This is a genomic window from Streptomyces sp. TRD_SC_5 (genome assembly GCF_056836825.1).
Window position 1 is genome coordinate 733,853 of record NZ_JBWZZS010000001.1, and the last position, 57,059, is coordinate 790,911.

Annotated in this window: 48 protein-coding genes and 5 pseudogenes (1 of these 53 cut by a window edge); 26 read left to right on the forward strand and 27 right to left on the reverse strand. The window is 68.4% G+C overall.

What is annotated here, in order from left to right; translation table 11 throughout:
* Positions 1 to 491 precede the first annotated feature (491 nt).
* From AC1P0E_RS03460 to AC1P0E_RS03500, 9 genes are all read left to right on the forward strand, one after another.
* Complete coding sequence (locus tag AC1P0E_RS03460) at positions 492 to 1,292, forward strand: SDR family NAD(P)-dependent oxidoreductase (RefSeq protein ID WP_482740672.1); 801 nt, start codon at positions 492 to 494, stop codon at positions 1,290 to 1,292.
* Positions 1,286 to 2,176 carry a 3-hydroxyacyl-CoA dehydrogenase family protein gene (locus tag AC1P0E_RS03465; protein WP_482740673.1) on the forward strand — a complete coding sequence of 297 codons (891 nt, stop codon included), beginning with the start codon at positions 1,286 to 1,288 and terminating at the stop codon, positions 2,174 to 2,176. Before AC1P0E_RS03460 ends, AC1P0E_RS03465 begins: the two co-directional genes overlap by 7 nt.
* Positions 2,177 to 2,348: 172 nt before the next feature.
* On the forward strand, positions 2,349 to 3,830 hold the full coding sequence (locus AC1P0E_RS03470) for a sulfatase family protein (protein ID WP_482745636.1): 1,482 nt from the start codon (positions 2,349 to 2,351) through the stop codon (positions 3,828 to 3,830).
* A gap of 134 nt (positions 3,831 to 3,964) precedes the next feature.
* The gene (locus AC1P0E_RS03475) at positions 3,965 to 4,801 is read left to right on the forward strand and encodes a cyclase family protein (RefSeq protein ID WP_482740674.1); all 837 of its coding nucleotides are present in this window, start codon (positions 3,965 to 3,967) and stop codon (positions 4,799 to 4,801) included.
* Positions 4,802 to 4,806: 5 nt separating this feature from the next.
* Entirely contained in the window at positions 4,807 to 5,154 is a 348-nt protein-coding gene (locus AC1P0E_RS03480; RefSeq protein ID WP_482740675.1) for a beta-D-galactosidase, read from the forward strand.
* A gap of 1 nt (position 5,155) precedes the next feature.
* Positions 5,156 to 5,977: a beta-keto acid cleavage family enzyme gene (locus AC1P0E_RS03485; protein WP_482740676.1), complete on the forward strand. Its 822-nt coding sequence runs from the start codon at positions 5,156 to 5,158 to the stop codon at positions 5,975 to 5,977.
* A gap of 130 nt (positions 5,978 to 6,107) precedes the next feature.
* Positions 6,108 to 6,902 carry an IclR family transcriptional regulator gene (locus AC1P0E_RS03490; protein ID WP_482740677.1) on the forward strand — a complete coding sequence of 265 codons (795 nt, stop codon included), beginning with the start codon at positions 6,108 to 6,110 and terminating at the stop codon, positions 6,900 to 6,902.
* 148 nt (positions 6,903 to 7,050) lie between these two features.
* Positions 7,051 to 7,905, forward strand: a complete 855-nt coding sequence (locus AC1P0E_RS03495) for an MFS transporter (protein ID WP_482740678.1) — start codon at positions 7,051 to 7,053, stop codon at positions 7,903 to 7,905.
* Positions 7,906 to 8,010: 105 nt separating this feature from the next.
* Positions 8,011 to 8,970 (forward strand): amidohydrolase family protein, encoded by a 960-nt coding sequence (locus tag AC1P0E_RS03500; RefSeq protein WP_482740679.1) that lies wholly within the window; start codon positions 8,011 to 8,013, stop codon positions 8,968 to 8,970.
* Between the two features lie 449 nt (positions 8,971 to 9,419).
* On the opposite strand, the gene AC1P0E_RS03505 is transcribed toward AC1P0E_RS03500, so the two are convergent.
* Positions 9,420 to 9,863, reverse strand: a complete 444-nt coding sequence (locus AC1P0E_RS03505; protein ID WP_482740680.1) for a MarR family winged helix-turn-helix transcriptional regulator — start codon at positions 9,861 to 9,863, stop codon at positions 9,420 to 9,422.
* 105 nt (positions 9,864 to 9,968) lie between these two features.
* Between AC1P0E_RS03505 and AC1P0E_RS03510 the strand changes: the two genes are divergently transcribed.
* Both AC1P0E_RS03510 and AC1P0E_RS03515 read left to right on the forward strand, forming a co-directional pair.
* Entirely contained in the window at positions 9,969 to 10,526 is a 558-nt protein-coding gene (locus AC1P0E_RS03510; RefSeq protein WP_482740681.1) for a quercetin 2,3-dioxygenase, read from the forward strand.
* Positions 10,523 to 11,410, forward strand: coding sequence for an alpha/beta hydrolase fold domain-containing protein (locus tag AC1P0E_RS03515; protein WP_482740682.1), 888 nt, complete (start codon positions 10,523 to 10,525; stop codon positions 11,408 to 11,410). The genes AC1P0E_RS03510 and AC1P0E_RS03515 overlap by 4 nt, the downstream gene beginning before the upstream one ends.
* A 600-nt stretch (positions 11,411 to 12,010) precedes the next feature.
* On the opposite strand, the gene AC1P0E_RS03520 is transcribed toward AC1P0E_RS03515, so the two are convergent.
* Positions 12,011 to 12,733, reverse strand: a complete 723-nt coding sequence (locus tag AC1P0E_RS03520) for a site-specific integrase (protein WP_482740683.1) — start codon at positions 12,731 to 12,733, stop codon at positions 12,011 to 12,013.
* Between the two features lie 128 nt (positions 12,734 to 12,861).
* Between AC1P0E_RS03520 and AC1P0E_RS03525 the strand changes: the two are divergent.
* Positions 12,862 to 13,490 (forward strand): annotated as a pseudogene (locus tag AC1P0E_RS03525) (carboxylesterase family protein).
* Between the two features lie 86 nt (positions 13,491 to 13,576).
* A complete protein-coding gene (locus AC1P0E_RS03530) occupies positions 13,577 to 14,281 on the forward strand; it encodes a carboxylesterase family protein (RefSeq protein ID WP_482740684.1) in 705 nt (234 codons plus the stop codon).
* A gap of 62 nt (positions 14,282 to 14,343) precedes the next feature.
* Here AC1P0E_RS03530 and AC1P0E_RS03535 read toward each other — a convergent pair.
* Both AC1P0E_RS03535 and pdxR read right to left on the reverse strand, forming a co-directional pair.
* Positions 14,344 to 14,610 (reverse strand): annotated as a pseudogene (locus AC1P0E_RS03535) (pyridine nucleotide-disulfide oxidoreductase); the annotation flags it as partial.
* Positions 14,611 to 14,875: 265 nt separating this feature from the next.
* The gene (gene pdxR / locus AC1P0E_RS03540; protein ID WP_482740685.1) at positions 14,876 to 16,381 is read right to left on the reverse strand and encodes a MocR-like pyridoxine biosynthesis transcription factor PdxR; all 1,506 of its coding nucleotides are present in this window, start codon (positions 16,379 to 16,381) and stop codon (positions 14,876 to 14,878) included.
* A 151-nt stretch (positions 16,382 to 16,532) separates the two neighbouring features.
* Here pdxR and AC1P0E_RS03545 point away from each other — a divergent pair, with 151 nt between their 5' ends.
* Together AC1P0E_RS03545 and AC1P0E_RS03550 are read left to right on the forward strand one after the other, a co-directional pair.
* Complete coding sequence (locus tag AC1P0E_RS03545; RefSeq protein WP_482740686.1) at positions 16,533 to 17,696, forward strand: monodechloroaminopyrrolnitrin synthase PrnB family protein; 1,164 nt, start codon at positions 16,533 to 16,535, stop codon at positions 17,694 to 17,696.
* Positions 17,683 to 18,876, forward strand: a complete 1,194-nt coding sequence (locus AC1P0E_RS03550) for an aminotransferase class V-fold PLP-dependent enzyme (RefSeq protein ID WP_482740687.1) — start codon at positions 17,683 to 17,685, stop codon at positions 18,874 to 18,876. The genes AC1P0E_RS03545 and AC1P0E_RS03550 overlap by 14 nt, the downstream gene beginning before the upstream one ends.
* 37 nt (positions 18,877 to 18,913) lie before the next feature.
* On the opposite strand, the pseudogene AC1P0E_RS03555 reads toward AC1P0E_RS03550, so the two are convergent.
* The 7 genes and pseudogenes from AC1P0E_RS03555 to AC1P0E_RS03585 all read right to left on the reverse strand — a co-directional run.
* Positions 18,914 to 19,012, reverse strand: a pseudogene (locus AC1P0E_RS03555) (IS5/IS1182 family transposase); the annotation flags it as partial.
* 205 nt (positions 19,013 to 19,217) lie between these two features.
* Positions 19,218 to 20,642: an alkaline phosphatase PhoX gene (locus AC1P0E_RS03560; protein WP_482740688.1), complete on the reverse strand. Its 1,425-nt coding sequence runs from the start codon at positions 20,640 to 20,642 to the stop codon at positions 19,218 to 19,220.
* A 416-nt stretch (positions 20,643 to 21,058) separates the two neighbouring features.
* Positions 21,059 to 22,555, reverse strand: a complete 1,497-nt coding sequence (locus tag AC1P0E_RS03565; protein WP_482740689.1) for a carboxylesterase/lipase family protein — start codon at positions 22,553 to 22,555, stop codon at positions 21,059 to 21,061.
* Between the two features lie 87 nt (positions 22,556 to 22,642).
* Entirely contained in the window at positions 22,643 to 24,202 is a 1,560-nt protein-coding gene (locus AC1P0E_RS03570) for an ABC transporter substrate-binding protein (protein ID WP_482740690.1), read from the reverse strand.
* On the reverse strand, positions 24,184 to 25,266 hold the full coding sequence (locus tag AC1P0E_RS03575) for an ABC transporter ATP-binding protein (RefSeq protein ID WP_482740691.1): 1,083 nt from the start codon (positions 25,264 to 25,266) through the stop codon (positions 24,184 to 24,186). Before AC1P0E_RS03575 ends, AC1P0E_RS03570 begins: the two co-directional genes overlap by 19 nt.
* Positions 25,263 to 27,194 carry a dipeptide/oligopeptide/nickel ABC transporter permease/ATP-binding protein gene (locus AC1P0E_RS03580; protein WP_482740692.1) on the reverse strand — a complete coding sequence of 644 codons (1,932 nt, stop codon included), beginning with the start codon at positions 27,192 to 27,194 and terminating at the stop codon, positions 25,263 to 25,265. Before AC1P0E_RS03580 ends, AC1P0E_RS03575 begins: the two co-directional genes overlap by 4 nt.
* A complete protein-coding gene (locus AC1P0E_RS03585) occupies positions 27,191 to 28,138 on the reverse strand; it encodes an ABC transporter permease (protein ID WP_482740693.1) in 948 nt (315 codons plus the stop codon). The genes AC1P0E_RS03580 and AC1P0E_RS03585 overlap by 4 nt, the downstream gene beginning before the upstream one ends.
* A gap of 355 nt (positions 28,139 to 28,493) precedes the next feature.
* On the opposite strand from AC1P0E_RS03585, the gene AC1P0E_RS03590 reads away from it, so the two are divergent.
* Positions 28,494 to 29,216, forward strand: a complete 723-nt coding sequence (locus AC1P0E_RS03590) for an alpha/beta fold hydrolase (RefSeq protein WP_482740694.1) — start codon at positions 28,494 to 28,496, stop codon at positions 29,214 to 29,216.
* On the opposite strand, the gene AC1P0E_RS03595 is transcribed toward AC1P0E_RS03590, so the two are convergent.
* From AC1P0E_RS03595 to AC1P0E_RS03635, 9 genes are all read right to left on the reverse strand, one after another.
* Entirely contained in the window at positions 29,182 to 30,024 is an 843-nt protein-coding gene (locus tag AC1P0E_RS03595) for a PaaX family transcriptional regulator (protein WP_482740695.1), read from the reverse strand. The two genes, AC1P0E_RS03590 and AC1P0E_RS03595, sit on opposite strands and share 35 nt — an antisense overlap.
* A 125-nt stretch (positions 30,025 to 30,149) precedes the next feature.
* Positions 30,150 to 30,872: a maleate cis-trans isomerase family protein gene (locus AC1P0E_RS03600; RefSeq protein WP_482745637.1), complete on the reverse strand. Its 723-nt coding sequence runs from the start codon at positions 30,870 to 30,872 to the stop codon at positions 30,150 to 30,152.
* 81 nt (positions 30,873 to 30,953) lie between these two features.
* Positions 30,954 to 31,862, reverse strand: a complete 909-nt coding sequence (locus tag AC1P0E_RS03605) for a fumarylacetoacetate hydrolase family protein (protein WP_482740696.1) — start codon at positions 31,860 to 31,862, stop codon at positions 30,954 to 30,956.
* Positions 31,863 to 32,029: 167 nt separating this feature from the next.
* Complete coding sequence (locus AC1P0E_RS03610; RefSeq protein ID WP_482740697.1) at positions 32,030 to 33,142, reverse strand: cupin domain-containing protein; 1,113 nt, start codon at positions 33,140 to 33,142, stop codon at positions 32,030 to 32,032.
* Positions 33,139 to 34,176, reverse strand: coding sequence for a carbon-nitrogen hydrolase family protein (locus AC1P0E_RS03615; RefSeq protein WP_482740698.1), 1,038 nt, complete (start codon positions 34,174 to 34,176; stop codon positions 33,139 to 33,141). Before AC1P0E_RS03615 ends, AC1P0E_RS03610 begins: the two co-directional genes overlap by 4 nt.
* Positions 34,177 to 34,189: 13 nt before the next feature.
* Positions 34,190 to 36,583, reverse strand: coding sequence for a bifunctional salicylyl-CoA 5-hydroxylase/oxidoreductase (locus AC1P0E_RS03620; protein WP_482740699.1), 2,394 nt, complete (start codon positions 36,581 to 36,583; stop codon positions 34,190 to 34,192).
* Positions 36,584 to 36,674: 91 nt separating this feature from the next.
* The gene (locus AC1P0E_RS03625; protein ID WP_482740700.1) at positions 36,675 to 37,172 is read right to left on the reverse strand and encodes an acyl-CoA thioesterase; all 498 of its coding nucleotides are present in this window, start codon (positions 37,170 to 37,172) and stop codon (positions 36,675 to 36,677) included.
* 57 nt (positions 37,173 to 37,229) lie between these two features.
* Complete coding sequence (locus AC1P0E_RS03630) at positions 37,230 to 38,876, reverse strand: benzoate-CoA ligase family protein (protein WP_482740701.1); 1,647 nt, start codon at positions 38,874 to 38,876, stop codon at positions 37,230 to 37,232.
* Between the two features lie 118 nt (positions 38,877 to 38,994).
* Positions 38,995 to 39,435 (reverse strand): ATP-binding protein, encoded by a 441-nt coding sequence (locus AC1P0E_RS03635; protein ID WP_482740702.1) that lies wholly within the window; start codon positions 39,433 to 39,435, stop codon positions 38,995 to 38,997.
* A 278-nt stretch (positions 39,436 to 39,713) separates the two neighbouring features.
* Here AC1P0E_RS03635 and AC1P0E_RS03640 point away from each other — a divergent pair, with 278 nt between their 5' ends.
* Positions 39,714 to 40,652, forward strand: coding sequence for an alpha/beta hydrolase fold domain-containing protein (locus AC1P0E_RS03640; RefSeq protein WP_482740703.1), 939 nt, complete (start codon positions 39,714 to 39,716; stop codon positions 40,650 to 40,652).
* A gap of 218 nt (positions 40,653 to 40,870) precedes the next feature.
* Positions 40,871 to 41,476, forward strand: coding sequence for a phosphatase PAP2 family protein (locus AC1P0E_RS03645; protein ID WP_482740704.1), 606 nt, complete (start codon positions 40,871 to 40,873; stop codon positions 41,474 to 41,476).
* A 49-nt stretch (positions 41,477 to 41,525) separates the two neighbouring features.
* Here AC1P0E_RS03645 and AC1P0E_RS03650 read toward each other — a convergent pair whose 3' ends face one another.
* The gene (locus tag AC1P0E_RS03650; protein ID WP_482740705.1) at positions 41,526 to 42,533 is read right to left on the reverse strand and encodes a LacI family DNA-binding transcriptional regulator; all 1,008 of its coding nucleotides are present in this window, start codon (positions 42,531 to 42,533) and stop codon (positions 41,526 to 41,528) included.
* Between the two features lie 179 nt (positions 42,534 to 42,712).
* On the opposite strand from AC1P0E_RS03650, the gene AC1P0E_RS03655 reads away from it, so the two are divergent.
* Entirely contained in the window at positions 42,713 to 44,077 is a 1,365-nt protein-coding gene (locus AC1P0E_RS03655) for a cytochrome P450 family protein (RefSeq protein ID WP_482740706.1), read from the forward strand.
* Positions 44,078 to 44,183: 106 nt separating this feature from the next.
* Here the strand turns inward: AC1P0E_RS03655 and AC1P0E_RS03660 are convergent, their stop codons facing one another.
* The 4 genes and pseudogenes from AC1P0E_RS03660 to AC1P0E_RS03675 all read right to left on the reverse strand — a co-directional run bounded on the left by AC1P0E_RS03660 (position 44,184) and on the right by AC1P0E_RS03675 (position 48,702).
* On the reverse strand, positions 44,184 to 44,657 hold the full coding sequence (locus AC1P0E_RS03660; protein ID WP_482745638.1) for a glycoside hydrolase family 3 C-terminal domain-containing protein: 474 nt from the start codon (positions 44,655 to 44,657) through the stop codon (positions 44,184 to 44,186).
* Between the two features lie 235 nt (positions 44,658 to 44,892).
* Positions 44,893 to 46,071, reverse strand: a pseudogene (locus tag AC1P0E_RS03665) (glycoside hydrolase family 3 protein); the annotation flags it as partial.
* A gap of 237 nt (positions 46,072 to 46,308) precedes the next feature.
* Positions 46,309 to 47,853 carry a carboxylesterase/lipase family protein gene (locus AC1P0E_RS03670; RefSeq protein ID WP_482740707.1) on the reverse strand — a complete coding sequence of 515 codons (1,545 nt, stop codon included), beginning with the start codon at positions 47,851 to 47,853 and terminating at the stop codon, positions 46,309 to 46,311.
* A 132-nt stretch (positions 47,854 to 47,985) separates the two neighbouring features.
* Complete coding sequence (locus AC1P0E_RS03675) at positions 47,986 to 48,702, reverse strand: phosphatase PAP2 family protein (protein ID WP_482740708.1); 717 nt, start codon at positions 48,700 to 48,702, stop codon at positions 47,986 to 47,988.
* Between the two features lie 506 nt (positions 48,703 to 49,208).
* Here AC1P0E_RS03675 and AC1P0E_RS03680 point away from each other — a divergent pair.
* Both AC1P0E_RS03680 and AC1P0E_RS03685 read left to right on the forward strand, forming a co-directional pair.
* Positions 49,209 to 49,547 (forward strand): annotated as a pseudogene (locus AC1P0E_RS03680) (carboxylesterase family protein); the annotation flags it as partial.
* Entirely contained in the window at positions 49,432 to 49,911 is a 480-nt protein-coding gene (locus AC1P0E_RS03685) for a carboxylesterase family protein (protein WP_482740709.1), read from the forward strand. The pseudogene AC1P0E_RS03680 and the gene AC1P0E_RS03685, both read left to right, overlap by 116 nt.
* On the opposite strand, the gene AC1P0E_RS03690 is transcribed toward AC1P0E_RS03685, so the two are convergent.
* Both AC1P0E_RS03690 and AC1P0E_RS03695 read right to left on the reverse strand, forming a co-directional pair.
* Positions 49,908 to 51,182, reverse strand: coding sequence for an MFS transporter (locus AC1P0E_RS03690; RefSeq protein ID WP_482740710.1), 1,275 nt, complete (start codon positions 51,180 to 51,182; stop codon positions 49,908 to 49,910). The genes AC1P0E_RS03685 and AC1P0E_RS03690 overlap by 4 nt on opposite strands.
* Positions 51,183 to 51,885: 703 nt before the next feature.
* Positions 51,886 to 52,035, reverse strand: a complete 150-nt coding sequence (locus AC1P0E_RS03695; protein ID WP_482740711.1) for a hypothetical protein — start codon at positions 52,033 to 52,035, stop codon at positions 51,886 to 51,888.
* A 57-nt stretch (positions 52,036 to 52,092) separates the two neighbouring features.
* On the opposite strand from AC1P0E_RS03695, the gene AC1P0E_RS03700 reads away from it, so the two are divergent.
* The 5 genes from AC1P0E_RS03700 to pabB all read left to right on the forward strand — a co-directional run.
* Positions 52,093 to 53,019, forward strand: a complete 927-nt coding sequence (locus AC1P0E_RS03700) for a diiron oxygenase (protein ID WP_482740712.1) — start codon at positions 52,093 to 52,095, stop codon at positions 53,017 to 53,019.
* Positions 53,019 to 53,918, forward strand: coding sequence for a dihydropteroate synthase (gene folP / locus AC1P0E_RS03705; protein ID WP_482740713.1), 900 nt, complete (start codon positions 53,019 to 53,021; stop codon positions 53,916 to 53,918). Before AC1P0E_RS03700 ends, folP begins: the two co-directional genes overlap by 1 nt.
* On the forward strand, positions 53,911 to 54,321 hold the full coding sequence (locus AC1P0E_RS03710; RefSeq protein WP_482740714.1) for a VOC family protein: 411 nt from the start codon (positions 53,911 to 53,913) through the stop codon (positions 54,319 to 54,321). Before folP ends, AC1P0E_RS03710 begins: the two co-directional genes overlap by 8 nt.
* Before the next feature lie 117 nt (positions 54,322 to 54,438).
* A complete protein-coding gene (locus AC1P0E_RS03715; protein WP_482745639.1) occupies positions 54,439 to 56,145 on the forward strand; it encodes a non-ribosomal peptide synthetase in 1,707 nt (568 codons plus the stop codon).
* 256 nt (positions 56,146 to 56,401) lie between these two features.
* On the forward strand, positions 56,402 to 57,059 hold the start of the coding sequence (pabB, locus tag AC1P0E_RS03720; RefSeq protein ID WP_482740715.1) for an aminodeoxychorismate synthase component I. The gene runs 1,439 nt beyond the window's last position; 658 of the gene's 2,097 nt are visible here — the first part of the coding sequence; it begins with the start codon at positions 56,402 to 56,404; its stop codon lies off the right edge, out of view.

The window sequence follows — 57,059 nt, forward strand, 5'->3', positions numbered from 1 at the left end:
CGGCCGTCGCGCGGCCGCTCGCGGCCTGACGACCCGCGGGCGACTCGTCCGAAGCCGTGGCGGTCAGTGTGCAAGAAGGTTGCGGCCACGTCGAGACGTCGAAACTCCCCTGTCACGGCCTCGCCACGGAACGCGGGCAGCGCGGTGCCCGGCCTGGAGGGCCCGCACCGACCCCCGCCGGGCGGGACGGTCCACTGCCCGGGTCGAGGAGCACGCGGTCCCCGCTTTGGATCTTCGGGGCAGGGCGACGGCGCCGTGGTGGCGCGGCAGCGGTGACATGACGGGCAGTCAAACCGGTGGCCCTCAAAGGCATCTACCTTTCCCACGGGACGGCCCCGCCCCTTGGCGGCGGCATGTCCGTACGGGGCCAAGAGCCCCGGACCAGGCCAACAACAGATTACGCACGGCCCATTGACCAGTAGCTGAGCCGCCCCTACGTTGAACCGCATTCCGGCACGTTTGATTCGTATCACGGAACCAAGGAGGTTCTCGTGGCACTCGCTCCTGCTGTTTCTCCTCTCTCCCGCTTCACGATTGACGGGCGTTCGATTGTCATCACCGGCGCCACCGGCGCCCTCGGCAGTGCGGCGGCACGCGCCCTGAACGCCCTGGGCGCTCACCTCACACTCGCCGGTGGCAGCGCCGACAAGCTCGACGTGCTGGCCGCGGATCTGGACGGTCCCGGACCGGTCGAGACCGTCCGGCGCAGGCCGGACACCCCGGACGACGCCGAGGCGATCCTGTCGGCCGCAGTGAAGACGCACGGTGACGTGCACGGTCTGCTCGTCGCCTCCGGCATGAACCACGTCGCGCCGATCACCGAGATGAAGGTCGAGGACTTCGACGCCGTGCAGTCGGCGAACGTCCGTGGCTCCTGGCTGATGTGCCAGGCGGTGGGGCGGCACATGCTCGGCCGCGACGGCGGGGGGAGCGTGGTACTCGTGTCCTCCACCCGCGGCCGGCTGGGTCACCCCGCCGGGTACTCCGCGTACTGTCCCTCCAAGGCCGCGGTCGACCTGCTCGGCCGCAGTCTCGCCGCCGAGTGGGGCGGTGCCGGAGTCCGGGTGAACGTGCTGGCTCCCACCGTGTTCCGCTCGGAGTTGACCGCTTGGATGTACGAGGAGGACGAGAAGGCCACCGCGACCCGCGATGCCATGCTCGCCCGCATCCCGCTGGGGCGGCTGGCCGAGCCGGAGGACTTCGCCGGGGCGTTGATCTACCTGCTCAGCGACGCGTCCTCGTTCGTCACCGGACAGGTGCTGTACCTCGACGGGGGGTACACCGCATGCTGAGCGTCGCCGTCGTCGGCGCGGGGCTGATGGGCCGTGGCATCGCCGAGGTGTTCGCGGGGGCGGGCCATCCGGTACGTCTGCACGACGTCGACGCCGTGGCCCTGCGCGGGGCGGTGGACAGTTTGCGGAACCTCGACGGCGCCGTCGACGGCAGCACGGACCTCGCCGAAGCCGTCACGGAAGCGGGCCTTGTCGTCGAGGCCGTCGCCGAGAACCTGGAGGCCAAGCGGGATCTGTTCGCCCAGCTTGACCGCCTGCTGCCCGACGCGCTGCTCGCCAGCAACACCTCCGTGCTGCCGGTGAGCAGCATCGCCGAACGCACCACCCGCCCCGAGCGGGTGGTCGGGACCCACTGGTGGAACCCGCCCGGCCTGATCCCTGTGGTAGAGGTCGTCCGCGGGAAGCACACCAGCGAGGAGACGCTGGAGCGCACCGCCGCTCTTCTGACGTCCCTCGGCAAACTGCCGGTGCGCGTCGAGCGCGACGTACCGGGATTCGTCGGCAACCGTCTCCAGCACGCCCTGTGGCGCGAGGCGATCGCACTGGTCGCGGACGGAGTGTGCACCGCTGAGACAGTCGAGACGGTGGTACGCAACACCATCGGCCTGCGCCTGGCCGCCATGGGCCCCCTGGAGAACGCCGACTATGTCGGGCTCGACCTCACCCTCGCTATCCACGAAGCCGTCCTGGCCGACCTGAACCGCTCCCCGAGCCCTTCTCCACTACTGAGGGAGTTGGTAGCGGCGGACGACCTGGGTGCCAAGAGCGGCCGTGGCTTCCTCACTTGGCCCGAGGGCAGCCGCGAACAGGCAGGCACGCGCCTGGCCCGGCACATCGCCCGGCAGCTCGCGGCCACGGCGGACAACGACCCGCCCGCGGCGTGAGCTGCCCAAATACCACCCGAACCGGTGTGATCGCCGGACCGCTTGAGCTCATTGCGCCAGGAGCTTCATGCGGAGCCGACCCTCCTCATTTCTCCACCCGAGCGCCTTCACCGTACGCCCGCCGCGGTGTCCGCCCGCGCTCATGCCAACCACCATCGAGATACGGAAGCCCATGACCGACAGCTCCAACCCGTCCAACCCCGCTGCCGACGGCATATCCCGCCGCACCCTGGGCGGGCTGCTCGGCGGAAGTGCATTTGCCGCCGTCACCGGACTGGCCACCCCGTCCTCCGCCTCTGCTGCACCCAGTTGCGGCAGTGCACTGCGGACGGAGCAGCCGTTCCGCGCCCGGACCGATCGTAAGAACATGCGGCGCCCCAACCTGCTGGTGATCCTCGCTGACGACCTGGGCTGGGCCGACCTGTCCTGCTACGGCGCACCGCACATCAGAACTCCGAACCTGGACCGGCTCGCCCGCCAGGGCGTGCGCTTCACCAACGGCTACTCCGCCTCGTCGAGCTGCTCCCCGACCCGGTTCGGCCTCTACACCGGGCGCTACCCGGGCCGTACCCACGGCGGGCTGGCCGAGCCGATCGCCAACCATTCTCACGGACTGGACCCCACCCACCCCACGCTGGCCTCCGCGCTGAAGGCCGCCGGCTATTCCACCGCGCTCATCGGCAAGTGGCATTGCGGCTTTCTGCCGGACTACAGCCCCACCAAGTCCGGCTGGGACGAGTTCTTCGGCAATCTGGGTGGCGGACTGGAGTACTTCTCCAAACTCGGCCCGCTCGGTGAGTACGACCTGTACGAGGGCGACGCGACCTACCAGGACCTGCGCTACTACACCACCGTCCTCACCGAGCGGGCCGTGGAGTACGTAGGCCGCAGCCACGACGCGCCGTGGCTGCTCAACCTCAACTTCACCACACCGCACTGGCCGTGGCTGACCGAGGAGGACGTGGAGTCCGGCGCGGAGATCGCCGCCAAGATCGAGGCAGCAGCCAAGAACGGGGCAGGGGGCGGTGCGGAAGCGTACACCGCCTTGCTCCACCTCGACGGCGGCTCGGTGGAGAAGTACGCCGCGATGGTGGAGAGCCTGGACAACGCCGTCGGCGAGGTGCTGGACGCGCTCCGCAGATCCGGCCAAGAGGACGACACCCTGGTGCTGTTCGCCAGCGACAACGGCGGGGAGCGCTTCTCCTACAGCTGGCCACTCACCGGCGGCAAGGGAGACCTGCGGGAAGGCGGCATCCGCGTCCCCACGATCCTCCGCTGGCCCGCGCGCATCGGCGCCCACCAGGTGAGCCGCGAGCCGAACCACACCATGGACTGGACCGCCACGCTCCTGGAGGTGGCCGGCGTCCGGCCAGATCGCGACTATCCGCTCGATGGTACGAGCCTGGCGGGCTACCTGCTGCGCGGCGAGAACCTGTCAGAGCGCGACCTGTTCTGGCGGGTCCGGGCCAACCGGGCGCTGCGGCGCGGCGACTGGAAGTACCACCAGGACTCCTCCGGCGCCGACCACCTCTACAACCTGGCTGAGGACGCCCGGGAGCAGGCCGACCGCGCCGGCAACAAGCACCAGCTGCTCAAGGAACTCAAGGCGGCCTGGGAGAAGACCGCCGCGACCCTGCTGCCCTACCCCGACTGACGTCCGAGTCCCCAGGACGCCGACGTCATGCTCCCCTCCGTGGCGTCGGGCCGGCTCCTTGATGGCTCCCACAGCCACAGCGCGCCGGACGGCAACCCGTCCGGACACCGATGAAGCACGAAAGGCAGAACACCATGTCCAACACCCCCTTCACCTGGCCTCTCGGCCCCAACGAGCAGGGCCTGGAGTTCTACGACCTCTCCCACCCGTGGGGGCACGGAACACCGTGCTGGCCGTACTTCGAGGACGTGAAGATCGAGCGCCTGCACAGTATGTCCAAGTCCCGCGTGCTCACCCAGAAGATCACTACGGTCATGCACTCCGGCACCCACATCGACGCCCCCGGCCACGTCGTGGAAAACACCCCGCTGCTCGACGAGATACCGCTCAGCTCCTTCTTCGGCACGGGCGTGGTCGTCTCGATCCCCAAGAAGAAGTGGGAAGTCGTCACCGCCGCCGACCTGGAGGCGGCCACCCCGGAGGTACGCCCTGGGGACATCGTCATCGTCAACACCGGCTGGCACCACACCTACGGCGACAACAGCGACTACTACGCCTACTCGCCCGGCTTCTACAAGGAGGCCGGAGAGTGGTTCGCCGCCAAGGGCGTCAAGGCCGTCGGCACCGACACCCAGGCACTCGACCACCCGTTGGCCACCGCCATCGGCCCGCACGGCCCCGGCGCCCCGAACGGCCTGCTGCCGTGGGCCTGCGAGGAGTACGAGGCCGAGACCGGCCGCAAGGTCCTCGACGACTTCCCCGAGTGGGAACCGTGCCACCGCGCCATCCTCTCCAAGGGGATCATCGGCTTCGAGAACGTCGGCGGCGACCTGGACAAGGTCACCGGCAAGCGCGTCACCTTCGCCGCGTTCCCCTGGCGCTGGACCGGCGGCGACGGCTGCATCGTGCGCCTGGTCGCCATCGTCGACCCCACCGGCGCATACCGGATCGAGACGGGCGGGCGCGGATGAGTCCGATGCGCGTCACCCGGCTCCAGCAGGCCCCGCCGTACCAGCCGCCGTCGCACCACGGCGTCGGCGCACTGCGACTGCAGGGCCACGAAGCCGGGCCGACCGCACGGTTCTGGACCGGGCTGTCGTACTACCTGCCCGGCGGAGCGGCGGACGCGGCGCCGACGGCGGAGGAGACCGTGTACGTCGCCCTCGACGGCGAGGTCGTTGTCACCGCCGACGGCCACGAGGAAACGCTGCGGCAGTACGACTCCGTACACCTGACGAAGGGTCAGGTCCGCTCGGTGGAGAACCGCTCCAAGCGACCCGCCACCCTGCTCGTCACCATCGCCCTGCCGCACGGGGAGGCCTGACATGGGCGTCGTCATCACCATCGCGCCCACCGGGCCGATCGCCACCAAGGCCGACAACCCCGACCTGCCGACCACCCCGGAGGAGATCGCCGAAGCCGTCGCCGACGCCTACCGGGCCGGCGCGTCGGTCGCCCACATCCATCTGCGCGACGAGCACCAGCGGCCGACCGCCGACCTGGACATCGCACGCCGGACCATGGACCTGATCAGGGCACGCTGCCCGATCCTGATTCAGCTCTCCACCGGAGTGGGGCTCAGCGTTCCCTTCGAGGAGCGGGAGCGGCTGGTGGAGCTACGGCCTCGCATGGCCACCCTCAACCCCTGCTCGATGAGCTTCGGCGACGGCGAGTTCCGCAATCCGCCGGACAAGGTGCGCCGTCTCGCGGCCCGCATGCGCGAGCTCGGCATCAAACCGGAGCTGGAGATCTACGACACGGGGCACCTGGATGCGTGCCTGCGCATGTGGAAGGAGGGCCTGCTCGCCGAGCCGCTGCAGTTCTCCCTCGTCCTCGGCGTGCGCGGCGGCATGGCCGCCACCGCGGACAACCTCCTCACCATGGTCCGCCGACTGCCACCGGGCGCGATCTGGCAGGTCATCGCGATCGGACGGCACAACCTGCCGCTCACCGCCATGGGCCTGGCGCTCGGCGGCAACGCCCGCGCAGGTCTGGAGGACACCCTGCACCTGCGCAAGGACGAGCTCGCCCCCGGCAATCGGCCCCTCGTCGACCGGGCGGTCGACCTGGCCCGCGGTCTGGACCTGCCCATCGCCGGGATCGAGGAGACCGAACGGCTCCTCGGCCTGCCGGACCGCAAGACCTGAGGACAGCACCTTGATCCCTGCTCCGGTTGCCGGAGCGCGAGGAGAAAGGAGGCGCACGGACGCCGTGCCACCCGGACCGCACTCATGCGGCAGGCTGTCCGGGACACGACGTAGGAAAGGAACACACGTCATGACGGCGGTCGACGAGCAAACCAGGCCGGGGCGCGGCAGCGCGAGCGGCATCCAGGTCATCGCACGCGCGGCGGAGGTGCTGCGCCTGCTCCAGGCAGCCCCGTCCGGCCTCACCCAGGCCGAGGTGGTCGAGCGTATCGGCCTCGCCAAGTCCACGGTCCACCGCATCCTCGGTGCCCTGGAGGCGGAGGGGCTGGTGACCGTGGCCGGCACCCGCGGTCGGTACCGGCTGGGGCCGGAGATCCCCCGGATGGCCGCCTCCGTGCGATCAGCGATGATCGTCGACCTGCGCCCCTATCTCGAGGATCTGTCCCGCCGACTCGAGGAAACGGTCGACCTGTCGGTCCTCGAGGACCATCGTGTGGTCTTCGTCGACCAGGTCGTCGCCGACCGCCGGCTGCGCGCTGTCAGCGCGGTCGGCGCCGGTTTCCCCCTGCACTGCTGCGCCCCCGGCAAGGCACTGCTCGCCGCCCTCCCGGCGGCCGCGCTCGAGCACGCCGTACCGAACCGGCTCACCGCCGAAACCCCGCACACCCTCACCACCCGCCCCGAGCTGCACCGCGAGCTCGACGAGATCCGCCGCACCGGCGTCGCCTTCGACCGCGAGGAGCACACCCTCGGCATATCCGCGGCCGGCGTCGCCGTCCGCACCGCGGCCTGGGGCACCGCAGCCATCAGTGTGCCCACCCCGACACAACGCTTCGCCGGGCGCGAACAGGCAATAACCGATGCCCTGTTGCAGGCCAAGGAGCGCATCGAAACGGACTTCGGCGCCATGAAGCCGACACCGTGACGACGCGTCGCTCGGCTCCGGGCACGTGCTTCCCGCGTCCGCCTCCTGCACCTGTCCCGAGAGCCAAGGAATCGCCATCATGAAAGCGAAACCGTCTCCAAGATGCCCTGACCCACCACGTCCCGCGGACGTACGCCTGTTCATCCTCATGGCCGCCCTGATCGCGATGTTCGAGGGCTACGACCTGTCCGTGTACGGGGCCACTGTGCCGGCCCTGCTCCGCGAGCCCGGCTGGAACCTGTCCAAGGGGGAAGCAGGTGACATCGGATCGCTCGTCGCGGCCGGCATGCTGATCGGCGCCGGCATCGCCGGGGTCGCCGGGCGGCGCCTGGGCACCCGCCGACTCCTCCTGAGCGGCCTGTCGTTCTTCTCCCTGTGCATGCTCGGCTCCGCCCTGGCCGAGGGGCCGGACTCATTTGCCGCGTTCTGCGGGCTGCTGCTGATCTTCGGCTTCAGCACGTGGCTGCCGACGCTCATGCAGACCGGCGGCTTCTCCATCGGCTCGGCCCTGACCATGACGTGCCTGTCGTGGATCGGCGCGGGCGTCGGCATGGTGCCCGGAGGGATGTTCGCCGACAGGCTCGGCCCCAAGCGAGTGGTGACCGGCGCCTTCCTTGTCGGTGCCGCCGGTCTGCTCGTGATGAGCCGGGGCCCGGCCGGCTGGGTCCTGTACATGTGCCTGCTCATGTGCGGCTTCGGGCTGCTGGCCTGCCAGGCGTTCGTCAACGCCTACCTGATCGGCTGCATGCCGGCGGATCTGCGCGTCCCGGCCGTCGGGTGGTCGTTGTCCGTCGGCCGGCTCGGCGCCATCGTCGGCCCCTCGCTCGGCGGGCGGATCCTCGACTCCGGGCTGGGCCTTGAATGGAATTTCTACTTCTTCGCCGCCACCGCCGCAGTCGGCGCCACGGCAGCGATCGCCGTGCCCACTCCCCCGGTCGGTCGACCCGCCCCGCGCCGGACGACCGCTCCCATCGGCACGGCCGACAGCGCCGCAGCCGGCTGACCCCGTCCCTACCGGCTCAGCCGCCGTCTTCACCCCGCTCTGGCCCGCTCCCGCCGGTCTCGACTCCACCGGCAGCCGCGTCCATCACTCCGGAGAACCCCTGCCATGAAGAAGATCGCGATTGAAGAGCACTTCACCACCGCCGCCCTGGCCCACTACAGCCTGCCCGCCGCTGCCTTGTTCGACCCGCCCCAGTGGGACGCCGCCATGCGACACCTGCTCGACTTCACCGACGTACGCCTGCCCCAGATGGACGAACTCGGCATCGACATGGAGGTGCTGTCCCTGACCGCCCCCGGCATCCAGGCCGAGACCGACACCTCCGTGGCGGTCAAACGGGCCGCCCAGGCCAACGACTTCCTGGCCGAGATCGCCCGCAAGCACCCCACGCGCTTCTCCGGCTTTGCCGCACTGGCCCTGCAGGACCCGGACGGCGCCGCGGCCGAGCTGGAGCGCGCCGTCACCCAACTCGGCCTGCGGGGTGCCCTGATCAACGGCCACACGCAGGGCGAGTACCTGGACGCGGACAGGTTCCGGCCGATCTGGGAGCGCGCCGAGGCCCTCGACGTGCCGATCTACCTGCACCCGGCCAGCTCCTACGACGTGTGGCACAACCTGCGGGGCCACGAGGAGTTGATCGGGCCGATGTGGAGCTGGGGCGTGGAGACCGCGACCCACGCCCTGCGCATCATCTTCGGCGGCGTCTTCGACCGCTTCCCCGACGCCACCCTCATCCTCGGCCACATGGGCGAAGGGCTCCCCGGCCACCTGTGGCGCCTCGACAGCCGATGGGACTTCCTCAACCGGCGCGGCGTCCACCTGTCCAAGCAACGCCCCTCGGACTACATCCGCGACAACATCATGATCACCACCAGCGGGGTCTGCGCCCACGCCCCCCTGCTCGGCAGCCTGCTCGCGCTCGGCGCCGACCGCATCATGTTCTCCACCGACTACCCCCTGGAAAGCAACCACGAGGCCGTCCACTTCATCGAGACCGCCCCGATCAGCGAAACCGACCGCGCCAAGATCTGCCACCTCAACGCCGAGCGCCTGCTGGGCCTCTGATCAACCGATCTCGCGTGCTGTACGGAAGTTGGCTCTCTCCCCCGCCCGCCCCGTGCCGCGATGGGGCCGACTACGCGCCAAGAAAGCCGGCAACGCCCTCTGGAAGACCCTCAAGCTGGAGCCCATTCCGTGCGGGGATGTCCGTCTGCGGATCCCAACCACTCTCATTCTTCCCCCCAGCGGTCACCGTGCGCCCGGGCGGTGACCGCCTGCGCTCACACCAACCGCCCGTCGACGTACGGAGCCCCAAGCCCGACAGCACCCGCCCACCCGCGCCTACAGAGAACGCCTGCCAGGGAACCATCACGACAACCGCCAGGGGACCGTCTGCGCTGTCTGGTCAACCTCGGCCAATACTCGCCGCCTGGACACGGACCAGAAGCGGGACCTCGGGCTGCCTGTCACCGTGCCCCCGGGCATGGTTCGAAAAGGCCACCGCAGCAACAGTCTCATGGTGAGCTCGGCGAGGTGGGCCTGCCCCACGGCGCCTCCAGCGTCGCCCGCAGGACGTCTACCGTCTCACGGCCGATGCGCTCGGCGAGCTGCTCCTCCAGCCGTTCGAGGATGATGCCGGCCTGGCGGTGCGCGCTTTCTCCTTCCTGGGTGCGCCGAATCAACCGCTGCCGGGCGGACGCGGGGTCCGGGACCTGTTCGAGCAGTCCGGCGGCGACCAAGCCGTGCACGGCCTGGTGCGCGGTCTGCCGGGTGACACTCATGCGCCGGGCCAGCTCGGACACCGTGGTGCCCTGGACGTCCAGTATGGCGAAGAGCTGGGCCTGCATCGGGGACACCGGCGTGGCTCCGGCTGCTTCCATAGCAGCCAACAGCGCTTCTTCGAACCAGCGCCGGGCGTCACCAAGCAAGTGGGGGAGATTGCCGCGGGTCGACTGCATCGGTTCCTCACGACGGGGCCGGGCTCGTACCCAGCACTTGATTTCGACAGCCCCTCATGTCAGGGTACCTGACATTCATGGCGGAGGTCGATCCGAGGAGACCGCATGACCATCGAGTACGCCACCCGCTACCGGCAGGCCTCACGCATTCCCGCCGAGCCGGGCAAGCCCTACTTCATCGAGAAGGGCGAGGGGGACCGTGCCCACCTGTTCGGCGACCTGATCACCATCTACGCGGGCGGTGAACAGACGGAGAACACGTTCAACTTCTTCACTGTCGAAGGCCCCAAGGGCGACCTCATCCCGGCCCATCTGCACACCGACACCCACGAGGTCTTCTACATCACCCAGGGCGCGGTCCGGCTGTTCGTCGAGGACACCGAGGGCAACCAACAGGAGAAGCTGCTCACGCCCGGCGACTTCGGCTTCGTACCCAAGAACTGCCGGCACTCCTACCGCATGGAGCGCCACCACAGCCAGGTCGTCGGCGTCGCCGCCGGGCCTGGAGGCACCTTCGAGCGGTTCTTCGAAAACCTCGGCGCGCCCGCCGACCAGCTCGGCCTGCCGCACGAGCCCGTCATCCCGGCGCCCCACAAGTTCGCAAGCGTCCCCGAGGAGTTCGACGTCCGCTTCCTGCCCGACCACCAGTGGCGGACCCGATGACAGCAACCCGGCCTTCGGTGCGGGAACTGATCGCCGCACCCCATCCCGATCACGCCCCTCTGCCGCCCGCACCTCTGAGCGAGCCCGGCGTACGCGAGCTGCGCGGCGTACCGTACGCCGAAATCGAGGGCGGCCGTCCGCTGGAACTCGATCTGTGGTTGCCCGAAACCCACCAGGCCGGGCCGCTTCCACTGGTCTTGTTCGTGCACGGCGGCGCCTGGCGGCGGGGGCGGCGCGACGACATGGGTCTACGCACGCGCCACTGGGCTCCCCGGCCCTTCGCACGCATCGCGGCAGCGGGCTTCGCCGTCGCCTGCGCCGACTACCGGCTCAGCGGTGAGGCCGGTTTCCCCGCCCCGCTCGACGATCTGCGCGCCGCCCTGCGCTGGCTGACCCTGCGCTCCGCGGAACTCGGCATCGACACCGAGCGGACGGTGGTGTGGGGCGAGTCCGCCGGCGGACACCTCGCCTCGCTCCTCGCCCTGACCCACACCGACCCGCCACTGGCCGGCGCCGTGATCTGGTACGCCCCGAGTGATCTGACCGCCGTACGGGGCCGCTTCACTCCGCAAGACGCGGCCACCCCCGAAGCGCTTCTGCTCGGCGCGGCGCCGGCCACCGTCCCGGAACGCGCCCGCGAGGCCAGCCCGCTCACCCACGTCCAATCCGGCGCACCGCCGTTCCTTCTCGTACACGGAGACGAGGACACCATGGTGGACTGCTCACACAGCCAATCCCTCGCCTCGGCACTGGAGAAAGCCGGATCGCGGGTCGAGCTGTGGACGGTGCAGGGCGCCGACCATGGATTGCACGGGCTGCCCGATGACCAGGTGGAGGGGATCTTCGCGAGTTCCCTGGCATTCGCCCGCCGCCTCGTGGCCTGACGGAAGCCTGTCATCCGGGTGCCCCGCACCCGGGCCTGCGGCTCCGCGCGGGTGGACGTTCGATCGTCTCACGTACCGTCGAAGCGCAGCCACCGCACACCACCCACACCGGGACGTGAACCCCGTCGGCGCGCAACCTCGCCTACGGGCCCAGGTGACACACGCTGCAAGGTCGTCGCCCTGCTGGCCCCCCAGGGCAACCGGGCGTGCACGACGCGGTCGCGATGCTGTCACGCTGCTTGTCGCCGACGGTGGCCGGCGTGGGGATGGCCAGTGCTTCCAGGGCAGCCGCAAGGAGGCCACCCAGCTCGGCGCTCAGGGTGCGGTCTTGCATGGGTTCGGCTCCCTCCTTGATCGGAACGGTTTCGGATCAAGGCCCGGCGGCACTGGCATCACCAGCCCGGGGCCGTTCCGTCTCACGCGCGTCTCACACGCTGCGCGTGACACGGTGGGCTGGGAGTCTTTGACCCGGACATTACGGACTGTGTGGATGCTCACGAGGCTGCTGAAAACGCCAGGTAAGCTCTGGTCACTGTTCTATGCGTGAACGGATAGAACCAGGTCAGAGGCGCTTTCAGTAGATCAACTGCTGATCATCTCTCACCGATTCTCACTGCCGCTCGGTTCAGCCCCATGGAAGGCGTCCCACGCGGCCGCGGCCGGCCGGAGGTCCTCGATGTCCACGTGGACGTACTTGGCCTTCGTGAAGGCCGCGTTCGTGTGCCCCGCCCAGGCGGCGAGGATGACGTCAGGCACACCGTTTACGGCGAGATAGCTGAGGCACGAGTGCCGGGCATCGTAGAGCCGCACCCTCCGCATCTCCAGCTCCCGCATGAGCCGGTAAGCGTGCCCGCGGAGGTGCCGCGTGTTCAGAGGCTCGCCCAGCTCGTCCACGACGTACCCGGAGTCCTTGTAGCACTCGCCCGCACTCAGCTTCTCGCGCGCCTGCCGCGCGCGGAACTTCTTAAGGGCCTCCGCGACCTTGCTCGGCAGCGGCAGGACACGCTCACCCGCCAACGTCTTGGTGTCCTTCTCCAGGACGGTCTTGTTCCCGACCATGGTCCGGGTGTTGGCCGTCTCCAGGGTCGACAGTTTCAGGTCGACGTCCGTCCAGCGCATGCCGCAGACCTCGGCGGGCCGGAGACCCATGAGGCTCAGCAGAAGGGGCACGTACAGTCGGTCCCGCTCGATGCCCTTGATGAATCTCTGGACCTCCGCGACGGTCCACGGCTTCTCGCGTCGGCGGTTCTTCCTGTCCCTCTTCTTGTCCTGTAGCGAGATCTTGACGTACTGGGCGGCGTTCGTCGCGACGAGCTTGCGCACGAATCCTCAAGAACAGTGGCGTGTTGGCCGGTGCCGCACTACTTTCCGGCATACCGGGCGGGGGCACGGCGCAGGCCGCCCAGCGCACGGACGAGCCCACGCCCGTGGTGGAGCTGCCCGCGGGCCGCGTGCGCGGAGGTACGGAAGGAGGTCTCGCCGTATTCAAGGGCGCGCCCTACGCGGCGCCGCCGATCGGCGCGCTTCGATGGCGGCCGGCTCAGCCCCATCCCGGATGGCAGGGAACGCGCGATGCGACCGCCTTCGGCCCGAGTGCACCGCAGCCCTACCGGCAAGGAGGCGACCAAGTCCTCGGAACGCACGGCTCGCCCCCCTTCGACGAGGACTGCCTCACGCTCAACGTCTGGACCCCCGGAGCCGATGACGCCAAGCGACCGGTCATGGTGTGGATTCACGGCGGCGGCTTCGTCTCCGGATCCGGCTCGCTGCCCAACTACTCCGGCGAGACCTTCGCGCGCAACGGCGACCTCGTCGTCGTGACCATCAACTACCGGCTCGGACCGCTGGGTTACCTGTACTTCGGCGAGGACGGCGCCGGGGGGACTTCTGGCTCACCGACCAACTAGCCGCGCTGCACTGGGTACGGGACAACATCACGGCATTCGGCGGCGACCCGGACAACATCACCGTCGCCGGCCAGTCCGGCGGCGCTCTGTCGGTCGCGGCGCTGGCCGGCGCCCGGCCCAAGGGCCGCCCGCTGTTCCGACGCGCCATCCTGCAGAGCCGCCGCTCGGACTGAAAATCCCCACCCGCGCCGAGTCGCTTCAGCGCACCGCCACCTACCTGGACATCCTCGGAGCCAAAAACGTAGCGGAACTCCGGGCCGTGCCCTGGCCGCGCCTGATCGCCACCACCTTCGAGATGTTCGGGCGCACAGGGCGGTGGGGGTACTGGTCGACCCCGTTCCTGCCCGTACTCGACGAGGTCACGCTGGACCGCGACCCCGCCGACCTGCTGCTCAGCGGCGCCGGGGCGGACATCGACGTCCTCATCGGCGGGACAAGGGAAGAGGCGAACTTCGCCTTCGCGCTCAGCGAGCCGTACGCCGCCGCGACCAAGGATCAGGTGCTCGCAGGGGCGCGGGACACCTTCGGGAACCGGGCGGCCCAGGCATACACCGCGTACGAAGAGGCCCGGCCGGGCGCCCGCCCGGTGGACGTACTCATGGATCTGATCACCGACGACCTGTTCCGCATGCCCAGCGTGGCACTGGCCGAACGGCGGGCGGCCTGCGGACATCCGGTCTGGGCGTACCAGTTCAACCTGGTTGTTGAACACGAATGGCAGTTCCAGGCAGTGTGCGGCCGCGAGTTGACCGTTGTGAGCGGGCGTCGGGACGGTCTCGCCGCGACCATGCACACGTCCTGGATCTCCTTCATCCGCACCGGCAACCCCAACCACCACCCCATGCCGCAGTGGGATCGCTACGACCGGGGCTCCCGTACTACGATGGCCCTCGACTCCGTCACCACCGCCACCAGCCACCTCGCCGGATACTGGCGCCGCCTGCACCGTCCGGCGGCGCCGTAGCCGCGCCACCGGCCTGCGGCGGGAGGCGTTCACTTGGTCCCGCGGTGTTCCGCACCGCGGGACCAAGTGGGCCCTCGACCTACGTCCCGGGGCTGGAGCGGTCCGACGCCGGTGGCCAGGACCGCGTACGGCGCCGTCAGCCGGTTATCGGAGTCGGGGGTGACAGCGACGTGGCCGTCGAAGGCTCGGAGGTCGGTGACGCGGCACCCGCATGCGATGCGGCACAGGTCCACCGTCTTCAGGTCCGCCGTGATCGAGTCAGCCGGTTCCGGTCAACTGGTGAAGCCGCCGAGGACGCTGTTCAGGGCCGGGATGCGGTGGAGGTTGCGGCCACGGGGCGTCCGGCTCGATCAGGCAGCGTGCCACGACCGGACCGGCGTCGTGGACGTCCGGTCCGGCGTCGCTCGCGCAGACGTCGGTGACGATCCAGAGCAGCGTGTACCCCGTCTTGTCGACGGTCGCGTACCCGCGGGCGGCGTGGTTTCGGCGAGTTCCGGGACGAGGTCGGTCTCAGGCGGTCCCTGCAGGCGGTTCCACTGGAAGAACCGCTCGTACGGGCTGCCGGGATGGTTGAAGTAGCACGTGAACCTGGTGTCAATGCGGGCCGGTCGTACCCACCTGGGTGTTGGTGCCGTCTGTCACCGCGAGTTCCGCAGAGCGCACCTGCCGCACCGCGGCGGCGATGCGATGTGCGGCTTCCTGGAGCCGGTCGGCCGGATGGGAGGCGTAGCCCACGACGAGGCCAGGTGGGCCCGGACGCATACGGTGCCAGGAGAGCGGGTGGGTGAGCACACCGTCGCGGCGGACCAGGTCGGCAAGTTGGGTGTCCTCAACCGTGCCGTCGAGATCCGGGAAGGTGATCAGGAGGTGCAGGCCCGCAGCGATCCCCTGGACATCGACCGCGGGGAGGGCCCTCCGCAGGGCAGTGAGGAACGCGTCCCGCCGTGCCCTGTAGCGGCTGCGGGTAAGGCGGATGTGCCGGTCGAGGTCGCCTTTCGCCATCAGGTGCGCGAGTACGAGTTGGGGTAGCGCTGGGCAGCCCAGATCGCTCGCGTGCTTTGCGTCGACAAGTTCCTCCTGCATGCTGCGGGGAGCGATCAGCCAGCCCAGCCGCATGCCTGGGGCCAGCGTCTTGGAGATGCTGCCGGTATGGGCGACGTGCTCAGGAGCCGAGGCCTGCAGCGCGGGCACCGGTGCTCGGTCGTAACGGTGCTCGGCGTCGTAGTCGTCTTCGATGACCAGTGCGCCATGCCCGGCCCACTCCATGAGTTCCCGGCGTCGTCGCGGCGCCAGGACCACGCCCGTCGGGAACTGGTGCGCGGGTGTGAGAAGCGCGGCGCGAAGACCAGTACGCGCCAGCTCAGTCACTCGCATCCCCTCTTCGTCCACTGGGACCGGCACTGGCGTGAGGCCCCAGTGGGCCAGTCCCTCACGCGCCCCTCGAGATCCCGGGTCTTCCACAGCGATCTCGGAGATGCCGGACAGCCGAAGGGTCTGCGCGAGAAGGGCCAGGGCTTGCGCGACTCCGTTCACGATGATGATGTCGTCGAAGTCGGCGCGGATTCCGCGTACGCGCCCGAGCCAGCCGGCCAGTTCCTGCCGGAGCTCTCGCGAGCCCCGGGGATCGCCGTAGGCGAGGTCGGCTGAGGTCGCCCTGCCGAGCACCTCTCGCTCCGCGCGCAGCCAGGAGGCTCGGGGGAACGCTGAAAGGTCCGGTATGCCCGGCGACAGATCCACGTCCACCAGTGCGTCCGCCGGTGGAAGCGGCAGGCGCGGGATCCGCGTCGCGGGACGGGGCCGTCGCTCCCTCGGCCCAGGTAGGGCGGGCGTCGGCAACGTGCTGACCACGGTGCCCGCTCCGACTCGCGCGCTGACCAGCCCCTCCTCGGCCAGCCGTCGGTACGCCTCGATCACCACACCACGCGAGACGCCGAGATCACCCGCCAGAAGACGCGTGGCCGGCAGACGCATACCGTCCTTCAGACGCCCGTCGGTGATCGCCGTGCGCACGGCCTCCACCAGCCAGCCCGTCAGTCCCTTCGCCGGAGCCGAAGTGACTTGCAGCTGGAGGAAGTCGGTTCCCTCGCCTCTTGCGCCCACTGCCACCGCACCTCCCGGGATTGGTCCGGTTCGCAAGCACCTCAATGGTACTGGTGACCGAACCACTCAGGTGATCACCATGGACGTGAGCACCACTCGGGACCGGCTCAGCACTGGTCCCCGGTGACCGATGGCTGTGGAGGTACGTCCGGTGAGCAGTGCCGTTGCCGACTTCGACCGGTGGATCAGGAATGACTTCGCCGATCTCAATACGGAATTGGAAGAGGCCTATTTCGCGGCCAGGACACAGATACTCCTCCATCGCGCGGAGCTCGACGGCATCAAGCAGAGGATCATGCGGGAAGGTGCGGAACTGATCCGCCGGATCGGCGAGAGCCGCGCCGTGCCCGAGGCTCCGCACGTGCGTTACGAACTGCTGGGTTCCGTGGGCTTCTACCTCGGCGCGTGCCGTCGTCACGAGGTCGACGGGACACAGTCGGCCGCGTGGCCACTTGCCCGCCTCCTCGCTTCGTCGCTCGGTGTCGCACCCAGATTTGTCTTCGCTCACCAGGCGTTCCACAACCGAGCCATAAGTGACAGGTTCCGTACGTTCACCTCGCTCGAGGACGAGCGGACTTTCATCACGTACAACGCGCTGGCCGCCCTGGCTTACCAGCGGACGGCCGCGTCGTTGCGGCGCATCCCCGGGTTCGGGGTGTCCAGCCCCTTGGCGGCGTACCTGCTCCAGGACGCGCTGGCAGGCCTCGACGAGGTGCTGGATTTCAGCAAGGCGCTGAGCAAGCAACTGGACGCCGAACGGTTCTTCTTCAACATCCGGCCGTACTTCAAGCCCTACCGGGTCAGTGGTGTTGAGTACCGCGGCGCGAACGCCGGTGACTTCGCGGCGATCAACTCCATAGACGTACTGCTCGGCCTGTGCTCACCGCATGACCCCTTCTACCAAGCGGTGCTGGTGGAGAAGTACCCCTATATGCCGCCCGAGGACCAGGCGTTGCTGCGGACGATCGTCATGGCCGAGCCACTGCTGGACGCCTTCACCAAGGAGGCAGTTGCCGAACCCATCACGCCGCAACTGCGGGACAACGCCGAGCTCTTCCTCGCTGTGTGCCGGCGATTCGGCGCCGTCTATGCCTACCACCATCACCAGCTCGTCGGGCCGTTCCTGAGGGAGCCGGCCACCCATGCACCGCAGGGACATCAGGCCGATCTGACAGCAAGCGGACCACCGCTGGACGTGGTGATCGAGACCTTGTCCCGGCTGAGCGATTTGCGTGCCGCCCGGCCACGGCCAGGTGCGACGAGCGCACGGGCGTCACTCGACAGGCTGCGGGAGTTGCTCGATGCCAGTGCCTGAGTGTGAGGAGTCGAAGCGGCTGATCTCCGTCAGTGCCGAGCAGTTCCGGTCCAACTTCCCCGTCCTGGAGCGGAAGACCTACTTCGCCACATGCAGCCAGGGTGCCCTTTCCGACGCACTGGCGGGGGCGCTCACCGAGTTCCAGAGCAGCCTTGTCGAGTTCGGTGCTCCCTGGCCTGAGTGGACGCGGCGAGTCGAGGAGGCCCGCAGCCGCTTCGCTTCTTTGATCGGGGCCCGTACCGATGAGATCGCGCTGGTGTCCTGTGCCTCGGAGGGGGCCTATCAGGTGGTCTCGGGAATGAACTGGTCCCCGGGCGAAAACCTAGTCACCACTCCGGTTGAGTTTCCCTCGATCGCGCACGTGTGGCTGGCTCAGAGGGGCCGTGGCGCGCGGGTGAAGTTCGCCTCGGCCGTCGGCGGATTCGCTACGGTTGAGGGATACGAGAGGGCGATCGACCATACGACCCGCCTGGTTTCCATCCCATTGATCGGGTACCGCAACGGACAACGGCTCCCACTGCGGCAGATCACGTCCCTCGCCCGACAGCGCGGGGCGCAGGTATTCGTCGACGCGTATCAAGGAGCGGGTGTTGAGCCGATCGACGTCCACGAACTGGACTGCGACTACCTCGTCACCGGCTCGCTGAAGTACTTGCTGGGCATACCGGGTGTGGCCTTCCTGTACGTGCGGGAAGGGACGCGCCGTGACCTCGAACCGCAGCTCACCGGGTGGTTCGGGCGCATCGACCCGTTCTCCTTCGACCCGCGGGAGCTCGACTTCGCCCCGTCCGCGCGGCGCTACGAGACCGGCACGCCTCCCGTACCGGCCGTGTACGGTGCGGTCGCCGGCATGCGGCTGCTCTCTGGGGTCAGCCCTCATGCGGTTGCCCGTCATGTCAGTGCGCTGACCGGGCTCCTTCAGGCTGAATTGACGGCACTGGGCGAGCACATCGGTTCACCCCTATCGGCTGATGAGCGCGGCCCGCAGGTCGCTCTGCGGGATGACCGCCCCGACCGGATGGCCTCCTTCCTGTCGGAGCGGCACATCGTCACCAGTCCCCGTGCGGACGTTCTGCGCCTCGCTGTGCACTACTACACCAGCGAGGCGGATGTACGGGCGCTCCTACGCGGCATCACCAACTACCGGGCGCAGTACGGCCCCTGCGCCGCTCGGCCGTGAACGCCTCTGCCGCGGTGCACCGGCAATGTTTCTCGGATCATGTTCGGAGCCAGATCGCCAGAGCCGCGACGGTGACAGTGCCGAGGTATACGTAGGCCCGCTTCTCGTAGCGGATGGCAACGGCTCGGAAGCCTTTGAAGCTGTCCGGAAACAAGGCGTTGCTTCTCATGATCGTTGATCTTCCGTGGTCATATCCTCGTCGATCCGCAGTCAACTGGAGTCGCCGCTCGAGTTGGGGGCCGTCGCCGTAGTGTCCCGGTGTCAGATGGTCTCGAAGATCATGGGTGTCCCTGGATCTTAGGGGCCGCGTGCCCCGGCGGCCGGGGCACGCGGCCGGGGGGCTACAGTGCTGGGCCACGCAGTGCGATGGTGCAGCCGGCTTTGGATTGGATGTTCACGTACAGCGTGTGGCCGTCGGGGTCGAACGTCGTCCCGGCGAACTCCGCGTCGGGGTCGCCGGCGACCGGTGCGAGTCGGGCGATGTCGAACAGGGAGCCGTGCGGGGTGAGGCCGCGCAGGTAGTTCTCGCTCTCGCCGTCCTCGCAGAGGATCAACGTGCCGCGGGGGCTGACGGCGATGTTGTCGGGCATGTCCAGCACCCTCGAATGCGGTGACTGGTAGACCAGGCGCAGGCGTTCACGGCGAATGTCGTACGCCCAGACCTGGCCGCGGCCGGCGCCGAACGCGGTGAGGCCGCCCGGGCCGGGCGGGAACTCGTCTCCGGGCGCGGCATCGCCGCCCTGGGTGGAGACGAAGTAGACGGTCCCGTCCTCGTAGGCCGCGCCTTCCAGCCGGGAGAACACCGCGCCGCCCTTGGCGTGGCCTTCACGGCTGACGGCGGGCGCGGCGTCGAACCACGTGGTGCCGGGTGCGAAGGTGGGGTCGGGGTCGTCGATGTCCACCCACGAGGTCCTGTAGGTCGCGCCCTCGGGCTGGCCCAGTTGGAGCTGGGCGCGCGGGCTGCCGGCAACGGCGAGCATCTGGAGGCGGCCCCGGTCGAGGATGCCTCCGGCGCGAGTCGGGTGGATCGGCGGCAGGTAGCGGTAGAACCCGGACGGGAACAGAGGGTTGTCCTCGGTCAGGTACAGCGCGCCGGAGACCGGGTCGAAGGCGACCGACTCGTGCTGGAAGCGGCCGGCGGCGCGGATCGGCCGGGCGGTGCCACGGCCGCGGGCGGGGACCTCGAAAAGGTAGCCGTGCTTCTGGTGGAGCTTGCTGTTGTCCGCGCCGGGTATCGGGCTCTTGACGTCGGGGCCGTCGACGGACTCCTCACAGGTGACCCAGGTGCCCCACGGCATCGGTCCGCCCGAACAGTTCATGATGGTGCCGTTCAGGCTCACCCGCTGGTCCACGAGGCGGCCGTGCCGGTCGACGGTCAGCGTGGTCGTGCCCCCTCCGCCGACCGGGTCGTAGGCCTGCCCCAAGTCGCCGAACGCGCCAGGTGTCCCTGAGACTTCGTGGTTTCGGACCAGGACGGTGGTGTCGCCCCGGCCGCGGAAGGCCGCCATGCCGTCGGGCCGTGCGGGGGCGGGGTGGCCATCGTCCATCCGGTCGCCGACTGCGGAGAAGGACCGGTAGCGGAAACCGGCGGGCAGGTGCAGGCGTACCTGGCCGTCGCGGTCGTCGGCCACCGGCTCGAGCGGACCGAACCCGGACCCGCGGGCCGGGCCGGACGCGGAGGCCACCAGGCCTTGGAAAGGGCCGGCGGCCAGCGCGGCGCCTCCTGCGACGACGGCGGTGCGGGCCAGAAACTCTCTTCGTTGCATGGAATCTCTCCTGACTGGTGGAGCGGACAAGGCAGAGGTAGATCGCGGTCGCGGACGGGGGCCGGGACTGCGGAGCAGCGTGGGGAGGGGATGGCGGGATCAAAGGCGCGGCTGGGTGTCGGCGGGCCGGTTTGGGAGCGCGGGCGCTGGCCTCCTCGTACCACCTGTACGCGGTCGGCTTCGCTCTCGATCACCGCGAAGAGCGGGCTGTGCGTGTGGGCCATGAGCGGGGCGATCTCCATGAGAGCGCGTCCGGGCCTACGTACGGATACGGGAACAGGCGGCGCGGCAGCCACTTGGCGACGGTGAGTGCCTGAACCCTTCGAGCCGTTCGGCGATCTCACCGTCCGCACGGCGCAGAGGCGGGGGGTCCCTACCCGCAGCGGTCAGGCTGCTGTGTTGTGACCCGGGTGGAGTCACGTTAGGCCGACATGGGTTTGTAGCTCTCGTGTGGCACGAAGGGGGTCATCAACTACGCCAGAGTCGGCGTCGAACATCATGGTTGGGTAGGTATGGGCATCGAGGGGTGCCCACCCGTTGCCAGGGGCACCGGTACGGGCGAAGGTTGCCCATGCGGTGCTGATCGTGCGGGCGAGTCCTGCTGGTGGTTGGTGTCCCGTAAACCTATCGACTCCCGGCTGGTCGAGGTTGTCAAAGACGAAGGGGAGCTCCAGGGAATGGCAAGCGCCCAGATCGCCATCCCCTGCTGTGGATCGCCAGGTGAACAGGTAGAGCCATACGTCGCCGCTCGCCGATAGGTGAGCCTCGGCGAGCCGTGCGGTAGGGGCCCTGAACATCTGCTCACCTGTCATCGCAGTAAGCAGCCCCAGTGGGCTGGGGTCGTTCCCCGTTGCACGAAAGGCTTCGAGCGCCTTGGCTGGGTTGTCGTAGACAGCACCGAAGAGAGTGGCCAACGATGCTTCGTCGACCTCCGGTGCGTCGGGGCCAATGAGGCAGAGGCGTCCCTCCTCCAAGTTGGTGCCCACGATGAGTGGGATGTCGCCAGCAGCGCCGTTCCCTATGGCCTCGATGGGTGGTTGCGGCAGGACGGTGCCGTCGACGACCGGAGCGAAGGGGAGCCCCATGCCTTCGCCCCGGACTTGCATTGCCTCGCTGACTGAGCGTTGTGCTTCCAGCAGTCGTTCAGCCGGGACGTTGAGCAGCGTGTCGGCCGCGTCTTCGGCGATGGAAAGGGCAGCTAGGATTTCGCGGCTCACCGCGGTGGCATGCTCCGGTGTGTAGACGTGCTCAGCGCTTCCGCTCTGTGCGATGGCCTTATGGAAGAGTCCGGTCGCGGCCGGCATCGCCATGAGTGACAAGATGCTCATCGCTCCGGCGGATTGGCCGAAGAGGGTGACGTTGCCAGGGTTTCCGCCGAAGGCGGAGATACTCTCGCGGACCCACTCGAGCGCGGCGACCTGATCGAGCAGTCCGAGATTTCCGGACTGCTCATACCCCTCCCCCAACAGCTCCGCGAGGTAGAGGAATCCCAGCGCACCCAGTCGGTAGTTGAGCGTTACGACGACAACGTCGTGCTGGTGCGCAAGGCGGCTCCCGTCGAAGACAGGGTCGCGCCCCGAGCCGGTAAAGAACGCCCCTCCGTGCAACCAGACCATGACGGGGCGTGCCTTGCCGTGCGGACTTGGTGTCCAGATGTTGAGGGTGAGGCAGGACGCTTCGTCGGTGGGGAACGGCGGCTGGCCGAACATGGCCTCGAGCAGGACATCATGCGGCTGAGGAGCAGCGGGTCCGTAGGTCGTTGCTGAACGTACGGCGTCCCACGGAACAGGTGGGTTCGGCGGCCGGAAGCGGAGCTGCCCAACGGGTGGTGCGGCGAACGGTATTCCCTTGAAGGCGACTCCCCGTTCACTCCTGACGCCTTCCACCGGCCCGTTCACTGTGTGGATGATCATTTGGAGCCTCCTGATGCAAGGCAAGGGGCAGAGGGGGTGGGCCGGATTAGGTCCGGCCCAACTTTGAAGGCTGAACTGCCTCGTTTGTTACTTGGGTGCCACCGCCCAGGCGAGGTCGGGAAGGTAGCTCGGGGCGGTGTCGAAGCCAGTCAGCTTCTTGCTGTTGAAGGCGAAGAGGCCGTCCATGCGCATCACGGAGACGAACCACGCCTTGTCGACGACGTACCGCATGACGTCCTGGTAGAGGGCGGGCTGCTTGTCCGCTTCAGCGGCCGCCGCGGCGGCGAGCATGGAGCTCAGCTTGGGATCCGACGAAGCGAACGGGTTGAAGGCGGTGGCGTGCGGCAGCATCCAGTCGAGGGCAAGTGCGTAGCTGGTCGCTCCGCCGTAGCCGAAGCCGAGGACGGGGTACTTCTTGGAGGTGGCGTTGGTGAGCCACTGGCCCACACTGGTGTCGGTGGTGACGTCGGCGGTGACGCCGATCTTCTTCCACTGTTGAACGACGGCTTGCGTGACGAGGTCGATGCCGAAGAAGCCTTGGGTTTCCACCTTCAGGGAGAAGCCGTCCGGGTAGCCGGCCTCGGTGAGGAGCTTCTTGGCCTTGGCCGGGTCGTAGGGGTAGCGGTTGTCGTAGTCGGCAGCGAAGCCGTCCAGGCCGGGGAGGGAAATCTGGCTGGTGGAGTGGCCGTACTTCTGGACCACTGCCTTGGTGATGGCGTCGCGGTCCACGGCGTAGTTGAGAGCCTGCCGGACGCGGACGTCCTTCAGTGGTTTGGCCAGCGTGCCGCCACGGTCGGCGAGGTTGACCCCGAGAAACACATTCGGGGATCCGATCACCTTGAGCCCGCCGGTCTTGGCGGTGTCGGCCTGGTTGGCTGTGATGGCCATCGCGTCGGCCTGCCCCGTCCTGACTGCCTGGAGGCCGGAGTTGGGGTTGGAAATGACCTTGATGACCACCTTCTTCCAGTGGATCTTCTTCTTGTCCCAGTAGTGGGGGTTGGGCTTGTAGGTGTAGTGATTTCCGGAAGCCGTGGCCGCGGTGTCCAGGACGTACGGGCCCGCACCGAAGGACTGTGTTCCCATTCGCTTCGGGTCGGCCAGGCCCTTGGGGCTGATCACGGAGCCGACCATCAGCAGTTGGGTGAGGAGCTGGGGAAGTATGGGGTTCGCGCTGGAGCAGTGGATGCGGACAGTCAGCGGGCCGGTCGCTGTGACCGAATCGATGGCTGACGTCCAGGAGACGTTGAGGCCGTTCTTCCGGCTGTAGTTCAGTGAAGCTGCCACCGCTTCGGCATCCAGCGGGCTGCCGTCCGCGAACTTGAGCCCCTTGCGCAGGGTGAACTCGAACTCCTTGTTGCCGGTGCCGACGTACCCCCACTTCGTGGCGAGCCCGGGGCCGGTCTTTCCGTTCTTCTCCTGTCTCAGGACCGTGTCGTACGAGAGGTTGACGAACCAGTTGTCGGATCCGACGTTGGCCTTCGCCGGGTCGAGACTCGCGGGTGCGCCCTGGGATACGACGGTGAGCGTTCCGCCCTGCCCGCCGGCCGACTGCGACGAATTGCCGGACTCGGATCCGGTGCACGCGCCGGCGGTGACGGTGAGTACCGCCAGCGTCGCCAGCCCACGGACTATTCGGTTGCTGAACATGGTGCTTCCTTAACTGTGGAGCCCACGGTCGTGGGCAGGCTGGCCTGCGGCTGGTGTGGTCCTGTGGCGGTCGTCGGGTCCAGGTCTGTGGCTCGGTGGCAGGCGACAAGGCGCGGAGGCGCGGCGTCCGCCCCCGGGCGCGTGAGGGGCAGCAACGGCGGCCGCTCGCTGTGACATTTGTCGATGGCGTGCGGGCAGCGGTGGGTGAACACACACCCGTCCGCCCCTGGCGGGCGTGCGGGCGGGGTCGAGCCGCGTGCTGCCCGGCGGGCGCGCTGAGCGCGGGGGTCAGGTTCGGGGACAGCTGCGAGCAGTGCGTGGGTGTAGGGGTGGACCGGATCCGCGTACACGGATTTCGCGGGCCCGGATTCCATGACCTGGCCGCGGTAAAGGACGACGATGCGGTGCGAGAGGTGCCGTACGACGGGGAGGTCGTGGGCGATGAAGAGGTAGCTGAGGGCGAGTTCGCTCTGCAACTCGGCGAGCAGGTTCATGACTTGCGCCTGGATGGACAGGTCCAGAGCGCTGACCGGCTCGTCGCAGATGACCAGACTCGGCTTGAGCATGAGGGCGCGGGCGATCGCGATGCGCTGGCGCTGGCCGCCGGAGAACTGGCCGGGGTATCGGTCAGCGGTGTCGGCCGGCATGCCGACACGTTCCAGCATGTCCCCGATGCGGGTGGTGGTCCGCCGGTGGTCGAGCCGCTCGTGGACGAGCAGCGGTTCGGCCAGGGTCTGGCCGATGGTGCGGGCGGGGTTGAGGGAGGAGTACGGGTCCTGGAACACCACTTGGAGCCGTGCGCTGAGGTCTCGCCGTACGCGGGGCCGGGCGCGGGTGATGTCGGTGCCTTCGAAGTGGATCTGGCCGGAGTGGATGGGGTTGAGCCCGAGGACCGCGCGGCCGATGGTGGATTTTCCCGAACCGGATTCACCCACGAGGCCGAGGGTCTCTCCCGCGGCGATGCTCAGGGAGACGCCGTCCACGGCACGCAGGGGCGGAACGCGGCGCCCTTGTCGGAACTCGACGTTCAGGTCTCGGATGTCGAGGATGGCTGGCGTGTTCATGCGGTGGCGCCTTCCACGAGGAGCTCATGGGAATGGATGCACCGGGTGAGCCGGCCCTGCGCCGGCTCGGTGAGTGCGACCGGTTCGCTCGTGCAGGCGTCGGTCGCCAGCGTGCAGCGGGCCGCGAAGCGGCAGCCGGCCGGCCAGTCGCGGGGGGCGGGCACGGTTCCGGGGATGGTGGGCAGAGACCGTCCGTCGCCGGCGAGATGGGGGTTGGCGGCCAGTAGACCTGCGGTGTAGGGATGGTAGGGGCGGGTGAACATGGCCTCGACTTCTGCCTGTTCGACGATCTGGCCGGCGTACATGACCACGGAGCGGTGGCAGAGGTCGGCGACCACTCCCCAGTCGTGGGTGACGATCAGCACCGCCATGCCGGTCTCGTCCTGGAGCGTACGGAGCAGTGCGAGGATCTCGGCCTGGACGGTCACATCCAGCGCGGTCGTCGGTTCGTCGGCGATCAGCAGCTTGGGCCGGCCGGCAAGGGCGAGGGCGATCGCTGCGCGCTGTGCCATTCCACCGGACAGCTGGTGCGGGTATCGCTTCACGACCGCGTCCGGGTCGGGGATGTTGACCATTTCCAGGAGTTCCCTCACGCGGGCGCGCGCGGTGCGGCCGGTGCAGCGTTGGTGCCGTCCGACAGCCTCGGCCAGTTGCCGGCCGACGGTGTACGTCGGGTCGAGGGCCACCATCGGTTCTTGGGAGACGTACGCGATGCCGGAACCGCGCACCTGTGTGAGAGCGGCGGGAGAAACCGCCAGGTCGACGCCGTCGAAGACCACGTGTCCGCCGGTGATCCTGCCGCCGCCCGGTACGAGACCAAGGATGCCGAGTGACGTCACCGACTTGCCGCAGCCCGACTCGCCGACCACTCCGAGCGTTTCGCCTGCGCGGACGTCGAAGCTGACGCCTTGTACGACCGGTGTTCCGGCGATCTCGATCGAGAGGTCGCGCACGGACAGGAGCGCTTCCCGATCAGGGTTCGCCGCGTCGTTCGTCGTAGACGTAGCGGTCGCCACCCGTGCGGGGGGTGTGGCGGGGTGGCCGGACATCCTGGAGACCGACCAGCGCTCGGTCGCGGCGTCGCGTATCGCGTCGCCCAGTTTGCCGAGGGCCATGACGGTGATGACCAACGGAACACCGGCGGGCACGAGCATCCAGGGAGCACGGTCGATGGCTTGTGAGGCGTCCGCGACCAATCCGCCCCAGGACGGGTTGGGGGGTTGGGCTCCCAGGCCCAGGAAACCGAGTCCTGCCTGGATGATGACGACGATCGCGGCGAACAGCGCGGCCTGGACGATGACCATGCTGGTCATCCGCGGAAGGATGTGGCGCCGCAGGATCTGGGTGCGCGTCAGGCCGGCCACCTTGGCCGCGGCGACGTACAACTCCTCCCGCACGCTGAGAGTCTGCGATCGCAGTACGCGGATCATGCCCGGGCTGCCGAGGACGCCGAAGGTGATCATGGCGGCGTGCAGGTTGCCGGGAAATACCGACAGGACGACGAGGACGATGATGATGCCTGGCAGCGCGAACAGCACGTCTGCGGCACGTGTGGTCAGCCAGTCCACCCAGCCGCCCAGAAATCCTGAGGCCAAGCCCAGGGTGACACCGATGAGCAGGTAGACGGCGAGTGCCTCACCCACGGCCAGCAGGGTGGAACGGCCGCCGACCAGGAGCCGGCTCAGCAGGTCGCGCCCCAGATTGTCGGTACCCAGTAGGTGCTCCGCCGATGGGCCGGCCAGCACAGCGCCCAGGTCCTGGTCTAGCGGTCCGTGCGGGGCGATCAGAGACGCACCGATGGTGGCGGCGGTCAGCAGCACCAGCCATCCGACCGAGACCGCTCCGGCAGGTCGTCGCAGTACGCGTCGGACAAGGCCGGGACCAGCGACTGCCGTGCTCGCCGAGGCCACCTTCTTCTGATGTTTCATGAGGTACGCACCCGAGGGTCGAGTTGGCGGTAGGCGAGGTCGACGAGCAGGTTGACGAACACCACCAGCACGGTGATGTACAGCACGGCGCCCTGGATGACAGGGATGTCGTGCTGGATGGTGGCCTGTTGGGTCAGGAGTCCGAGGCCTGGCATCGCGAACACCGTCTCCACGAACACGGCGGTGGCCAGCAGACTGATCAGCACGACGCCCAGCACGGTCACCACCGGCAGGGCGGCGTTGCGCAGCACGTGCCGGTAGAGAATCGAGCGCCGCGAGAAGCCGTTGGCCTGCATCACCCGGATGAAGTCCCGGCCGAGTGTGTCGAGTATCGAGTCACGGGTCTGCTTGGCGATGATCGCCACGGCACCGAGGGACAGCGACACGACGGGCAGCACCAGCGAACGCCCCCACTGTGCCGGGTCCTCGGAGAAGGGCACGTACCCCGTTACCGGGAACCAGCGCAGCTTCACCGCCCAGACGGCGATCAGTACGAGTGCGAACCAGAATGCCGGCACCGCCAGGCCGGCGAGGGAGAGTCCGTCCACGACCTTGACGAGGAAGCCGCCGCGCCGGGCGGTGAGCAACCCCAGCGACACGCCCAGGATGCCGGACAGCACGGTGCCCGCGACGATCAGGGAAAGGGACACCGGCAGGCGGCTGTTGAGCACCGACGTCACCGGTTCCCCGCTGAAGAGGGAGGAGCCGAGGTCGCCGTGGAAGACGCGGACCAGCCAGTCCCAGTACTGGACGGGCAGGGGCTCGTCGAGGCCCAACTGGGCTCGTACGGCGTTGTACTGGTCAACCGTGGCGTGCTGGCCGACAATCGTGCGGGCCGGGTCACCCGGTACGAGGGACACCAGCACGAAGGTCAGGGCGGAGACGAGAAACAGCAGCGGAGTCGACGACAGCAGCCGTCGTACCACCAGCCGGAGAATTGCCATGCTCACCTCATCGGGAGTCTTGCAACGGACGCACACGCGGGGCGTTCGAGACCAGGGGGCGGGGGCAAGTGCGAGGCGCGCCCGCGATGGGTTCCGTGACCACGGAAGACGACACTTGAGAACTGACCGGCGAGGTACCGAGGCGGTGGGCGGATCGCGCCCGAGCCTTCGACTGGCCGTCGCTCGCCCGGGGTTCGGTCGGGGACTCGGAGAGTATCGTGCGGGACTAACGGTCGCCAGATTCATTCGATAAACATCGTGTAACCGACCCCCTCACCTCACACCCCTTGCCTCGACTCCTCCATCCAAGGACACTGATTACACGTGTTACCGCAGGGCGTCTAGGGGGTACTCCATGAAACTCAATGTTCACGAGCGAGGCGAGGGCGACAAGGTCGCTCTGCTCATCCACGGCGGTATGGCGGATCACCGCACGTGGCACCCCGTGGAGGACCGGCTGGTGGACCGCGGCTACCGCGTGATCGCCCCAGATCTGCGCGGCCACGGCCAGAGCGGCAGAGCCGCGTACCGCACGGATCTGCTGGCGGACGACTTGGTGGAGAACCTGCCGGCCGGAGCGGACATCGCGATCGGGCACTCTCTGGGCGGACTGTCCCTGGCCCTTGCGGCGGAGAGGCTGCGGCCGAAGCGCGCCGTCTACAGCGACCCCGGGTTCCGCCTCGGCGGCCTCCCCGCGGAAGCCCTCGACTTCATGCGCACCATGGTCGGCCAGGCCACGCCCGAGACGGTGCGGGCAGCGAATCCACGCTGGTCGGAGGCGGACGTGGCGGCAGAGGTGGCCGGGTTCGCCCTCTTCGACCCGAAGTTTCTGGAGAGCGTCGCCGAGTTCGACACGGCCTATCTGCCCGCGAATACCGCAGTCCCCTCACTGGTGCAGCTCGCCGATCCGAGCCTGACGATCGACTCCTCAACCGCCGAACTGCTGCGTGAACGCGGGTTCGAGGTAACGGTCGTGGCGGGCACCGGACACTGCATCCACCGCGACGACCTGGAGGGCTTCATGGCCTCCTTGAACGGCTGGCTCACGGCCGGGGAGTCCGCACCTCGGCGCCGGTGATTTTCCGTACGTGTTCCATGCTCGGTTCGGCGAGCACATCGTGCAGCTGTTGGAACACCTTGCGCGCCGCGACCGCGTTCCAGTCGGTGGGGAGCAACTCGGAGGGCAGCCCGGGGTCGAGGTAGGGCAGTCGGCGCCACTGGGTGAGCATCGGTACGTAGAGACGGAACGCTTCGGCGGTGTCGACGGCACTGCGGCGCCGCGCCAGCCGTGTGGCGACGGGAGCGTACTCGTCGGTGAACGCCGCGTACTGCGTCTGGATCGCGGGGAAGTCCCACCAGGTACTCACATTGGTACGCAGATCGCTGAACGCGGCGTAGTCAGCGGCGAAGAGATGCACGTAGTCGCTGAGGCCCAGACGTACGAGTGTGCCGCGCGCGTCGTCCAGAAGCCGGCCCGGCGCCAGCCAGACGCCCGGGGCGATGTTCCCGAAACCCATCCAGGTCAGGCGGGTGCGCAGCTGGTAGCGGTAGGCGCGCTCGGTTTCCGGCACGGAGAAGACGGCCATCGCCCAGCCGTCGTTCAAATCCGCGGGTTCGAGGCTGGCGAAGATACGCCGGTCGCCCTCGTCGAAGATGTCAAGGACGGCCGGGCTCAGCCGGTAGCCGGTGGCTCCCTGTCGTTCGGGCTCCAGGATCCCCTTCTTCTTGAGCCGTGAGATCGCCGAACGAACCGCGGGGCTCTCCACGCCCAGCTCGGACATCAGGGTGATCAGATCGGCGATGGAGATCCACCCGCCGAGGCGGCGCAGGAATGCTCCGTAGACCGTGTTGATCAACGAGCTGGGCCGTGTGGGGGTGTCCGACATGATCGCCTTCCGTCGTGTGCGGTCGCGATCCTACCCAGCGGAGCGGGCGATGCCCCGCCTGGGTGCACGTCACGTCGACGGCAGTCGTGAACACAACGGGTACGCATCCGGCACAGGCCTGCCCGCTACCGCCCGAGCGGCGCCTGCGCGTAGGCGCCTGACAGCAGATGCCCCGCGCGCGGTGCCACCGCCGGGAGGCCGAGGGCCCGCAGCATCTGGTGCGCGGTGCAGACGGCCGCGGACACCACGGGCTTGCCCAGAAGCTGCTCAGCTTCGTCGATGGCGCCCAATGAGGGCATCTGTACGCAGGCCGAGAGCACGACAGCGTCGGCGTCGGTGTGGTCCAGGGCGCGAGCGAGGCCAGGAAGCTTGCGCGGGTCGTGCGCGGCGACGTCGAGGTTGTTGGGGATCTCCAGGGCCGTGTAGTCGAGGACTTCGATGCCCTCGTGGGTGAGGTAGTCCACGACGGTCTTCGTGAGCGGGCGCATGTAGGGGGCGATCAGGGCGACCTTCTTCGCCCCGAGGGTGTGCAGACCGTGGACGAGGGCTCCCGCACTGGTGACGACAGGGGCGGGCGCACCGTTGTCCACGGTCCTCGCGTGCAGGCGCTCCTCGGAAGTCCGGTGGTATCCGAGTCCCATGCTCATGATCGCCACCAGGCAGGCGTAGCCCAGGACATCGACGTGGGCGTCGGAGAGTTCCACGGCGCACCGGTCGGAGTCGGCGTCCATGGCCTTGAGCTGTTCCGGTGTCACATGGGTCATGCGCATGCGACTGGAGTGGAAGGTGAAGCGTTCCGGCGCGACGGTCTCGCGGGCGCTCAGGATGGCCGGGACTTCGGTCTCCATGGTGACGTTGGAGCTCGGCACGATTTGGCCGATGCGAAAGGTTGGGTGCGACACAGATGGTCCTTCGTACGGGGGCTGGGATCAGCGGGCGTCTGTCACGGGGTTGGACAACGTGCCGATGCCTTCAACGGTGGCTTCGACCGTGTCGCCCGGGGTGAGGAACTCCGGCGGGACCATGCCGGCGCCGACGCCGGAGGGAGAGCCTGTGGCGATCACATCGCCGGGCTCCAGAGTCACGCCCGAGGAGATGTCGGCGATGAGGCGGGCGATGGGGAACAGCATGTGGCGGGTGTTCGACTTCTGCTTGGTCACACCGTTGACACGCAGGGAGAGGTCCAGGTCCATCGGGTCGGGCACGTCGTCCGCCGTGACGACGGCCGGGCCGAAGGGTGCGTACGAGTCCTGGCCCTTGGAGAAGAACCACTGGCCGGAGCGGCGCTGGTCGCGGGCGCTGATGTCATTGATGATGCTGTAGCCGAAGACGTACTCGAACGCGTCCTCCTCGCTCACCCGGAAGGCGGTGCGTCCGATCACGACGGCGAGTTCGCACTCCCAGTCCAGCTGAGTGGTCAGGTCGGCGTTGTGCAGGATCGGCTGCCCGGGGCCGGTGACTGCGGTCGCGGGCTTGCTGAAGAGGACAGGGCGCGGCGGGAGTTCCTTGTCCGTGTCGAGGCTACGACTGGATTCTTCGACGTGCTCGACATAGTTCAGCCCCACGCCGATGATCTTGCCCGGTCGCAACGGGGCGCACAGCGAGACGTCACCGGCCCGGTGCACGGCATCGGCCGGCCAGCCGGCGGGGTCACTGTCCAGCAGGCGCCGTGCGGCGTCCTGGGCCGGGGCGCCGGCCTGGATGAACGCCAGGAGGTCCAGCGGCATCCGGGTGCCGGCCCCTTCGGCCAGGGTGGCGAGGTCGACGATGTGGTCGCCGTCGACCTGGGCGCCGAGGAGGCGCGGTCCGTCGTTGAGGGTGTAGGTCACGAGTCTCATCGGTTCTCCTTGCGGGTGGGGCGAAGGGACGGGGCGACCGGGAACCAGGTCGTTCCGAGGCCGCCCCGCTCCGGGGGTGGTACGGGGCGGATTGACCTCCCCCGGCTTGATGCGGCGCCGTACCGGTTCCGGTGTCAGGGCCGGCGGTTCGGGTACGGCGCCGCGGTTCATGCGGTGGGCTGGTGTCCACCGTTCTCCGTGTATGCCTCTTCGCGGTGGAAGGCGAGCGAGTGCATCACGGGGAAGTCGTTGAAGGAGAAGAGGCAGGCGTCCTCGGACTGGTCGAGGTTGTGGTGTTCGTGCCAGGCCCACGACGGGACGCAGAAGATGTCACCCTGCTTCCACTCGAAGCGCTGCCCGGCGATCACCGAGACGCCGTGCCCCTTGGCAGCGGTGTAGATGACCGAGCCGGTGTGACGGTGTGCCTGGGTGGCCTGGCCAGGGCGCAGAAGCTGCATGTGGGCGCCCATGGTCGGCATGACCGAGCCGCCGGTGAGGGGGTTGGTGTACTCCGCGATCACACCGTCGTACGGAGATCCCTCGGTCGCCTTGGCCAGGCTGCACAGGGCTTCGTACGTCGGCTCCCACGGGTAGGCGAGCAGCGGCGAGTACGGGCGGGTCCACTTCTCCACTCCGTGGGGCAGCAGGTTCGCGCCGTAGGTGAGGACGGAGGAATTGATCACTTCTCCCGGTACCTGGTAGAGGTCGGGGTGGACCTCGTAGAATCCGGCGTCCAGTGCGTTGACCAGAGGGATGTCGAGGCCGTCCTGCCAGATGACCGGCGCGTCCTCGGATTCGTTCCCGTGCTCGTGCCAGGTGCCGTTGGGGGTGATGGCGAAGTCGCCGGGTCCCACGCGCAGCTTCTGTCCGTCCACTATCGTCCAGGCGCCGGTGCCCTCGTGTACGAACCGCAGGGCCGCGGCCTGATGGCGGTGGGCGGTCATGGCCTCGCCGGGGCCCATGATCTGCAGGCCGGTATAGAGGAGGCCCGCGGCGGCGCTGACGTCCTTGCGGCCGGGGTTGACGAGCATGACGACCCGCCGGCCGGCGTCGTCGGCCTTGACCAGGTCAAGGGCCTTGTGGACCAGCGGGCGCAGTTCGTCGTAGCGCCACAGGACCGGGACGGACTTGGGCTGCGGATACCACGGTTCGATGTCGTTGGCGACTGTCCACAGCGCACCCGCCTGAAGCTCCGCGAGTTCCCCGTAGTACGCCGTGAGCTCGGGGGTGTCGGACACGCGGGCCCGTCCCAGCATGGTGTCGTCCTGGTCGGTGCTCATGCTTCCTCCTTCTTGGTGCCGGTGGTTTCGGTCGAAAGCGGTGCGGTGGCGGGCGCTGCGGCATGCGCGGGATCGGCCGCGAAGGTGACGGCAGTCCGTGGGCGGTTGTCGACGTGGAGCTGGAAGACGTCGAAGCGGTTGTAGTGGCCGACGATGTCGTGCATCTGCTTGGGCTGGATGCACTTGGACAGGTCGATGTCGGCGTACACGATGCCCTCTTCGTCGATCAGTGGTTCGGTGACCGGTCGGCCGTCGGGTCCGAAGATCCCGGACAGCGCGCTGCGTGGACGGGCGAGGGTCCGGCGTACCTCCTCGTCGTCGCCCGCGATGGTGTCGATGATCTCCGTAGAGATCGTCGAACAGGCCACGACGGAGAAGACCTTGCCCTCGAAGCTGTGCGCCGCGGTACGCACGGCGATGGCGTCCGCCATGTCGTAGTCGGCAGGGGCGACCGGCAGGGCGATGTAGCAGGAGGCATGGACCAGTTCGCCCTGTGCCAGCAGTGTGAACCGGGCGAGGGTGTTGGTGTTCTCACCGCAGGCGAGCGCACCGAGCGGCCCGACAGGAGTGGAGTGCACCCGCAGGGAACTGCCGTCTCCCCCGGTCCAGGTCAGCTTCTCGGCCCAGGTGGGTACCAACTTGCGGTGCACGCCCAGCAGTTCGCCGTCCGGCCCGATCGTCAGGAGAGTGTTGTAGAGGACGCCCAGGCTGTGCGGACCGCGCTCATTGACACCGATCACCAGGACAACGCCGTACTGGCGCGCCGCCGCACGCAGTGCGTCCACGTGCGGGCCGGGTACGTCGACGGACGCGCGGTAAAGACGCTCGAACCACGGCGAGCCCTGCACCGGGTTCATGGTCCAGTTCCAGTACGGATATCCGGGGACGAAGACCTCGGGAAACACGACAAGTTCGGCGCCGCCCGCAGCGGCCTCAGCGATGAGTGCGATCGCCTTGTCGACGGTCGCGGCGGGGTCCAGATAGACGGGCGCCGCCTGGACTGCCGCAGCGGTGAAGCGGGGCAGAGTTTCCATCATGTCTCCCTGATCAGCGGGCCGTCGGAACAGTTGCGGCTTCGATGGGCGCGAGCCAACGCTGGTGCACGGGCGCTGGGGCCTGCCGCAGCAGCTGCAGCCTGGGCGGGACACGGTCCGTTCGTGCCCCTGGGGGCCGCCCGCTACCCGCCTTCCAAGAGGCCGGCCAGGGAGCCGCCGGGCCTGCGTAACCCTGGGCGGCCGCGGCGTGCAGGGTCCAGAGGGGATCGTGCAGCTGGGCTCGGCCGACGGCACACAGGTCCGCCCGGCCGGCCAGAATGATCGAGTTCACGTCGTCGTACGTCGAGATGGCACCCACCGCGATGGTCGGAACTCCGGTGGCGTTGCGGATCAGGTCGGCGTACGGCGTCTGATAGCTGCGACCGTATCGAGGCTGCTGATGGGCCACGACCTCTCCGGTGGAAACGTCCACCGCGTCGGCGCCGGCCTCGGCGAGAGCGCGGGCGATTCCGACGGCGTCGGCTTCAGTGGTACCACCCTGGGCCCAGTCGGCGGCGGAGATACGAACGACCAGTGCCTTGCCCGCGGGCCAGACAGCGCGGACCGCGCGCAGCACTTCCAGCGGGAAGCGCAGTCGTCCGGCAAGGCTGCCGCCGTACGAGTCGGTGCGCTGGTTGGTCAGTGGCGAAATGAACCCGGACATCAAGTGGCCGTGCCCGTATTGCAGTTCGAGGACATCGAAGCCGGCCTTGTGGGCGCGTTGTGCCGCGGCGACGAAGTCGCGCGTGATGACGTCCATGTCGTGCCGGGTGGCTTCACGCGGCACCGCGCTGCGCTCGTCCCAGGCCAGTGGTGAAGCGGCGAGCAGTGGCCAGGCCGCCGCGTCCAGGGGGACGGAACTGCCGTCGGGGCGCGGTGTGTGCGTGACGCCGCGGCGTCCGGCATGGGTGAGCTGGATGCCCAGACATGTTTCTGATTGGCGGTGGACGAAGTCGGTGATGCGCCGCCAGGCCGCTTCCTGTTCGTCGGTGTACAGCCCCGGGCAGCCGGTGGTGGCTCGGGCGTCCGGGCTGACAGCCGTCATGCCGGCGAAGACCAGTCCGGATCCGCCCAGCGCCTGGGTGCTCAGGTGGACGAGTTCGAAGTCTCCGGGCACACCGTCGCGCGCGGTGTACAGAGCCGTGGGGGGTACGACGACGCGGTTGCGCAGGCGCAGTCCGCCCAGGCAGAAGGGGCGGAACATGGGAGGGACGTTCGCGTCTCCGGGACGGGCGAGCCCCGACGTGTCATCAGCGACATGGCTTCGGCCGACTGCGGCGGTGAACTCCTCGTCCCGTACTCGCAGGTTGTCGTAGGTGACACGGCGGCTGCGCGTGAGGAGGTTGAAGGCGAACTGGTGCGGCTGCTGGCCGGTGTAGCGTCCGACGTTCTCGAACCATTCGAGGCTGGCCTGCGCCGCGCGCTGGGTGGATTCGACGACCGGCTTGCGTTCGCGCTCGTATGCGGCGAGCGCGGTAGGGACGTCGGGGTGCTCATGAAGGCAGGCGGCGAGAGCGAGTGAGTCCTCCATGGCGAGCTTGGTGCCGGAGCCGATGGAGAAGTGAGCGGTGTGGGCGGCGTCCCCGAGCAGTACGACGTTGCCGTGCTGCCAGGTCTTGTTGCGGACGGTGGTGAAGCGGATCCATTTGGAGTTGTTGGGGATGAGGCGGTGGCCGTCGAGGTGTTCGGCGAGTATGTCCTCGCACAGCCGGATGCTGTCCTCGTCGCTGACCCCGGCGGGGTGGTCACGGGCGGCGAACTTGTCGAAGCCGGCACGGCGCCAGGAGGCTTCGTCGATCTCGACGATGAACGTGGAGCGGGTGTCGTCGTACGGGTAGGCGTGGACCTGCAACGTGCCGAAGTCCCCTTCGGCGACGATGAAGTTGAAGGCCTCGAAGACCTTGTCCGTACCCAGCCACATGTAGCGGCAGTTCCGCTCGTCGAGGTCAGGGCCGAAGGTGTCCGCGTACGTCGCACGGGTGGCCGACCGCACGCCGTCACCGGCGACGACCAGGTCGTACTGGGAGGAGAGCTCCTCCACCGGGGGCGCCTGCGTGCGGTAGCGAACGTCCACGTCCAGTGCGGCACAGCGTTCCTGGAGGATCTGCAACAGCCGCTTGCGGCCCAGGGCCGCGAAGCCGTGACCTCCGGAGGTGAGCACCTGGTCCCTGTACCGGACGTCGATGTCGCTCCACCGGGCGAAGTCCTTCGACATGGCCTCGAAGATCTCGGGGTCGGCCTGCGCGATGCCGTCGAGCGTCTCGTCGGAGAAGACGACACCGAAGCCGAATGTGTCGTCCGGCGCGTTGCGTTCCCAGACGGTGATGTCCCATCGCGGGGAGAGCTGCTTGGCCAGGGCCGCGAAGTACAGCCCTCCCGGCCCTCCTCCGATTACTGCTACGCGCACTGCGTCCTCCTTGTGGTTCTGAACAACAACATATGCCGTTCTTTCGACGACCGTCAAGAGAGCAACATATGCATCAGGTGTGTGGCGTGGGTCATGCGAACAGCTCGGGGGCCTGCGGACCGGCCTTCGTGAGGACCTCCCGCACGTCGTCCGGCCAGGGGGTGGTTCCTGTGGCACGGGGGGCGGAGTGGGCGATCACCATGCGCCCGGCGGCGGCGACTTCCGCTCCTTCGCCCCTCACGGTGAAGGCGTAGTGCAGGGAGCTGTTGCCGACCTTGGTGACCCGGATTTCGGTAAGCACCCTCTCGCCGAACCACAGGCGGGCCCGGTAGTCGACCTCGAAGTGGACGCGGGGGGTGCTGCCGAAGAGATGCGCCAGCCCCAGGCGCCGCAGCAGGGCCGCTTCGGCAGCTTCGGCCCAGCGCACCACTGTGGAGTGGTGGTAGTGACCGGCCGCGTCGGTGTCCTGCCACTCCACGCGGCTTTCGACGACGACGCTGGGCAGCTGGTGATCCTGGACTTCAGCGCATCCGGCCGCGCAGCTGTCCGTCGGTGAAGTGCCCTGCCGCGGGCCGGGAGTAGTTGTCATGGTGATGCCTTTCAGGCAGCCGTGAGTGGTGACAACACGGGGATGGACTGCGTCGCATCAGAGCGCCAGGGGGCTCTGGCCGGCCTCGGAGTGGGCTCGCTTGCGCAGTTCGCCGCGCTGGAGCTTCCCGTTGCTGGTACGCGGGAGTTCCGGGACGAACTCGATGGCGCGCGGGTACTTGTAAGGCGCGATCGACTGCTTGACGTGGTTCTTGAGTTCCGTGACGGTGGCCTCGTCGGCGGCGACGCCGGCCCGGAGGACCACGTACGCCTTGACGAGCATCCCGCGCTCGCTGTCCGGCGCGCCGACGACGGCGCATTCTTCGACGTGGGGGTGCGCGGCGAGTGCCTTCTCCACCTCTGGTCCGGCGATGTTGTACCCGGAGGAGACGATCATGTCGTCGCTGCGGGCCACGTACCAGAAGTACCCATCCGCATCCCGGATGTAGGTGTCGCCCGTGATGTTCCAGCCGCCTCTGACGTACGTGGTCTGGCGCGGGTCCCGCATGTACCGGCAGCCGGTGGGGCCGGTTACCGCGAGAAGGCCGGGCTGCCCGTCGGGGACGGGCCGGCCTTCATCGTCCACCACACGTGCCCGGTACCCGGGGACAGGCCTCCCCGTGGAGCCGGGCCGTATGTCCTGGTCAGCGGCGGAAATGAACACGTGCAGCATCTCGGTGGCACCGATGCCGTCGATGATGCGCAATCCCGTGGCGGCATGGAATTCCTCCCACACCGCTGCCGGAAGCGCCTCACCGGCCGATACGCAGCGGCGCAGTCCGGCCAGCCGGCCCACCGCGCCGGCAGACATGATCGCCCGGTAGGCGGTCGGTGCGGTGAAGAGAACGGTGACACCGTGTTCTGCCACCAGATCGGCGAGCTGTTGCGGAGCGGCCTGCTCAATCAGCAGTGTCGCCGCGCCCACGTGCAGCGGAAAGACCACGAGTCCGCCGAGGCCGAAGGTGAAGGCCAGTGGAGGCGTGCCGGTGAATATGTCGTCCTGCCGCGGCTTGAGGACGTGGCGGGAAAAGGTGTCGGCGTTGGCCAGCACATCGCGATGGAAGTGCATGGTCGCCTTCGGCCGACCGGTCGTTCCCGATGTGAAGGCGATCAGCGCCACATCGTCGGCCGCCGTGTCGACGTTGGTGAACCGTCCGTCCTTGGTGGCGCAGCGCGCGGTGAGATCCGCTTCCGCGGCGGTGTCGCCGTATGAGACGACAGCGAGGCCTGGTGTGTCGGCGGCGGCAAGTTCGTCGAGGTAACGGTGGTCGCATACGGCAACAGTCGGCCGGGCGATGTCGCAGAGGTCGGCGAGCTCCACCGCACGCAGCAGCGGCATGGTGGTGACGGCGACGCCGCCGGCCTTGAGCACACCGAACCAGGCAGCGACCAGCCAGGGGTTGTTGGGTCCGCGCAGCAGGACGCGGTTGCCGGGACGGAGCCCGAAGTCCTGGGTCAGCACCTGGGCGACCTGGTTGGCTCGGGTCAACAGGTCGCCGTAAGTCCACCGCTCCGTGGGAGTCAGCAGGCAGTCACGGTCGGGCCCCCAGCGTTCGACAGCGTCGTCGAGTAGGTGCTGGGCCGCGTTGAGGCGGTCCGGGTAGCGCAACTCCGGTAGATCGAAGTGCAGTTCGGGCCAGAGAGGGAAGGGCGGGAGTCGATCACGGCAGAAGGAATCGACATGGGCAGACGGGGAGAGCTCCATGGGGCGGCACCTCAGTCTCGGGGCAGCAGGGAGAGTGGAGCCAGTATCTCGCTAATATTCCGGTCGTCAATATTTCGCGACACTCAGTTTTGTTAACGGTGCGTTGCGCCGCGCCGGCTCAGCCCGTCGGGAGGCACACCCGGACGGCCTTGCCGCGCAGGCCGGCGACTACGGACACCTCGCCACCCGCCTCCGCGGCCAGAAGGCCGACGATCGCGAGCCCGCGGCCGCACTCGGCCTCCAGGTCGACCGGGCCGACGTGCGGCAGCGACGAATCCCCGTCAGCCACATCGAGCCGGAGCCACCCCTCCCCGAAGGCCACGGTGACGCGCAGCCTGTCGGTCACCGATGCGGCATGCCGCACCACGTTGGTCGTCAGCTCACTGACAGCCAACAGCAGGGCGTCGGAAAGATCGGCGGAGATCCGCCACCCTTCGAGGACGGCACGAACCCGAGCCCGGATCAGCGGGACAGCGGCGGCGGTCGGACTGGACGACCAGTGAGTGAAGGTGCGCCGGCCCGAGGACGGGCGGGTGTGCACCACAGCAGCAGTGAGCATGAAGAGCTCCCGAGCAGGAGGGCAACGACCGCCAGATTGCTCGTGTAACCAAGTTCGAATGAAACCGGCCATATCGAGCGATGAGGGGCGGATGAGGCGTCGCCAGGTTGTTGTTACACGTGTAACATGCTAAGCATCTCCCACGGGAAAGCGCAAGCATTTCGGACAAATGCCCTGAAGTTGATGTTTGCCAAGGCCTGCAGGGCTACCGGCTCCTCGGCTTGAGCGCTCTCGTACTACTCCGTCTCCTGCCTCCCAACCGATAGGAAAGGGCTGCCATGACGCAATCTCCTCCGGTCGACCTCGACCAGGCGTGGCCTCCGCCGCCCTACCGGGCTCCCGAGCCCCCCGTAGTAGCCGAGGACGGCGTACGCCGCTTCGAGGCGATCACCTACGCGACGACTCCCGGCTACCGGCCCCGCCTGCTCGACGTCCACGTACCACCGGGGGACGCTCCGGTTCCGGCGGTCGTCTGGATCCACGGTGGAGGGTGGCTCGACGGTGACCGGCGCTACCCGCCGCCCACCGTCCCCGTCACCTTGCTCCACGGCTCCGTCCTCGGAGCTGGACTCGCTCTCGTGTGCATCGACTACCGGCACAGTCTCGAGGCCCCCTTCCCGGCCCAGCTCCACGACGTGAAGGCGGCCATCCGCTATGTCCGCCAGTACGCCGGCGCCTTCGGCATCGACCCCGAGCGCATCGGCGTCTGGGGGGAGTCGGCGGGTGGTCATCTCGCCGCACTCGCCGCGCTCGTGACACCAGGAAGCCCGAACGGCCAAGCCCTCGAAGGCGCCGAGGGCGTGCGCGAGGGGCACTCGGCCGTACAGGCGGTCGTGGACTGGTACGGGGTCTCCGAGGTCGGCGCCCTGCTCTCGCACCCCATGCCCCCGATGCCACCGGGCGTCGAATTCCCCGATCCGTACGCCGCACTCCTGGGCGGGACCGTCGAGGAGCGGCCGGAGCTGGCGCGGATCGCCAGCCCTGTCACGTACGCGCAAGGGTCAACTCCGCCACCGTTCCTTCTGGTTCACGGCACTCAGGACGCTCTCGTCCCGTACAGCCAGAGTGAGGCGCTGGCCAAGGCGCTCCGGGCGGTGGACGGCGACGTCACGCTCCAGCCCGTGGACGGTGCCGACCACATCTTCATCGGCGCCCCGGACGTCACCCCGATCGTCACCGAGGGTGTCGCCTTCCTGGCTCGTCACCTCGACGCCTGACAGGCACCTGCCGCCCGTCGCGCGGTGGGGGTGCGCCGCTCTGTCGCGCCCCCACCGCCGCGCTCGGACTCGTGTTCCGAGTCCCCCGTTACTCAGATCCGGGCCGCGGGCATTCGCGGCCGCGAGAGGTTCTCATGTCCCACACTCCGGTGGCCGCACCTGACACTCCGGTGGCCGCCACACATCGCCGGTCCACGCCCGCTCTTCCCGGGGCCGGCGTGCCTCGTCTGGGGATCTTCTTCATCCTCGTCACCGCCCTGCTGGGGGTCGTCGTTCATTCGGACACCGCACAGCCGCCCTTCCAGGGACTGGACGAGCGCTGGCTGGGCTGGATGGGAGGCCCCCATGACGGGATCTACGCCGCCGTGGCGGCCGTCCTGGACTGGTTCGGCGGGCCGCTGGGGGTCGTCGTGCCCGTCGGTCTCCTGGTCTTCCTGATCATGCGAAGACGCAGGTGGTCCGTCTTCTACCTTCTTGCCACCTACCTGGGCGGAGGCATGCTGGTCGTACAAGTCCTCAAGTACCTGGTGAACCGTCCCCGCCCGGAGAACCCGATGGTCCGGGTCGACCACGGCTCCTTTCCCTCCGGGCACGCTGCCGGGGCAGCCATGCTGGTGGTGATGATCGGCGCCATCCTGGTCCCTTTGGCCTACCGACGCGCGTGGTGGATCGGGGGCGTGCTGTTCACCCTGGCGATGATGTGGAGCCGTACATGGCTGCACGCTCACTGGGTCAGTGACACCGTCGCCGGCGCAGCGGCCGGAGCGGGCACGGCTCTGCTCTCCTGGTGGTTCTTCCGGCACAAGCTGGCCCGGGAGGACTAGGCCGGCAGCGATGGACGCGGAATCAGCCGCTCGCCTCCGGCTCCCGGTCTCAGGAGGTCCGGCGGTGGACCAGCACGGCCTCCATGCCGGGCACCGGCGGCGCTGTCTCTTCCTCGATCAATTCGTGCAGGGTGTCCGCGATGAACGCCGCCGACGGCAGGTCCAGTCGAACCGTGGTCAGTGGCGGCTGCTGCAGGGCGGAGAGCACGAGGTCGTCGGAGCCGACGATGGCCACCTCTTCCGGAATGGTGATGCCCTCCGCCTGCAGGGCATGCATCAGGAGGGCCGCGTACTCGTCGTTGAAGGCAAATACCGAGTCCAGGTCCAGGGTCCTCCAGCGCTTGGCCAACGCCTCGGCGGACTCGCGGGTGTAGGCGAGTTCCAGCGGTGTGACGGTGGCCATGTGCTGGGCGGCGACGCCCTGGGCACCGGCCAGCCTCGGCCGGGCGAAGGCGTCGAGCCCCCGCTCCCGCGGCATGACCACGCCGATTCGGCTCCGTCCGCGCTCGATGAGGTGGCCAGCGGCGGCCGCGCCGATGTCGGCGTGGTCGAACGCCACCGTGTGGATGCCTTCCATCGGGCGAGACGCGAAGGCGAGGAGTCCACGAACGCCGGCGCGGCGCAGGATCTCAGCCGCTTGGGTGGTGAGCCTGTCGCCGTCCAGGGCGAGCACCGCCGCGGGTCGAAGCTCGGCCCACTGGCGAGCAGCGCTGACCGGGTCGGGGAAGCGGCCGGCGTGCAGGACGGTGGTGTATCCGTGCCGGTCGAGTTCGCTGTGCAGTTCGTCCACCCAGTCGCTGACCAGACGGCCGATCGCGGAGATCGACGCGGGCATCAGGACCAGGTTGCTCCGCCCCGCGCGCAGGGAACGGGCGGCCGCGTGCGGCACGTAGCCGAGGTCCTTGGCCGCGGAAAGCACTCGGGCTTTGGTGCTCTCGCTGACCCGGTGTCCTTGGGTGTCGTTGAGCACGAAGGACACGGTGGCCCGGGACACCCCGGCCAGGCGCGCAACGTCCGCGCTGGTGATCGAGGCTTGGGCACGTGCGTCTTGGGCCATGACGTCCTTCTCCGCTCCTTTCGGCCTGCTGACCGCTTACTCCCCAGGTTACACGCGTTACTGGCGCGTCGGCGGGCGAGGCCTGGCCACCGCCGGCGCTGTTTCCGCTGTTCCGTCGGCGGCGGAGTCCTCTTTGAGACAGGCCCGAGCGTTACCGAGTCGCACTTCGAAGGAGCCTGATGGAGCCGCGCAGCCCCGCATCCCGATGCCCGTACGCGCACGGGCCCGTCCCTGTCCACGGCGCCGCCCTGGCCCAGGACCCGCACGATCTGTACGAGGCGCTGCGCGGGCGCTGGGGAGCCGTCGCGCCGGTCGAGATCGCCCCGGGAATCGCTGCCTGGTTCGTGATGGGCTACCAGGAGGTTCTCGACCTCGTATGGAACGACCGCGCCTTCTCCAGCGATCCCCGCGGCTGGACCGCGCTCACCGACGGCCTGCTCCCCGAGGACTCTCCCCTGCTCGCGATTCTGGGGTGGCGCCCGGCTCTGGACCGCCTCGACGATGCGGCACACCGCCGTCAGCGGCAGGCTGTGGCGGAGACGCTCGGCCGTGTCGACCTGCGGCGTCTGGGTGCGGTCGTCAGAGAGCACGCCGAGTCACTGGTGGACGAATGGGCGACGCACAGCGGTGCTGACCTTGTGGCACAGTACGGACGCCCCCTGGTGTGGTCCGTCCTCGGTCAGTTGCTGGGGCTCGAGGAATCCTGGACGGGGAAGGTGGTCGAGCTGGCCGGTTGTATCGTCGCAAGTGCCGACGAAGCGGCTTGTGCGGAGGCTGAGTTGATGCAGATGCTGCGGCATCTGGTCGCGGTGAAAGCGCAGGAACCGGGCCCTGACCTTACGTCCTGGCTCTTGGCGCACCCGGCCCGCCTGTCGGATGCGGAGGTAGCGCACAATCTGGCACTGTTCCTGCGCGCGGGCGTGCCGAGCACTGTGAACTGGATCAGCGGCATCATGAGATTGCTGCTGAGCGACGCACGTCTGAGCACCGCGTTGGACACGGGTCGGACGAGTGTTTCCGAGGCTGCCGACCGAGCACTGTGGGCCGGCTCCCCCATGACCAACATGGCCGGACGCTGGGCGCGGAACGATGTCACCCTCGCGGGGCGCCGGATTCGAGCGGGTGATCTGCTGATTCCCTGCCTTGCCGCCGCCAACACCGACCCGGGCGTCCAAGAGGCCGGGACACTGGGCAATCGTGCGCACCTCGCCTGGGGCACTGGGGTGCATGCCTGTCCCGCCAAGGACGCGGCGCGATTGATCGTCGAGACCGCGGTGGATGTCCTGCTGCGTCGGCTGATCGACATCCGCCCTGGCGTGCCGGATGCGGCCCTGGAGTGGCAGCCCTCGTTGTGGGGCGCGGCTCCCGCGGGGCTGCCGGCGGTTTTCAGCGCGCCCGGGCGCAGGCCGCGTGGCGCCGCTGGGGTCGCCGGGTTCGCCCTTGACGTGATGGACGTACCGGACAGACGGCGGGAGGACCCGGGTACCGATGACGGTCCTGGTCCGCAGCGGTGGGGCTGGTGGAACTCTTTGTCCGGTTGGTAACGGCTGTTGCGGGTGCGGCATCAAGGACTCGGCGCAGGCCGCCGTTCGCACATGGAGGGTGGCGGCTGCGGCGAGGCAGCTGCCACCCTCCCGCTGGGGGCTGAGGTCAGCCCAGACGAAGGCCGTGGCCATAGGGGAAGAGCGGGTCCCCGGAGTCGTTGGGTACGTCTTCCTGACTTGACTCGACGCTCCGCATCGAGCGGGGCAGTTCGAACGGCAGGCGTCCTTCGGCCGCTGAGAGACCGAAGAGAACGTTCAGCAGCGCGGTGTCCGAGGCGCCGTAATTGGCCACGAGCGCCGCCGCGTGCTCGGCGATCCGCGGTATGACCGCCGGGCGGTCGAGGAAGATGTCCACGACCGTGGGAACGGCGGCGGCGATGTCGAGTACGGGACGCAGTTCCTCTTCGGTGAAGTCGAGGCGGCCTGCCCGGAAGAACGACTCGAACCCCCGTGGTCCGTCGTTTGTCGTAAGGCGCGGCGATGCGCAGGATCGCCACGTCGGCTTCTTGCGGCGTCGCGACGACCGTCGCGTACCGCGTGGCGACGTCCGGGTCGATTCCCTCGACGTACACGCGTACATCGCCTGTGAGAGGGAGTCGGGGCGCCGGGGCGTTGTCCGGCCGGTCCTTCAGCACAGTGACGGAGCGGCTCTGCGCGGCGAGTCCCGCCTTGGTGAACTCGGCGCTTCCGCAGACTTCGGCCGCGGTGTCGGGGTTCGCGTACGGGTCCTCGAAGAGGCCGAGGACGAACTTCTCCCGCAGGAGACGTGCCACCGAGGCGTCGATTCTCTCGGACGTCACCCGTCCGGTGCACAGTAGTTCCAGCACCAGGTTCGGGGCAGCCTCGCCGCCGAGCTGGTCGGCTCCGGCGTCGAGGATGCGTTCGACTCGGGTGAGTCGGTCAAGGTGTTCGGCTCCCCAGGCGCGGGCGGGGAAGGGCGCTCCGAAGATCTCGGTGTCGGTCACCAGGCCCCAGTCGGTGCAGACGATGCCGTCGAAGCCGTACTTTCCGCGCAACAGGCCGGTGATGATGCCCTTGTTGAAGCCGAAGCCGATCTCCTCGTGGTGTGTTCCGATCGGCATGGCGTAGTACGGCATGATCTGCGAGGTCCCGGCTGCGAAGGCGGCTTCGAAGGGGATCAGGTGATGGTCGAAGTTGTCGCCGGGGTAGACCTGTTCGCGGCCGTAGGCGAAGTGCGCGTCCTCGCCGTTCATCTGGGGGCCGGCGCCGGGGAAGTGCTTGGTCATCGCGGCGACGCTGCCGACGCCGAGAGTCTCGCCCTGGAGGCCACGGATGTACGCGGCGACCAGGCGGGCGCTCGTCTTCGCGTCCGAGCCGAAGGTCCCCAGGACGCGCGGCCAGCGGGGTTCGGTGGCGAGGTCGGCCATGGGCCCCAGGGCCAGCCGGATGCCGACCGCGAGGTACTCGCGGCGGACGATGCCGGCGTGCTCGAGAACCAGGTCCTCGTCACCGATGGCGGCGAGGCCTGGAGGTTCCGGCCACAGCGAGAACCCTTCGGTGTGCACGCCGGCGGCCGGGTTGTCCACGAAGCCGTTGCGGGGGTCGGTGGAGATCGTCACCGGGATGCCCAGGCGTGTCGTCGCGGCCAGGTCCTGAAGCCGGTTGTTCCACTCGGCCATGCGTCTTGGGGCTGCCGCGCCGAACAGGTTGAAGTGGTTCATGAGCTTGCCGGTCACCATGGCGGAGGTGGAGGCGCGCATGGGGTCGTCGGTCGGAGCGCCGGGTTCTGGTTCCACCAGAGTTCCGTCGGCGTTGATGGTGATCATGGTCTGGAAGAGCAAGCCCGCCTTCTCCTCCGGCGTCATGCGCTGAAGCAGGTCGGCGACGCGCTCGGCGACCGGGAGACGAGGGTTCTCGTAAGGCTCCATGACGCCGTTGCCGTTCAGGTCGCGGAAGGCCGTGCCGTCGGGGGCGGTGAGCGTACGCGGCCGAACCGCCGGGATCTGTGACATGGAGTACCTGTTCCGTTTCATGGAGCGTCAGCCTTCGCCAGGAGGCCGGCTTGTGGATGCGAGGCATTCGCCGGAGCGGGCTGTCGACCTGGGCAAGCGCCGGCCGGCTCCCCCGAGCAGGTCGGTCCCGGGCGCTCCCCTCGGCGCCCGGGATCTGGGGTGGTCGTCACGCCCACGCGGCGACCACCCCATCAGATTACACGTGTAACAGACGAAGTTCACGGGTTGATGCGCCCGCGAGACACCTCACGCGCGGCTTTACCTTCGCGCGTGCAGCCTGCTGTGCAGAAGGCGCGAGTGTCCGGCCAGGTCTCCCACGGCGGTCACCACCGAGTCGAAGCGCATGGTTTGCCGCGAGTCCGCCTCGTATCGCTCCCAGTTCGGCAGGTCCTGGTGGTTGGGATCACCGGTGCGAACGAAGGCGATCCATGACTCGTGCATGCTGTGGGCCAACCCGTCGCAGACCGCGGGATCCAGCCCTTCAAGGAAGGGTGCGTGAGCCCAGTTGCCGAAGTTGCTGAAAACGAAGGGCAGTTCCAGGCAATGCGCCGCGGCGAGCCTGCCGCCGTGCGACGGCGTCGGCAGGTCGAACTGGTACGCCCACACCGGCCTCCCCGTGCCCGCCCGTGCCTCGGCCAGTTCCACGCAGGGCACTCGGAACAGCTCGTCAGTGATCAGATCCATGAGCACATCGACGGGGCGGGAGCCGGGGCGGGTTCGCGCATAGGCGTCGTATACCTCGGAGGCCTCGTCCTCGCCGAAGGTCTCCGCGATCCTGGCGAGCACCTGGTCTCGCGTCGCCGCGTCGTACCCCTTGTCCAGGGCGAAGCCGAAGGTGGCCTCTTCCCGGGTCCAGCCGATCATCACGTCCAGATCGGCGGCCGCGCCATGGAGCAGTGTCTCGGCGGGGTGCTCGAGCATTGTCACGCCATCGCGTACGGGAAGGAACGGGGTGGGCCAAGAGCCCCATCGCATGGTGCGCGCGAACAGCCCTCCGGCCGCCTCGATCAGCTTCGGCCAGGGCAGCTCCCTGAGCTCGGTGGCGTTCTTGGCGCCCGCGATCTCCAGATAGGCGTCTGTTCGCTCCAGGTACTCGGCCGGGGTCGGGATGTGCAGCCCCAGGGGCGGGCTCTGCAGAATGACGCGCTGGAACAGGCCCTGGGATTCGGGGTGGCCCGCCAGTGCGGCGGTCGAGATCGCCCCACCCGACTGGCCGGCCACCGTGATGGCCGCCGGGTCCCCACCGAAGCGCTCGATGTTGTCACGCACCCACCGCAGCGCCGCCATCTGGTCAGTGAGCCAGAAGTTCCCAGGCTCGGGGCCTTCCCCCTCGCCATCGAAGTACAGGTATCCCAGCGGCCCGAGCCGGTAGTTGATGCTCACCACGACGAGGTCGCCGTCGCGAGCGAAGGCCTCCCCCGAGTAGTTGGGCAGCGAACCCGAGCCCGATACGAAGCCTCCGCCGTGAATCCAGACGAGCACCGGACGGCGGCCGTCGTCCGCGGCGGGTGTCCATACGTTCAGAGTCAGGCAGTCGTCGTCGAACGGCGGCGACCCGTGGCCACCCATCACGGGGTCGCCGCCTTCCATGAACATCTGCGGCGCGCTCGGACCGCAAGCGGTGGCGTCCCGGGTACCGCTCCAGCCCGGGTGCGGCTGCGCCGGGCGCCATCTGAGAGCTCCGACCGGAGGTGCGGCGTACGGCACTCCCTTGAAAACGGCGACCCCGCCGTCGACGGTGCCTCGCAGCCGCCCTGCCCGCAGGTCGACCACGGGCGGAACCCGGCCATCAGAGATAGTCATGAGCTTCCCTTCCTCACTCGCCGCCGTTTCGGCCGGCCTCGCGGCGCGGGGGCGACGACTCAACACAATTGTGCCGCAGGTTTGACGCCCGTCAATGTTTCTGCATGCGTGACGCGCCGACCTCGGCGGCACCTACAGCAACCGGTTGGCGGCGGCACGTACTGCCTCGCGTTCCAGCAGGGGCGCGAAAGCCCGCCACAACAACAGGCAGGTACCGATACCGGCCATGGCTCCGGCGACCGTGTCGCTGAGCCACTGGGCGTGCAGCCAGACGCGGCTCCACATCATGGCCGCGACGTACAGGACCCCGAACACCCACCACCAGCGTCGTACAACCGGCCGGAAAAGCACCACGGCAATCACCGTCACGAGAACCACGGCGGTGAACACCTGGCCGGAGGGGTACGACCCGTCGTTGACCAGGACCAAGGGCTGCGGCGGCCTCGGCCGGTCAACCATGGCCTTGAGAGGCAGGACGACGAGTACGTTCGCGACCACGCAGGCCACAAACACGAACAGCCCCGACCGCCACCGACCGTAGACGCAGAGGCATCCCATCAGCGCGAGGGGGAAGATCAGCCCCAACGGGCCGCCAAGGCGGTCGAGGATGCCGGCGAAGTCCGTAGCCGCCTCGCTCCGGGGGCCCTGCGCCCACCGGGCCGAGCGATCGTCAAGATCCTGGATCGACGACACCACCCCCTCCTGGAACATGAGGCCGATCAGAACGGCCCCCAGCAGGAGCACCGCTCCCGCTGCGAGCGCGCCCCGGGGCGGGGCGGCGGGCACCTGGTGCCTAGGAGGCTTCGCGGGTCTTGGGGGCAGGTCGATTCCGGGGGAAGAGTTCAGCACGGTACGCCTTTCACGGTCACCTCCCCGGGCGTCGGGCGCGGGGAGCACGGCGAGGGACGGATTTCCCGCAGGGGCCACCCCGAGACGGGCGCGAGGTGCGGCTGCCGCCCGAGGGCCATCGCCGCGGGGGCGGGGGCCCAGCCGCAGAGGCCCCTTGTGGGAGCGGTGCACGGCGCGGGCGCGGCTGGTGGCAGTGGGGAACGGTGCCCGAATCGGCGCAGCGGCGAGGCAGGCCAGGGGCGGGCCGCATCACCGGCTCCGGATACGAGCAGTAACGCGGTGGCACCCGGGAGTATTGCGCTCCCCTGGCCGCCGCCACAAGTGCAATATATTTTTCGCCAGAGTGAACCACGCCAAAGCGGCGACGGACAGCGTCCGGACGGCCAGAATCCGCTGATCCAGGCTTCCATGGCGCCTGCACCCGGCTTCACCGCGACTCTCCTCGCGGCCCCACCCCCTCAATTCCCCGTGGCCACCCCTAGCGGAGCACGGGGAGTGGGTGCTAAATCGGCGGGGCATACAGCCAAGGCACCGGAACCCAGTTCGGCGGTCGCACCATGGCCGAGTCGACGAACAGCATTGTCGTCACCATCAACTACCGCTTGGGACAGCTCGGTTACCTGAACCTGCCCGAGCTGACCGACGCCAACGCGCTGCGGTCCGGGTCCTGGGGGCTGATGGACCAGATCGCGGCATTGAAGTGGACACGGAAGAACATCACGGCGTTCGGTGGGAATCCCGCCAACATCACCATCTCAGGTCAGTCCGCCGGCAGCGGCTCGGTGTGCGCCATGCTCGCCTCGCCCCGTACTACCGGCCTGTTCGCCCCGGCCATCCTGCAGAGCGGACCGTGCACCCTGCTGCAAGCTCCCGACCGAGCGCGGGCGGAGAGAGAGCCGCGCCTTCGCGGCACAGGCGGGATGTCACGGTGCGGGGGCGATCGCCGCATGCCTGCGTGGCGCGCGCGGATCCGATCTCGTGGGGGCCGCACGCGCTCTCCCCACGTCCGGGCCCGCCGTCGGCGACCGTCTGCTGCCTGTCCAGCCCTCCCAGGCGATCGCAACTGGAAAGTGGAACAAAGTACCGATCCTGATCGGCAGCACCAAGGCCGAGGGGAGGATGTTCGTCGCGCTGACCCAGCCGTATCTGACTGCGCAGGAGTACACCGCCCAAATCAAGGCGAGCTACGGAGCCGCGGCAGGCAATTAGCTGCTTGTCCCCTGCTCGCTGACACGGCGTCGAATTCTTGCAGCCGCCGCGATGGCGACAAGCACCGCCAGGGCCGCCGGTGCGGCAGCGAGCAGGAGGATGTGCCGGCCGTCGACGGCGAGGCCGATCAGGGCACCGGCAGCCGCAGGACCGACCACCGAACCGGCCCGGCCGAGTGCGGCAGCCCACGCGACGCCGGTCGTCTGAACGGCACGGTCGTACATCGTGACGGCGAGGGCGGCCTGGCCGATCACTCCAGCGGTGATGCCCGCTCCGCCGCCGGCCAGAGTGAGAAACAGCCCGGCGCCCGCGGACTGCATCTGGCTCGAGCCGATCAGGAACGCGGCGCCGACGAAGACAGCTCCGGCGAGAGCCCGCGGAATCCCGATGCGTGCCGCGACGGGGATCAGGATGATGCCCCCGATTACGCCGCCGATACCGAGCACCGCGGAACCGATCGGCGCTTGTTCGGGGCTCAGCCCGTAACTCGTGGTGAGGATCGTAGGCAGCCACGCCTGGAGGGCGAAGGTCGCAGTGAACACCAGGAATGCGAAAGCCCACAGCAGCACCGTGTTGACGGTTGAATCGCCGTTGAAGAGGGCGGCAACACGAACCTTCCTCGGGCTCGGGCGACCGACCGCAGTCTCCCCGGCGGTTGGTATCTGATCCTCGCGCGGAAGCCCCCAGAACAGAGCGGGGAGAAGCGCGACGGGCAGCAAGGCGCCCAGCCAGAACACCGATTCCCACCCGAAGCCGGCGATCAGGCGTCCGCCGAGGAGCCCACCGGTCATTGCTCCGACACCGAGCGCCAGGGCGACACCGACAGTGAAGACGTCACGGCGGGCCTTGGGGGCATGGTCGGCGGCCAGTGAGATGGACGTCGGGAGAACCACGCCCAGTCCGAGCGCTGTCACCAGGCGTATCAGCGTGAGCTGTCCGATGCCGCCGGCCAGAACGGTCAGTGCCGAACCGGCGGCGAAGAGCGCGGTGCCGGCGATGATCACGTTTCGGCGCCCGTACCGTGCTGCCAGACTGCTGCACAGCAGGTAGCCGATGACGACTCCGATGTTCGTCACGACCAGGGGCGGCGCGAACGCCGCCGGCGTCAGACCCCATTCCCTGGCCATTGTGGGGGCTACGAATCCCAGAGACGTCGTGTCGTACCCGTCGAGAAGCAGGACAGCGAATACGAGGGCGTTGACCCGCCACAGGGCGGCTCGGCTCGTTCTGCTCTCGGAGGGGGAAGGCGAGCGGGGCGGGGCTTGTTTCATGGGACACCTCGGCAGAAGGAGGGCTTGACGCCTCTGAGCAGGGGATGAAACGGACTTCGCGCATGCTTGCGCGGGTGTCTGGGCACGCCGCGGAGCAGGGAGGAGGATGGCGAAATTACACGTGTTACCCGGTGGGGAACTGTGTAACATCAGACGAACTGCTCACGCCAGGCTTACTGGACAGAAACATAGGCCGCCCGTGGTCATGAAAGCGGATTACACGTGTAGCTTGCCGCGCGTACGGCCGACCGCTCCGTCCCGGAGCCTTCGGTCAGGCGCCCTGCAGCTCGGCCCCGGTCACAGTGATCGCCCGCAGTGTCCGGTCCGCGTAGGCCCGGAACCGGTCCGTCATATCGACCCCGCACGAGTCGGGCGCCCACTGGGGCTGGAGGCCATCCATGACGGTGGCCGGAGTCGCCCGCCTCGGCCAGCAGGACGTCGCACATCTTGACCTACCCTGCCGAGCCGTCCAGCGTTGTGCGCGGTCAGCTCGGCCAGCGTCGTGAAGCACTCGACCGCGGAGACGGGTTCCGTCGTGAAGAACCTTGCGACGTCCTGCTGGTCGCGGAACTCCAAGGGCCGCGCGTGGGAGCTCTCTGGCCTTGCGGACAGCGTTGTGCGCTGTGCAGCGCCGGCGTGCAGGGCACACGCCCTCCGTGTGTACCGAGCGCTTCGCCAGCCGTATGAAAGCGCGTCGCCGCCTTCAGGCGCCGCGGCTGGCCTGGGCAGCAAGTCCGGTTCCAGTCCGTACGACGGTCACCGCGACATCGTCGAACGGCACGGTGATCGGGGCATCGGGCAGTGCCTGCAACTCGCCGGTTGAACGGCACGAGATGTCGGCGCCGGTAGGCATCAACCCTGAACGTACGGGCGTCGGTTGGGGCACTCCACAACTACGAGGGAGGGGTTCATGCCAACGGGAGTTGGTCAGCCACCAGTCGCGGGAGTGGAACGGGACCTGCTGTCCCAGTTGACCCGTCGCTGGTCCCAACGTGTGTCCGTCAAGCGTGACGAGCTGGACCTGGACGAGCACTTCGCCCCCCATCGGCCGGATTTCCCCGAGCGGCTCGTGCCACTGGCCGCACTGGAGTCGTTCACCGCTGCGGACGAGCAGGCCAAATCCCGGATGCTGTCTGCCGCCTGGGTTGCCTACAACGCCAAGACGACCGCAGTCGAGGAGGAAGTGATCCTCCCGGCTTGCCGGCTGCTGCTGGGCAACCGGCTACCAGGCCGCCGCGACGAGACTGCGCGCCGAGCCATGCACCAGACCGTCATCGACGAGCACCACCACATCCTGATGTGCATGAATGCCGCAGGTGTCACTCGCCGTCGGCGGGAACTGGAACACCTGCACTTCCCGGCCGATTCTTGGCACGTCGTGCGGTCGCTGCGCGGCCGGCTGGCCGGACTGTCGGCCACCGAGGCAGACCTCGTCACCCTCGGCTACGCGCTGGCCGCCGAAATGACCATCAACGCCTTTCTGCTCACGGTGTCGCAGGACTTCGCCATCCAACCCATGAACCGCTTGACCGTCGAACTGCACCGCCAGGACGAAAGCGGACACGCCGTGGTCTTCCGGGAACTGGCCATTGGCCTCTTCCGGGAGCTCGCCCCCGACGAGCGTGGACTGCTGAAGGAAGCGCTCAGAGACGGTGTCGCGGCTTTCCGGGCTTCCGACCACGCTCCATGGACGAATGTGGCCGCAGTCGGCGAACTCCACGTGGAAGAGGGAGAGCTTGCCGAGGCCGTGAACTCGGCACCGAGCTTGCCGCGCGACACAGGCCCCCTGCGCCGCCTCCTGGAAGAGCTCGGCATCGCCAAGGAGTACACGCTGTGATGCCTGTGCAGGCCCGGAGCCTCGGCCACCTCTTCGAGTGGGGCTCGCGTACCTATGTCATGGGCATCCTGAACATTACCGAGGACTCCTTCTCGGGAGACGGCGTGCTCGGCCCGGGCGAGAACTTGTCGACAGCGGTCGTCAGGCGGGCCCGGGAACTCCTCGCCGCCGGTGCCGACGTGCTCGACCTGGGGGCCGAGAGCACACGTCCGGGCTGCGAGGAGCTGCCGGCCGAGCTCGAGGCGGAGCGCATCGCGGCTGCCGTCAGCGCGCTGCGGGCCGAAGAGATCACCGTCCCGCTGTCCGTCGACACCTCACGCCGGCTACCAGCCCGTGTCGCCTTGGAGCACGGCGCCGACATCATCAACGACATCAGCGGTCTCGCCAGAGACCCAGGACTGCTCGACGTCCTCGTCGAGCACCAGGCAGCAGCCGTGCTCACCCACAACCGCATGGACCACAGACAGACGGTGTACGACCCGAGACTCGGAGGGTCCTACCGAGGCGTGGACACCGCTGATGTCGTCAGCGACGTGGTCAACGGGCTGGAGGAGCTGCTCGAGCGGACGGACCGTGCAGGCCTGCCTCGGCGGCAGACGATCGTCGACCCCGGTATCGGCCTCGGCAAGAACACCCAGCAGAACCTGGAACTGAGCGCGGCGATCCATGCCTTCAAACGGCTCCACCGGCCCATCCTCTACGGGCCGTCCCGCAAAGCCTTCATCGGGCATGTCCTTGACGTGCCCGTGCACGACCGGGTCGAAGGGACAGCGGCCACCATCGCCATCGGTATCCAGCAGGGTGCCGACATCGTGCGCGTACACGACGTACGGGAGATGACTCGGGTGGCGCGCATGGCCGACGCCATCACCCGGCGCCACGAAGAGAGGGGTGACTGACCCGATGTTCAACTACCTGGCACTCAAATGCGAGCGCCTCGAAGAATGCCTGTCGTTCTACACCTCTCTCGGCTTCCTCTTCCAACCGGAGACTCATGAGCGCGTACCGCTGCACTACGCCGCGCGCCGCAACGGCCTGACCTTCGAACTGCACGGCGCGGCCTCTCGGGGCGACTTCACCGGCGACGGTACGCGGCTGGGGATGGCCGTGCCGGATGTTCACCTCGCTACGGCAACCGCACAGGAGGCCGGAGCCCAAGTCCAGTTCCCGCCCACGTCAGGGCCGTGGGGCCTGCGCGCCGTCCTGATCGATCCGGACGGCCGCCGAGTGGAACTCACTGCCGTGCCGCAAGACCAGCTCGACACCCCCGCACAGCCTGCACCGTCCGACGTGCCGCAGTAGAAGGCTTCAGATGACATCACTGCCCATACACCCTCATCTGCTCATCGAGCAGGCAACCGCCCAGGCCCCTCAAGCGGTCGCGATCCGCAGCAACGGCGCTGACATCACCTTTGGGGACTGGACAACGCGGCCCAGGCGATACGCAGAAAACTGGCCGCGGTCGCAGTGGGACCGGAGGACCGCGTCATGATCCTCGCCGAGCGTACGCCGAACGGCGTCGCGGGGCTTCTGGGTACCCTCAAGGCCGGAGCTGTCTGCGTCCCGGTCGATCCCAACGAGCCAGTCGACCGGCTGCGGCACATGGTCGAAACGGCTGCTCCCCGGGCCGTTGTCGCTACGACGAACGCCGGCCTCCCCCACCAGGTACTGCCCAAGGACACCCCTGTCGTTGCGGTGACAGCCGAGGACTGGAGTTCCGAACAACAGGAGGAGACCGGCGGGCACCCGGCTGTGGACGCGGACTCCCCCGCGTTCATCTTCTTCACCTCCGGCTCGACGGGCCACCCACAGGCCGTGGTGCACTCACACCGCTCTGCCGGCACCACCATGCTGCCCGCTTCCGCCGACGACGGCCCACTACCGCACGATCGGGTGCTCGGAATGGCTCCCATGGGGTCCATGCGGACCATCCCGGAGCTCTACCTGCCGCTGGCCGCCGGCGCCTGCCTGGTCCTCGCCAAACCCGGCGGCCACCGCAACGTCGCCTACCTCGCCCGGCTCACGCGCGAAGAAGCGGTGAGCGTCCTGTGTGTCACACCGTCACTACTGAAGCTCCTGGTCGAGCAGGACGCCTTCGGTAAAGCCGACCGCCTGCGGCTGGTCCACTGCAGTGCGGAACCCCTCACCCCGGAACTCGCCTCCCGGTTTCTCGCCATGCACGCTGCGAAACTGCGCAACGTCTACGGACAAAACGAATGCTCAGCAGCCGTCCTCACCTGGCCGTACACCCGACAAACAAGCAGGAGACGCGTGCCCCTGGGAGTCCCCGGCCCGGCCGCCAAAGTCCACCTGCTCGACGACAACCTCAACCCTGTGCCCGATGGCGAAATCGGGGAACTCCACGTCAGCGGCCCCTCTCTCGCCCTTGGATACCTCAAGGACCCCACGCGCACCTCTCTGAAGTTCACCTCCATCACCGCACCCGACGGAACGCCAGTACGCCTCCTTCACACGGGCGACCTCGCGCGGCGTGGGGCCGACGGCGTGTACTACGCCGCGGGCCGCAGGGACGACCAGGTCAACGTCAACGGCTTCCGCGTATCTCCCCTGGAAGTGGAACGAGCCCTGGAATCACACCCAGCGATCCGGTCGGCCGCCGTCGTCGCCGCTCCACCCGGCCATGGCGACCGCGAGCCCGTGCTCACGGCTCACGTCGTCCCCGAGACCCCGGACACGGGTCTCACCCTTGCTGCACTGCACCACTTCCTCGAGTCCAGGCTTCCCAACCCCATGCACCCCCGCAGCTTGGTCCTGAGGCCGGAACTGCCCCTGCTCCCCAGCGGCAAACTCGACCGCCGGGCACTCGCGCTGTTGAGGCCTCCGCCCGCCCCGGAACCAGCGGCCGTCACCCCCCGAACCGGCGCAGCGGAATCCCCGAGCTCCTCCTTGGTCATTCAAGCGGTGCAACAACTTCTCCACATAGACCGACCCAGCTCGCAGGACAGCTTTTACGCACTGGGCGGCACCTCGCTGGACTTGATGCGACTGGTCACGCAGTTGAACCGGAGTACCGGAAGCGACATCGACATCACGCTCCTGGGCACCGACCCCACGCTCAGCGCCATCACCTCAGCAGTCGATACCGCAGTACGCAACGACGCATGAGCTGCTCGAAGCCCTGGGCGAGCCCAGCGCGAGGGAATCCGCGTCGGCATCTCGCGGTCACCTTCGCCGGAGACCACCGGGATGGTGATGCTCAAGGGAATCCCCTTCCATCCGAGGCATTCAGAAGCCGGCGCCGTGATGGTGACATCGGCGCTGCGCGGGAAGTTCATCGACAACCCGCCCTCTCGCCAAGAGTTTCTCTCATTGCTCACCTTGAGGTCAGGCACGGAGTTCGGATTCAGTCCATAGGATCGGTATGAGAATCCTTCTCGTCGACAACTACGACTCGTACACGTACAACCTGTGGCAGCTCCTCGCGGAAGTAAATGGACAGGAACCGGTTGTCATCACCAACGACGCTTCTTCCTGGAGCGTCAACCAACTGGACGCGTTCGACAACGTCGTGATCTCCCGGGGGCCCGGGCGACCCAAGCGTTCCTCGGACCTGGGGCATTCTCTGACGATCGTCAGGCAGACCACCCTGCCGGTGCTCGGCGTGTGCCTGGGCCACCAGGCCATCGCCCATGCGGCGGGCGCCTCGGTGGATCCTGCTCCCGAGCCCAGGCACGGACATCTCAGCCGAATCCAGCACGACGGAAGTGCACTGTTCAGAGGAATACCGCAGGGTTTCCAAGCCGTGCGTTATCACTCCCTTTGTGTGAACGGGCGCATGCCGAGCGACCTAGAGGCCACGGCATGGGCGGAAGACGGAGTCCTCATGGCGCTGAGGCATCGCCGCCTACCACAGTGGGGGGTCCAGTTCCACCCTGAATCCATTGCGAGTGAGCATGGATTGCGCTTGCTCGGAAACTTCCGCGATCTCACGCCCCCGCGTACGAGAGAAACGGTCGACCTCGTTTCTTCCACGTCGAGGGCACCAGCATCCCAACGGGCGAGAACGCTCGGCAGCACAT

Coding starts and splice junctions, on each gene's coding strand:
- AC1P0E_RS03465 (WP_482740673.1), top strand. CDS start 1,286: ATGCTGAGCGTCGCCGTCGTCGGCGCGGGGCTGATGGGCCGTGGCATC.
- AC1P0E_RS03470 (WP_482745636.1), top strand. CDS start 2,349: ATGACCGACAGCTCCAACCCGTCCAACCCCGCTGCCGACGGCATATCC.
- AC1P0E_RS03475 (WP_482740674.1), top strand. CDS start 3,965: ATGTCCAACACCCCCTTCACCTGGCCTCTCGGCCCCAACGAGCAGGGC.
- AC1P0E_RS03480 (WP_482740675.1), top strand. CDS start 4,807: ATGCGCGTCACCCGGCTCCAGCAGGCCCCGCCGTACCAGCCGCCGTCG.
- AC1P0E_RS03485 (WP_482740676.1), top strand. CDS start 5,156: ATGGGCGTCGTCATCACCATCGCGCCCACCGGGCCGATCGCCACCAAG.
- AC1P0E_RS03490 (WP_482740677.1), top strand. CDS start 6,108: ATGACGGCGGTCGACGAGCAAACCAGGCCGGGGCGCGGCAGCGCGAGC.
- AC1P0E_RS03495 (WP_482740678.1), top strand. CDS start 7,051: ATGGCCGCCCTGATCGCGATGTTCGAGGGCTACGACCTGTCCGTGTAC.
- AC1P0E_RS03500 (WP_482740679.1), top strand. CDS start 8,011: ATGAAGAAGATCGCGATTGAAGAGCACTTCACCACCGCCGCCCTGGCC.
- AC1P0E_RS03505 (WP_482740680.1), bottom strand. CDS start 9,863: ATGCAGTCGACCCGCGGCAATCTCCCCCACTTGCTTGGTGACGCCCGG.
- AC1P0E_RS03510 (WP_482740681.1), top strand. CDS start 9,969: ATGACCATCGAGTACGCCACCCGCTACCGGCAGGCCTCACGCATTCCC.
- AC1P0E_RS03515 (WP_482740682.1), top strand. CDS start 10,523: ATGACAGCAACCCGGCCTTCGGTGCGGGAACTGATCGCCGCACCCCAT.
- AC1P0E_RS03550 (WP_482740687.1), top strand. CDS start 17,683: ATGCCAGTGCCTGAGTGTGAGGAGTCGAAGCGGCTGATCTCCGTCAGT.
- AC1P0E_RS03560 (WP_482740688.1), bottom strand. CDS start 20,642: ATGCAACGAAGAGAGTTTCTGGCCCGCACCGCCGTCGTCGCAGGAGGC.
- AC1P0E_RS03565 (WP_482740689.1), bottom strand. CDS start 22,555: ATGATCATCCACACAGTGAACGGGCCGGTGGAAGGCGTCAGGAGTGAA.
- AC1P0E_RS03570 (WP_482740690.1), bottom strand. CDS start 24,202: ATGTTCAGCAACCGAATAGTCCGTGGGCTGGCGACGCTGGCGGTACTC.
- AC1P0E_RS03575 (WP_482740691.1), bottom strand. CDS start 25,266: ATGAACACGCCAGCCATCCTCGACATCCGAGACCTGAACGTCGAGTTC.
- AC1P0E_RS03580 (WP_482740692.1), bottom strand. CDS start 27,194: ATGAAACATCAGAAGAAGGTGGCCTCGGCGAGCACGGCAGTCGCTGGT.
- AC1P0E_RS03585 (WP_482740693.1), bottom strand. CDS start 28,138: ATGGCAATTCTCCGGCTGGTGGTACGACGGCTGCTGTCGTCGACTCCG.
- AC1P0E_RS03590 (WP_482740694.1), top strand. CDS start 28,494: ATGAAACTCAATGTTCACGAGCGAGGCGAGGGCGACAAGGTCGCTCTG.
- AC1P0E_RS03595 (WP_482740695.1), bottom strand. CDS start 30,024: ATGTCGGACACCCCCACACGGCCCAGCTCGTTGATCAACACGGTCTAC.
- AC1P0E_RS03600 (WP_482745637.1), bottom strand. CDS start 30,872: ATGGAGACCGAAGTCCCGGCCATCCTGAGCGCCCGCGAGACCGTCGCG.
- AC1P0E_RS03605 (WP_482740696.1), bottom strand. CDS start 31,862: ATGAGACTCGTGACCTACACCCTCAACGACGGACCGCGCCTCCTCGGC.
- AC1P0E_RS03610 (WP_482740697.1), bottom strand. CDS start 33,142: ATGAGCACCGACCAGGACGACACCATGCTGGGACGGGCCCGCGTGTCC.
- AC1P0E_RS03615 (WP_482740698.1), bottom strand. CDS start 34,176: ATGGAAACTCTGCCCCGCTTCACCGCTGCGGCAGTCCAGGCGGCGCCC.
- AC1P0E_RS03625 (WP_482740700.1), bottom strand. CDS start 37,172: ATGACAACTACTCCCGGCCCGCGGCAGGGCACTTCACCGACGGACAGC.
- AC1P0E_RS03630 (WP_482740701.1), bottom strand. CDS start 38,876: ATGGAGCTCTCCCCGTCTGCCCATGTCGATTCCTTCTGCCGTGATCGA.
- AC1P0E_RS03635 (WP_482740702.1), bottom strand. CDS start 39,435: ATGCTCACTGCTGCTGTGGTGCACACCCGCCCGTCCTCGGGCCGGCGC.
- AC1P0E_RS03640 (WP_482740703.1), top strand. CDS start 39,714: ATGACGCAATCTCCTCCGGTCGACCTCGACCAGGCGTGGCCTCCGCCG.
- AC1P0E_RS03650 (WP_482740705.1), bottom strand. CDS start 42,533: ATGGCCCAAGACGCACGTGCCCAAGCCTCGATCACCAGCGCGGACGTT.
- AC1P0E_RS03655 (WP_482740706.1), top strand. CDS start 42,713: ATGGAGCCGCGCAGCCCCGCATCCCGATGCCCGTACGCGCACGGGCCC.
- AC1P0E_RS03660 (WP_482745638.1), bottom strand. CDS start 44,657: ATGTACGCGTGTACGTCGAGGGAATCGACCCGGACGTCGCCACGCGGT.
- AC1P0E_RS03670 (WP_482740707.1), bottom strand. CDS start 47,853: ATGACTATCTCTGATGGCCGGGTTCCGCCCGTGGTCGACCTGCGGGCA.
- AC1P0E_RS03690 (WP_482740710.1), bottom strand. CDS start 51,182: ATGAAACAAGCCCCGCCCCGCTCGCCTTCCCCCTCCGAGAGCAGAACG.
- AC1P0E_RS03695 (WP_482740711.1), bottom strand. CDS start 52,035: ATGCCTACCGGCGCCGACATCTCGTGCCGTTCAACCGGCGAGTTGCAG.
- AC1P0E_RS03700 (WP_482740712.1), top strand. CDS start 52,093: ATGCCAACGGGAGTTGGTCAGCCACCAGTCGCGGGAGTGGAACGGGAC.
- folP (WP_482740713.1), top strand. CDS start 53,019: ATGCCTGTGCAGGCCCGGAGCCTCGGCCACCTCTTCGAGTGGGGCTCG.